At 72.0% G+C, this 54262-nt stretch carries 57 protein-coding genes (1 of these 57 running past the window's edge); 27 read left to right on the top strand and 30 right to left on the bottom strand.

Translation table 11 applies throughout. From position 1 onward, the window contains the following. Window positions 1-366, bottom strand: the beginning of a protein-coding gene (locus ACZ4E1_RS17020; RefSeq protein WP_467539980.1) for an LLM class flavin-dependent oxidoreductase. 726 nt of this gene lie to the left of the window's left edge; the window shows 366 of its 1092 coding nt (coding positions 1-366); it begins with the start codon at window positions 364-366; the stop codon falls past the left edge of the window. 124 nt (window positions 367-490) lie between these two features. Then, on the bottom strand, window positions 491-1093 hold the full coding sequence (locus ACZ4E1_RS17015; protein ID WP_467539885.1) for a TIGR03086 family metal-binding protein: 603 nt from the start codon (window positions 1091-1093) through the stop codon (window positions 491-493). A gap of 79 nt (window positions 1094-1172) precedes the next feature. Between ACZ4E1_RS17015 and ACZ4E1_RS17010 the strand changes: the two genes are divergently transcribed. Then, window positions 1173-2009 carry a DUF6597 domain-containing transcriptional factor gene (locus ACZ4E1_RS17010; protein ID WP_467539884.1) on the top strand — a complete coding sequence of 279 codons (837 nt, stop codon included), beginning with the start codon at window positions 1173-1175 and terminating at the stop codon, window positions 2007-2009. Between the two features lie 16 nt (window positions 2010-2025). Here the strand turns inward: ACZ4E1_RS17010 and ACZ4E1_RS17005 are convergent, their stop codons facing one another. From ACZ4E1_RS17005 to ACZ4E1_RS16995, 3 genes are read right to left on the bottom strand one after another with little or no spacing between them, the layout of a single operon-like run. Then, window positions 2026-2232 carry a hypothetical protein gene (locus tag ACZ4E1_RS17005; protein ID WP_467539883.1) on the bottom strand — a complete coding sequence of 69 codons (207 nt, stop codon included), beginning with the start codon at window positions 2230-2232 and terminating at the stop codon, window positions 2026-2028. A 2-nt stretch (window positions 2233-2234) separates the two neighbouring features. Beyond that, the gene (locus ACZ4E1_RS17000) at window positions 2235-3002 is read right to left on the bottom strand and encodes an SDR family NAD(P)-dependent oxidoreductase (protein WP_467539882.1); all 768 of its coding nucleotides are present in this window, start codon (window positions 3000-3002) and stop codon (window positions 2235-2237) included. 50 nt (window positions 3003-3052) lie between these two features. Continuing rightward, window positions 3053-3388, bottom strand: coding sequence for a YnfA family protein (locus ACZ4E1_RS16995; RefSeq protein ID WP_467539881.1), 336 nt, complete (start codon window positions 3386-3388; stop codon window positions 3053-3055). 77 nt (window positions 3389-3465) lie between these two features. Here ACZ4E1_RS16995 and ACZ4E1_RS16990 point away from each other — a divergent pair, with 77 nt between their 5' ends. The 3 genes from ACZ4E1_RS16990 (at window position 3466) to ACZ4E1_RS16980 (ending at window position 5421) form a co-directional block, all read left to right on the top strand. Further along, complete coding sequence (locus ACZ4E1_RS16990) at window positions 3466-3942, top strand: hypothetical protein (protein WP_467539880.1); 477 nt, start codon at window positions 3466-3468, stop codon at window positions 3940-3942. An 18-nt stretch (window positions 3943-3960) separates the two neighbouring features. Next, window positions 3961-4434 carry a MarR family winged helix-turn-helix transcriptional regulator gene (locus ACZ4E1_RS16985; protein ID WP_467539879.1) on the top strand — a complete coding sequence of 158 codons (474 nt, stop codon included), beginning with the start codon at window positions 3961-3963 and terminating at the stop codon, window positions 4432-4434. Window positions 4435-4566: 132 nt separating this feature from the next. After that, window positions 4567-5421 (top strand): hypothetical protein, encoded by an 855-nt coding sequence (locus ACZ4E1_RS16980; RefSeq protein WP_467539878.1) that lies wholly within the window; start codon window positions 4567-4569, stop codon window positions 5419-5421. Between the two features lie 50 nt (window positions 5422-5471). Here ACZ4E1_RS16980 and ACZ4E1_RS16975 read toward each other — a convergent pair whose 3' ends face one another. After that, window positions 5472-6665: an RtcB family protein gene (locus ACZ4E1_RS16975; protein WP_467539877.1), complete on the bottom strand. Its 1194-nt coding sequence runs from the start codon at window positions 6663-6665 to the stop codon at window positions 5472-5474. Window positions 6666-6850: 185 nt separating this feature from the next. Between ACZ4E1_RS16975 and ACZ4E1_RS16970 the strand changes: the two genes are divergently transcribed. The 3 genes from ACZ4E1_RS16970 to ACZ4E1_RS16960 all read left to right on the top strand — a co-directional run bounded on the left by ACZ4E1_RS16970 (window position 6851) and on the right by ACZ4E1_RS16960 (window position 10183). Next, a complete protein-coding gene (locus tag ACZ4E1_RS16970; RefSeq protein WP_467539876.1) occupies window positions 6851-7738 on the top strand; it encodes a DUF3558 domain-containing protein in 888 nt (295 codons plus the stop codon). A gap of 153 nt (window positions 7739-7891) precedes the next feature. Further along, on the top strand, window positions 7892-8731 hold the full coding sequence (locus ACZ4E1_RS16965) for a DUF3558 domain-containing protein (RefSeq protein WP_467539875.1): 840 nt from the start codon (window positions 7892-7894) through the stop codon (window positions 8729-8731). Window positions 8732-8863: 132 nt separating this feature from the next. Further along, the gene (locus ACZ4E1_RS16960; RefSeq protein ID WP_467539874.1) at window positions 8864-10183 is read left to right on the top strand and encodes a DUF2637 domain-containing protein; all 1320 of its coding nucleotides are present in this window, start codon (window positions 8864-8866) and stop codon (window positions 10181-10183) included. An 82-nt stretch (window positions 10184-10265) separates the two neighbouring features. Here ACZ4E1_RS16960 and lysS read toward each other — a convergent pair whose 3' ends face one another. Then, window positions 10266-12068, bottom strand: a complete 1803-nt coding sequence (gene lysS, locus ACZ4E1_RS16955) for a lysine--tRNA ligase (RefSeq protein WP_467539873.1) — start codon at window positions 12066-12068, stop codon at window positions 10266-10268. 140 nt (window positions 12069-12208) lie between these two features. Here lysS and argS point away from each other — a divergent pair, with 140 nt between their 5' ends. From argS to ACZ4E1_RS16935, 4 genes are all read left to right on the top strand, one after another. Next, window positions 12209-13975 carry an arginine--tRNA ligase gene (gene argS, locus ACZ4E1_RS16950; RefSeq protein ID WP_467539872.1) on the top strand — a complete coding sequence of 589 codons (1767 nt, stop codon included), beginning with the start codon at window positions 12209-12211 and terminating at the stop codon, window positions 13973-13975. An 87-nt stretch (window positions 13976-14062) separates the two neighbouring features. Further along, window positions 14063-14617: a hypothetical protein gene (locus ACZ4E1_RS16945; RefSeq protein WP_467539871.1), complete on the top strand. Its 555-nt coding sequence runs from the start codon at window positions 14063-14065 to the stop codon at window positions 14615-14617. 37 nt (window positions 14618-14654) lie between these two features. Then, the gene (locus ACZ4E1_RS16940; RefSeq protein WP_467539870.1) at window positions 14655-15020 is read left to right on the top strand and encodes a PH domain-containing protein; all 366 of its coding nucleotides are present in this window, start codon (window positions 14655-14657) and stop codon (window positions 15018-15020) included. Between the two features lie 4 nt (window positions 15021-15024). Further along, a complete protein-coding gene (locus ACZ4E1_RS16935; RefSeq protein ID WP_467539869.1) occupies window positions 15025-15681 on the top strand; it encodes a nucleoside/nucleotide kinase family protein in 657 nt (218 codons plus the stop codon). A 30-nt stretch (window positions 15682-15711) separates the two neighbouring features. Here the strand turns inward: ACZ4E1_RS16935 and ACZ4E1_RS16930 are convergent, their stop codons facing one another. Next, a complete protein-coding gene (locus tag ACZ4E1_RS16930) occupies window positions 15712-17301 on the bottom strand; it encodes a FadD3 family acyl-CoA ligase (protein ID WP_467539868.1) in 1590 nt (529 codons plus the stop codon). 128 nt (window positions 17302-17429) lie between these two features. Between ACZ4E1_RS16930 and ACZ4E1_RS16925 the strand changes: the two genes are divergently transcribed. Genes ACZ4E1_RS16925 through ACZ4E1_RS16915 form a run of 3 tightly spaced genes read left to right on the top strand, consistent with a single transcriptional unit; the run spans window position 17430 to window position 19867 of the window. Beyond that, window positions 17430-18581 (top strand): lipid-transfer protein, encoded by a 1152-nt coding sequence (locus ACZ4E1_RS16925; RefSeq protein WP_188337525.1) that lies wholly within the window; start codon window positions 17430-17432, stop codon window positions 18579-18581. A gap of 57 nt (window positions 18582-18638) precedes the next feature. Beyond that, window positions 18639-19082 (top strand): Zn-ribbon domain-containing OB-fold protein, encoded by a 444-nt coding sequence (locus ACZ4E1_RS16920; RefSeq protein ID WP_467539867.1) that lies wholly within the window; start codon window positions 18639-18641, stop codon window positions 19080-19082. Further along, a complete protein-coding gene (locus tag ACZ4E1_RS16915; RefSeq protein ID WP_467539866.1) occupies window positions 19079-19867 on the top strand; it encodes an enoyl-CoA hydratase/isomerase family protein in 789 nt (262 codons plus the stop codon). The genes ACZ4E1_RS16920 and ACZ4E1_RS16915 overlap by 4 nt, the downstream gene beginning before the upstream one ends. 33 nt (window positions 19868-19900) lie before the next feature. Here the strand turns inward: ACZ4E1_RS16915 and ACZ4E1_RS16910 are convergent, their stop codons facing one another. The 3 genes from ACZ4E1_RS16910 to ACZ4E1_RS16900 form a co-directional block, all read right to left on the bottom strand. Continuing rightward, window positions 19901-20470, bottom strand: coding sequence for a hypothetical protein (locus ACZ4E1_RS16910; RefSeq protein WP_467539979.1), 570 nt, complete (start codon window positions 20468-20470; stop codon window positions 19901-19903). Window positions 20471-20511: 41 nt separating this feature from the next. Next, window positions 20512-22890 carry a protein serine/threonine kinase AfsK gene (gene afsK, locus ACZ4E1_RS16905; RefSeq protein WP_467539865.1) on the bottom strand — a complete coding sequence of 793 codons (2379 nt, stop codon included), beginning with the start codon at window positions 22888-22890 and terminating at the stop codon, window positions 20512-20514. 162 nt (window positions 22891-23052) lie between these two features. Next, a complete protein-coding gene (locus ACZ4E1_RS16900; protein ID WP_467539864.1) occupies window positions 23053-23805 on the bottom strand; it encodes a VOC family protein in 753 nt (250 codons plus the stop codon). A gap of 162 nt (window positions 23806-23967) precedes the next feature. On the opposite strand from ACZ4E1_RS16900, the gene ACZ4E1_RS16895 reads away from it, so the two are divergent. After that, window positions 23968-24615 (top strand): TetR family transcriptional regulator, encoded by a 648-nt coding sequence (locus ACZ4E1_RS16895; RefSeq protein ID WP_188337529.1) that lies wholly within the window; start codon window positions 23968-23970, stop codon window positions 24613-24615. A gap of 88 nt (window positions 24616-24703) precedes the next feature. Here ACZ4E1_RS16895 and ACZ4E1_RS16890 read toward each other — a convergent pair whose 3' ends face one another. Together ACZ4E1_RS16890 and ACZ4E1_RS16885 are read right to left on the bottom strand one after the other, a co-directional pair. Next, window positions 24704-25186 carry a nitroreductase family deazaflavin-dependent oxidoreductase gene (locus ACZ4E1_RS16890; RefSeq protein WP_467539863.1) on the bottom strand — a complete coding sequence of 161 codons (483 nt, stop codon included), beginning with the start codon at window positions 25184-25186 and terminating at the stop codon, window positions 24704-24706. Beyond that, the gene (locus tag ACZ4E1_RS16885; RefSeq protein ID WP_467539862.1) at window positions 25186-26376 is read right to left on the bottom strand and encodes an acyl-CoA dehydrogenase family protein; all 1191 of its coding nucleotides are present in this window, start codon (window positions 26374-26376) and stop codon (window positions 25186-25188) included. The genes ACZ4E1_RS16890 and ACZ4E1_RS16885 overlap by 1 nt, the downstream gene beginning before the upstream one ends. 102 nt (window positions 26377-26478) lie before the next feature. Here ACZ4E1_RS16885 and ACZ4E1_RS16880 point away from each other — a divergent pair, with 102 nt between their 5' ends. The 3 genes from ACZ4E1_RS16880 to ACZ4E1_RS16870 all read left to right on the top strand — a co-directional run bounded on the left by ACZ4E1_RS16880 (window position 26479) and on the right by ACZ4E1_RS16870 (window position 28484). Next, window positions 26479-27681: a thiolase C-terminal domain-containing protein gene (locus ACZ4E1_RS16880; RefSeq protein WP_467539861.1), complete on the top strand. Its 1203-nt coding sequence runs from the start codon at window positions 26479-26481 to the stop codon at window positions 27679-27681. 90 nt (window positions 27682-27771) lie between these two features. After that, window positions 27772-28149, top strand: coding sequence for a type II toxin-antitoxin system RelE/ParE family toxin (locus ACZ4E1_RS16875; RefSeq protein WP_467539860.1), 378 nt, complete (start codon window positions 27772-27774; stop codon window positions 28147-28149). After that, the gene (locus tag ACZ4E1_RS16870; protein WP_467539859.1) at window positions 28146-28484 is read left to right on the top strand and encodes an XRE family transcriptional regulator; all 339 of its coding nucleotides are present in this window, start codon (window positions 28146-28148) and stop codon (window positions 28482-28484) included. The genes ACZ4E1_RS16875 and ACZ4E1_RS16870 overlap by 4 nt, the downstream gene beginning before the upstream one ends. 31 nt (window positions 28485-28515) lie before the next feature. Here ACZ4E1_RS16870 and ACZ4E1_RS16865 read toward each other — a convergent pair whose 3' ends face one another. Further along, a complete protein-coding gene (locus tag ACZ4E1_RS16865; protein WP_467539858.1) occupies window positions 28516-28980 on the bottom strand; it encodes a hypothetical protein in 465 nt (154 codons plus the stop codon). 28 nt (window positions 28981-29008) lie between these two features. Next, the gene (locus ACZ4E1_RS16860; protein ID WP_467539857.1) at window positions 29009-29362 is read right to left on the bottom strand and encodes a hypothetical protein; all 354 of its coding nucleotides are present in this window, start codon (window positions 29360-29362) and stop codon (window positions 29009-29011) included. 325 nt (window positions 29363-29687) lie between these two features. On the opposite strand from ACZ4E1_RS16860, the gene ACZ4E1_RS16855 reads away from it, so the two are divergent. Further along, entirely contained in the window at window positions 29688-30353 is a 666-nt protein-coding gene (locus ACZ4E1_RS16855) for a pyridoxine/pyridoxamine 5'-phosphate oxidase (protein WP_467539856.1), read from the top strand. On the opposite strand, the gene ACZ4E1_RS16850 is transcribed toward ACZ4E1_RS16855, so the two are convergent. The 3 genes from ACZ4E1_RS16850 to ACZ4E1_RS16840 all read right to left on the bottom strand — a co-directional run bounded on the left by ACZ4E1_RS16850 (window position 30331) and on the right by ACZ4E1_RS16840 (window position 32228). Next, on the bottom strand, window positions 30331-31263 hold the full coding sequence (locus tag ACZ4E1_RS16850) for a GNAT family N-acetyltransferase (RefSeq protein WP_467539855.1): 933 nt from the start codon (window positions 31261-31263) through the stop codon (window positions 30331-30333). The genes ACZ4E1_RS16855 and ACZ4E1_RS16850 overlap by 23 nt on opposite strands. A gap of 96 nt (window positions 31264-31359) precedes the next feature. Then, window positions 31360-31779, bottom strand: coding sequence for a Zn-ribbon domain-containing OB-fold protein (locus tag ACZ4E1_RS16845; protein ID WP_467539854.1), 420 nt, complete (start codon window positions 31777-31779; stop codon window positions 31360-31362). Then, window positions 31776-32228, bottom strand: coding sequence for a DoxX family protein (locus ACZ4E1_RS16840; protein WP_467539853.1), 453 nt, complete (start codon window positions 32226-32228; stop codon window positions 31776-31778). The genes ACZ4E1_RS16845 and ACZ4E1_RS16840 overlap by 4 nt, the downstream gene beginning before the upstream one ends. A gap of 258 nt (window positions 32229-32486) precedes the next feature. Between ACZ4E1_RS16840 and ACZ4E1_RS16835 the strand changes: the two genes are divergently transcribed. Continuing rightward, the gene (locus ACZ4E1_RS16835) at window positions 32487-33677 is read left to right on the top strand and encodes a flavin-containing monooxygenase (RefSeq protein ID WP_467539852.1); all 1191 of its coding nucleotides are present in this window, start codon (window positions 32487-32489) and stop codon (window positions 33675-33677) included. Between the two features lie 13 nt (window positions 33678-33690). On the opposite strand, the gene ACZ4E1_RS16830 is transcribed toward ACZ4E1_RS16835, so the two are convergent. Beyond that, on the bottom strand, window positions 33691-34809 hold the full coding sequence (locus tag ACZ4E1_RS16830) for an epoxide hydrolase family protein (protein ID WP_467539978.1): 1119 nt from the start codon (window positions 34807-34809) through the stop codon (window positions 33691-33693). A gap of 144 nt (window positions 34810-34953) precedes the next feature. On the opposite strand from ACZ4E1_RS16830, the gene ACZ4E1_RS16825 reads away from it, so the two are divergent. The 3 genes from ACZ4E1_RS16825 (at window position 34954) to ACZ4E1_RS16815 (ending at window position 38834) form a co-directional block, all read left to right on the top strand. After that, entirely contained in the window at window positions 34954-35412 is a 459-nt protein-coding gene (locus ACZ4E1_RS16825) for a MarR family winged helix-turn-helix transcriptional regulator (protein ID WP_467539851.1), read from the top strand. Between the two features lie 142 nt (window positions 35413-35554). Further along, the gene (locus tag ACZ4E1_RS16820; RefSeq protein ID WP_467539850.1) at window positions 35555-37777 is read left to right on the top strand and encodes an acetate--CoA ligase family protein; all 2223 of its coding nucleotides are present in this window, start codon (window positions 35555-35557) and stop codon (window positions 37775-37777) included. A gap of 253 nt (window positions 37778-38030) precedes the next feature. Continuing rightward, a complete protein-coding gene (locus ACZ4E1_RS16815; RefSeq protein ID WP_467539849.1) occupies window positions 38031-38834 on the top strand; it encodes an enoyl-CoA hydratase/isomerase family protein in 804 nt (267 codons plus the stop codon). 6 nt (window positions 38835-38840) lie between these two features. Here ACZ4E1_RS16815 and ACZ4E1_RS16810 read toward each other — a convergent pair whose 3' ends face one another. After that, window positions 38841-39743 (bottom strand): hypothetical protein, encoded by a 903-nt coding sequence (locus tag ACZ4E1_RS16810; RefSeq protein WP_467539848.1) that lies wholly within the window; start codon window positions 39741-39743, stop codon window positions 38841-38843. An 83-nt stretch (window positions 39744-39826) separates the two neighbouring features. Between ACZ4E1_RS16810 and ACZ4E1_RS16805 the strand changes: the two genes are divergently transcribed. Continuing rightward, window positions 39827-40429, top strand: coding sequence for a flavin reductase family protein (locus tag ACZ4E1_RS16805; RefSeq protein ID WP_467539977.1), 603 nt, complete (start codon window positions 39827-39829; stop codon window positions 40427-40429). Window positions 40430-40448: 19 nt separating this feature from the next. Here the strand turns inward: ACZ4E1_RS16805 and ACZ4E1_RS16800 are convergent, their stop codons facing one another. Further along, window positions 40449-41099 (bottom strand): NAD(P)-dependent oxidoreductase, encoded by a 651-nt coding sequence (locus tag ACZ4E1_RS16800; RefSeq protein WP_467539847.1) that lies wholly within the window; start codon window positions 41097-41099, stop codon window positions 40449-40451. A gap of 144 nt (window positions 41100-41243) precedes the next feature. On the opposite strand from ACZ4E1_RS16800, the gene ACZ4E1_RS16795 reads away from it, so the two are divergent. Further along, window positions 41244-42149 carry a helix-turn-helix transcriptional regulator gene (locus ACZ4E1_RS16795; protein WP_467539846.1) on the top strand — a complete coding sequence of 302 codons (906 nt, stop codon included), beginning with the start codon at window positions 41244-41246 and terminating at the stop codon, window positions 42147-42149. A 435-nt stretch (window positions 42150-42584) separates the two neighbouring features. Here the strand turns inward: ACZ4E1_RS16795 and ACZ4E1_RS16790 are convergent, their stop codons facing one another. Continuing rightward, window positions 42585-43889, bottom strand: a complete 1305-nt coding sequence (locus ACZ4E1_RS16790; protein WP_467539845.1) for an MFS transporter — start codon at window positions 43887-43889, stop codon at window positions 42585-42587. Between the two features lie 71 nt (window positions 43890-43960). Here ACZ4E1_RS16790 and ACZ4E1_RS16785 point away from each other — a divergent pair, with 71 nt between their 5' ends. Further along, window positions 43961-44977, top strand: a complete 1017-nt coding sequence (locus tag ACZ4E1_RS16785) for a GlxA family transcriptional regulator (protein WP_467539844.1) — start codon at window positions 43961-43963, stop codon at window positions 44975-44977. Here ACZ4E1_RS16785 and ACZ4E1_RS16780 read toward each other — a convergent pair. From ACZ4E1_RS16780 to ACZ4E1_RS16765, 4 genes are all read right to left on the bottom strand, one after another. Beyond that, window positions 44959-45174, bottom strand: a complete 216-nt coding sequence (locus ACZ4E1_RS16780; RefSeq protein WP_467539843.1) for a hypothetical protein — start codon at window positions 45172-45174, stop codon at window positions 44959-44961. The genes ACZ4E1_RS16785 and ACZ4E1_RS16780 overlap by 19 nt on opposite strands. A 107-nt stretch (window positions 45175-45281) precedes the next feature. Next, window positions 45282-46331: a Zn-dependent alcohol dehydrogenase gene (locus tag ACZ4E1_RS16775; RefSeq protein ID WP_467539842.1), complete on the bottom strand. Its 1050-nt coding sequence runs from the start codon at window positions 46329-46331 to the stop codon at window positions 45282-45284. Window positions 46332-46340: 9 nt separating this feature from the next. Next, complete coding sequence (locus ACZ4E1_RS16770) at window positions 46341-47537, bottom strand: acyl-CoA dehydrogenase family protein (protein WP_467539841.1); 1197 nt, start codon at window positions 47535-47537, stop codon at window positions 46341-46343. A 29-nt stretch (window positions 47538-47566) separates the two neighbouring features. Continuing rightward, a complete protein-coding gene (locus ACZ4E1_RS16765; protein ID WP_467539840.1) occupies window positions 47567-48478 on the bottom strand; it encodes an SDR family oxidoreductase in 912 nt (303 codons plus the stop codon). Window positions 48479-48577: 99 nt separating this feature from the next. Here ACZ4E1_RS16765 and ACZ4E1_RS16760 point away from each other — a divergent pair, with 99 nt between their 5' ends. Next, window positions 48578-49504, top strand: a complete 927-nt coding sequence (locus ACZ4E1_RS16760; protein WP_467539839.1) for a cyclase family protein — start codon at window positions 48578-48580, stop codon at window positions 49502-49504. Window positions 49505-49997: 493 nt separating this feature from the next. Here the strand turns inward: ACZ4E1_RS16760 and ACZ4E1_RS16755 are convergent, their stop codons facing one another. The 4 genes from ACZ4E1_RS16755 to ACZ4E1_RS16740 form a co-directional block, all read right to left on the bottom strand. Then, entirely contained in the window at window positions 49998-50438 is a 441-nt protein-coding gene (locus ACZ4E1_RS16755) for an ATP-binding protein (RefSeq protein WP_467539838.1), read from the bottom strand. A 476-nt stretch (window positions 50439-50914) separates the two neighbouring features. Then, the gene (locus ACZ4E1_RS16750) at window positions 50915-51775 is read right to left on the bottom strand and encodes an acyl-CoA dehydrogenase family protein (protein WP_467539837.1); all 861 of its coding nucleotides are present in this window, start codon (window positions 51773-51775) and stop codon (window positions 50915-50917) included. A 2-nt stretch (window positions 51776-51777) separates the two neighbouring features. Then, window positions 51778-52914: an acyl-CoA dehydrogenase family protein gene (locus tag ACZ4E1_RS16745; protein ID WP_467539836.1), complete on the bottom strand. Its 1137-nt coding sequence runs from the start codon at window positions 52912-52914 to the stop codon at window positions 51778-51780. 12 nt (window positions 52915-52926) lie between these two features. Continuing rightward, entirely contained in the window at window positions 52927-54120 is a 1194-nt protein-coding gene (locus ACZ4E1_RS16740) for an amidohydrolase family protein (RefSeq protein ID WP_467539835.1), read from the bottom strand. Between the last annotated feature and the right edge of the window lie 142 nt (window positions 54121-54262).

Genomic DNA, 54262 nt, shown 5'->3' with positions numbered 1-54262 from the left:
GAACCAGGGATAGACCGGCCCGGTGTTGCCGCGGCCCATCATCACGTCGACGCGACCGTCCGAGACGTGCTGGAGCATCGCGAAGTCCTCGGCGATCTTCACCGGGTCGTTCGTGGTGATCAGGGTCGTGGACGTGGACAGGATCAGGTTCTCGGTGCGGGCGGCGATGTAGCCGAGCATCGTCGTCGGGGACGACGGGACGAACGGCGGGTTGTGGTGCTCACCGGTCGCGAAGACGTCGAGTCCGACCTCCTCCGCCTTCTGCGCGATGGCGAGCATCGCCTTGATGCGCTCGTGCTCGGTCGGGGCACGGCCGGTCGTGGGGTCGACGGTGACGTCACCGACGGTGAAGATCCCGAACTGCATTTCGCTCACCCTCCGGGTTGTTGACGATTCAACTATACCCCTGAACGTGAGCCCCCGGCACGCTATTCCCGCACCCCTCCCGAGCACCCCGAGCGGGACGGCCGAGGAAAGGGACCGCAGCCCCTCAGACCCGCCGCCCCGTCGCCGCCAGCAGCCGCACGAACGGATCCGCCGAGGCCGCGACCTCCACCTCCGATCCGAAAACGCCCATCCTCCGAGCCGTCGGCCCCAGCTCCGACACCGCCGCGAGCAACGGCCCCACCACCTCCGCAGGAGCCTCGTAGGACTGATCCGTCGCCCGCGCCAGATCCCACGCGTGCACCGTCAGATCCAGCAACGCCATCGAGCCCACCAACCGGGCCGGCATGTCCATCGCCCCGGTCGTCCCCTCCTCCGCCCCCGGCCGCGACCACGCCGCGACCAGCGCCGCCGCCTCCCGCGCGAACCGGTCCCGCCAGCCCACCGCGTCCTCCCCCACGAAATCCGGCGCCCGCGAGAAGTCCGACTCCCCCTTCGCCGCCAACGCCTGGAACTGCACCAGCACCTGGATCAGATGGTTGACCAGGTCCTTCACCGCATACTGCGCACACGGCGTCGGCCGCCCCAGATCCCCGTCCGCGATCTTGGCCACCACGGGCACCGCCCGCCGCGCCGCCCGCTCCATCAGCTCACCGACACCGAACGCCGACTCCGCCGGCCCGACCGTCTCCCGCTCGTTGCTGTCCATGCCACGACCGTACGAACCCGACGGCACCCCACTCTTGAAGAAACGCGGCACTGTCAGTGGCCCCCCGTACGATCCGGGCATGGAACGCGACCGGAGCGGCCGAGCCGAGGACCAGGGCCAGGACACACGGGGCATCGTCGACCCCGCCGCCCTGCTCACCCGCGTCCGCTTCCGCCGGCTCCCGCCCGCCGAACCCCTGCGCCCCTACGTCGAGCACTACTGGCTCATCGACTGGGACCTCCCCGCCCCCTACGCGTCCCACATCGTCCCCCACCCCGCCGTCCACCTCACCTTCCAGTGGGACGAGGACGAAGGACCGCCCTACGGCGAACTCACCGGCGTCAGCGCACCCGGCCTCTACACCCGCAAGATCGGCGGCCGCGGCCGCGTCTGCGGCATCAAGTTCCACCCGGGCGCCTTCCGCCCCTTCACCCCGGACACACCCGTCTCCCACTGGACCGGCCGCGTCCTGCCCTACGACGACGTCTTCCCCACCACCGACATCCCCACCGTCGTCGGCCCCGCCGACGACGAAGCCCGCGTCGCCGCCCTCGACGCCTACCTGCTCCCCCTGACCCCGGCCACCCCCGACCCCCAGACCGAACTGGCCCGCCGCCTCGTCGCCCGCATCCGCACCGACCGCACCGTCCAGCGCGTCGCCGACCTCGCCCACGACGAAGCCATGTCCGTACGCGCCCTGCAACGCCTCTTCGCGAGCCACGTCGGCGTCAGCCCCAAATGGTGCATCCTGCGCTACCGCATCCACGACGCCCTCGAAGCCGCCGCCACCCGCACCACCGTCGACTGGGCCACCCTCGCCGCCGACCTCGGCTACGCGGACCAGGCCCACCTCGTCCGCGACTTCACCACCACCATCGGCGTCTCCCCCGCCGCCTACGCCGGCGAAACAGGCTGAGCACCCCGCACCCGGACTACTTCGCGTGCGTGACCGCGTAGATCATCACGAACGCGACGATGTGGATCCCGAAGAGGAAGTAACCCAGGTACCACCACATGTACCGCTCCCCCTTCTTCTCCTGCGCCGCCCGCCGCGCGTCGTACTCCCGCTGCAACGCCTCCAGCGGATCAGGGGCCTGCGGATCCGGAGAACCAGGAGAGGCCTGCGCACCGTCCGACATCGTCACAGCTCCCGGTGCAGTTTCGTGTTCGAAGCCTGCGCACGCGGACGCACCACCAGCAGATCGATGTTCACGTGCGACGGCCGCGTCACCGCCCACGTGATCGTGTCCGCGACATCGTCCGCCGTCAGCGGCTCCGCCACCCCCGCGTACACCTTCTCCGCCTTCTCCTTGTCCCCGCCGAACCGCGTCAGCGCGAACTCGTCCGTCTTCACCAGACCCGGAGCCACCTCGATCACCCGCACCGGCGTCCCCACGATCTCCAGCCGCAGCGTCTCCGCCAGCACGTGCTCCGCGTGCTTCGCGGCCACATAACCGCCGCCACCCTCGTACGTCCCGTGCCCCGCCGTCGACGACAGCACCACCACCGTGCCGTCACCCGACTCGGTCAGCGCCGGCAGCAACGCCTGCGTCACGTTCAACGTGCCCAGCACATTCGTCTCGTACATCCGGCGCCACTGCTCCGGATCACCCGTCGCCACCGGATCCGCACCCAGCGCCCCGCCCGCGTTGTTCACCAGCACCCCGACCGTCCGGAACGCCCGCGCGAACTCGTCCACCGCCGCCCGGTCCGTGATGTCCAGGCCGTACGCCACCGCGTCGTGCCCCGCCGCCGTGATCTCCTCCGCCAGCGCCTCGATCCGGTCCTTGCGGCGCGCCGTCAGCACCACCCGATAACCGGCCGCGGCCAGCTGCCGCGCCGTGGCGGCACCGATCCCACTGCTCGCACCGGTGACGACGGCGATACGGGACGCGGCTGCGGGGGCCATGGCTGCTCCATGCGGTACGGGCGAACAGGTCCCGTCCAGAGTACGCGCGCTCACTCACCCCGCGGCGCGTACATGATCACCGCCATCCCCACCAGACAGATCACCGCACCCACCACGTCCCACCGCGTCGGCCGATACCCGTCCGCGACCATCCCCCACGCGAGCGACCCCGCCACGAACACCCCGCCGTACGCCGCCAGGATCCGCCCGAACTCCGCATCCGGCTGCAACGTCGCCACGAACCCGTACACCCCGAGCGCCACCACCCCCGCCCCCACCCACACCCAGCCCCGCTGCTCCCGCACCCCCTGCCACACCAGCCACGCACCCCCGATCTCGAACAACGCGGCCAGCACGAACAGCACGACAGAACGGGCGACGACCATGCCCTCAGCGTCCCACGTGCGAGTCACACCCCCACGCCCCACGCATCACCCCACACCCCAGGTGGAACACCGCCCCCATGAAACCGAGACGCACCACCACCACAGCCCTCACGACTGCCGCCCTCCTCCTCACCGCCACCCCTCACACCGCCGTCGCCGACGGCAACGAACCCGAGGCCGACCTCGCCCACCACGGCACCGCCACCCTCACCCCCGGCCGCACCACCCTCCACCTCACCCCGCAGAACCACGGCCCCGCCGACATCCCCGACGCCACCGTCCGCCTCACCTGGAGCACCGCACTCGCCGACACCCAGACCCTCCCCACCGCCTGCCTGCGCACCGGCCCCCGCGCCATCGCCTGCCGCACCGGCGCCCTCCCCGCCGACACCACCGGCACCCCCCTCACCCTCGACCTCCGCCTCGCCGCCACCCCCAGCGAACTCACCCTCACCGTCGACACCGTCTTCACCGGCGGCCCCACCGACCACAACCCCGACAACGACCACCACCGCCTCCTCGTCCTGGACACCGGCGACACGTACACCTTCTGACGCCGCTAGGTTGAACCCGTGTCCAAGCCCACCCGCACCGCCCTGCTCGACGACCTCTTCGCCACGTCGCGCCGCTACATGGCCGCCTACGCCCTGTTCAACCAGGCCGTCGCCGACCACCTCGGCCTGCACCCCACCGACCTGCAGTGCCTCAACCTCCTCACCCTCGAAGAGGCCCCCGTCACCACCGGCCGCATCGCCGAACTCACCGGCCTGACCACCGGCTCCGCGACCCGCCTCGTCGACCGCCTCCAGAAGGCCGGCTACGTCACCCGCGAACGCGACACCACCGACCGCCGCCGCGTCCTCGTCACCCTCGTCCCCGAGAAAACAGCAGAGTTCGGCGCGGTCTGGGCCCGCCTCGCCACCGACTGGTCCGCCCTCTTCGAAGACCTGGAAAACTCCGAACTGGCTCTGATCACAGCCCACATGAAACGCACGGTCGCCTTCAGCACCACCCAGATCGAACGCCTCCGCCACCCACAAGAGTGAGCTTGATCGAGAATCCGCCCGACGGCGGAACACGCTGACTAGCGTCGCAGTCGTACAACCACATAGCGCGGCCCCCGGCCGGGATTGCCGTCCCAGCCGAGGGCCTCACCAAGAGGAAGGCAGTAACTTCCCATGGCTGCACGCGAGCCTAGCGCTCCGCACCAACTGACGTTCGAGTCCGCCACGGGCTTCATGGACCTCGAAGTACCCGAGTACGCGTACATGTTCGGGTTTCTGCAGGCCGACGGGCATCTGTCTCAGGGCCCAGGCCAAAAGGGGCGACTCACCGCCGAGCTCAACATCCGGGACATCGACGTCCTGCGCAAGTTCCAGGAGCTGACCCCGTACAACAGCAGCATCACCGAGCGCACCCGGTCGACGAACTTCGCGACGGAGAGCCACACCGCCGTCTGGACCATGTGCTCCATGGAAGCCCGCACCCGGATCAACGAACTCGGACTGCCCTACGGGCGCAAGTCAAAGCAGATCAAGCCGCCCCGCGTCCCGTTCTCCCGCCGCGACTACCTGCGCGGCGTGCTCGACGCCGACGGCTCCGTCGGATTCACCAGCAAGGACTTCCCGTTCATCTCACTCACCACCCAGAGCACCGCGATCGCGGCCTACTTCTGCTTCTACTCTCGAAAGATCACCGAGGTCGAGCGGCACCCCAAGCGCAACGAACGTGACGGCATCTACAACGTCATGTACGCCATGGAGGCAGCGCAGAAACTCGGCGCGCATCTCTACTACCCGGGATGCCTGGCCCTCCCCCGCAAGCAGACGGCTGCCGACTCGCTCTCGGGGTGGACCCGTCCGGCCGATATGCGGGCGGCCTACACAACACGTCGCTGGAAGGAATGGGAAGACCGGGTACTGCTGAAGCACGACAGTATCGGCGCAGCAGCCGAGGAGCTCGGCCGCACCTATCAGAGCTGCAACCTCCGCCGTTGGCGTCTGCTCAACGGCAAGGTGCCCATGCCGGAGTGACAAGCAACTGACGAGGGCCCGAGCCTGCAACGGCTCGGGCCCTCGTCAGTTCAGCCCTTCACGCAGACGACCTGCTTGAGCTTCGCCACGACCTCGACGAGGTCGCGCTGCTGCTCCATCACCTGGTCGATGTTCTTGTACGCACCGGGGATCTCGTCCAGGACTCCGGAGTCCTTACGGCACTCCACGCCCCGCGTCTGCTCCTCCAGGTCCTTCAGCGAGAAGTGGCGCTTCGCCGCGTTACGGCTCATGCGCCGACCCGCCCCGTGCGAGGCCGAGTTGAACGCCTTGGCGTTCCCCAGGCCCTTCACGATGTACGAGCTGGTGCCCATGGAGCCCGGGATGATCCCGAAGTCGCCCGAGCCCGCACGGATCGCTCCCTTGCGGGTGACGAGCAGATCCATGCCGTCGTAGCGCTCTTCGCTGACGTAATTGTGGTGCGCACTGATCTCCGGCTCGAACGTGACCTTGGCCTTCTTGAACTCCTTCCGGACCACGTCCTTGAAGAGGTTCATCATGATCGTGCGGTTGTACTTTGCGTACTGCTGAGCCCAGTACAGGTCGTTGCGGTACGCCGACATCTGAGGCGTCTCGGCGATGAAGACAGCCAGATCGCGGTCAACCAGGTTCTGGTTGTGAGGAAGACTCTGGGCCACCCCGATGTGATGGTCGGCCAACTCCTTGCCGATGTTGCGCGAACCCGAGTGAAGGAGAAGCCACACCGAATCGGACATATCGACGCAAACCTCCACATAGTGGTTGCCGCTGCCGAGTGTTCCCATCTGCAAACGCGCCCGCCCCTCCCGGAACTTCACCGCGTCCGCCACCCCCTCGAACCGCCCCCAGAAGTCCTCCCACGGGGCCGTCGAGAAGCCGTGCAGGCGGGTCGGGTCGACGGCTTCGTCGTGCATGCCGCGGCCCACCGGGATCGCCTGTTCGATCTTGGAGCGGAGGCGGGAGAGGTCGCCGGGGAGGTCGTTGGCGGTGAGGGAGGTCTTGACCGCGCTCATGCCGCAGCCGATGTCGACGCCGACCGCCGCCGGGCACACCGCGCCCTGCATCGCGATCACGGAGCCGACCGTCGCGCCCTTGCCGTAGTGGACGTCCGGCATGACGGCCAGGCCCTTGATCCAGGGCAGGGTCGCCACGTTGCGCAGCTGCTGCATCGCCGCGTCCTCGACCGACGTCGGGTCGGTCCACATCCGGATGGGGACCTTCGCCCCCGGTACCTCTACGTACGTCATGAAATCCCCCGATGTCGGGCCTGCGTCCGGCCTGACCGGACCTGAAGTCTGAAAACGCAAATACCGGAGCCAAGGTCGACGAATCGGTCGGCGGACCGGCGTCCACGGCAGTGCGTGCGATAGACATTGTGGTCATCGGCCGCACGAGCGCGGCAACCGAATTAGCCCAGCGAGGAGCCCCTACGGTGCAGCGGAAGTCCTACGCGTACGTGCCCGGTGTCGCCGTTCTCCTGACGGCGCTGCTCGCCGGGTGCACCGGGAGCCCGGACTCGGGTGACGGCGCGGACGACGCGAAGCCGGGTGAGGTCAGCGCGTCGGCGCCGGCCGCGAAGCCGGGCCGGTACCGGACGCTGCCGGAGCCGTGCACCCAGCCGGAGCGGGCGACGCTGGACGAGATGCTGCCGGGCATCGCGGAGGTTCCGGATGAGCGCCAGCGCGAGAAGGCGTACGAGGGGACGGCTTCGGCCACGTACGACACGGACCGGCGTGTGGGGTGCAGTTGGAAGGACGATTCGGCCGAGGGCGGGGTGCACCGGCTGACGCTGGACTTCGAGCGGGTGGTGTCCTACGACGCGCAGGTGAGTGACGATGCGCGGGCCGAGGGTGTGTATGTGGCGAAGGCGGGGCGGGCCGGTCTCGAGGTGACGCCGACGGAGTCCCCGGAGGGTTCGGCGAGCGCGGATTCGGCCTCGCCCGATGCGTCTCATGCGCCCGGTTCCTCGAAGGGGGCCTCTGCTTCCGCTTCGGGGTCCCCGTCCAAGAGCAAGAAGGAAAAGAAGGAGAAGAAGGGGGATGCTGACGCCTCGTCCGGGGCGCCGTCCGCCGACGAGGCCGAGCTGGGTCCGCGGGTGCTCGACGACCTCGGGGACGAGGCGTTCCTGAACGATGTCCTGGCGGGTCCGGAGGCGGCGCAGCGGCGGACGGTGACTGTGGTGTTCCGCACGTCGAACGCGTTGGTGACGGTGGAGTACGAGGCGCAGTCGGCGTTGTCCGGCGAGGTGCCGGACGGCAAGGAAATGCAGGACACAGCGCGTGAGCTGGCGCAGAAGCTGGTGGGGAAGTTCGGGGAGTAGCACGGGTGGGGGCGGGTGTCCGGCGTTCGGTGAGGCTCGGCGGGCGGGGCGGCTTCGGCGTACGGTGGCTGCTCGGGCCCGGGTTCGGGGTGGTGCGTGTGTGCCGTCGCGGAGTCGGGGCCGTGGCCCTGTCAGCGACCTGGTGAAGGAACCATGCACCGTCCGACCAAGCGACTCACCCGCATTCTCGTCTGCGCGGCTGCCGTGCCGGCGGTTCTCGTCGTAGCCGGCTGTTCGTCCGGCTCCGGCTCGGGCTCCGACGAGGGGGCGAAGAAGGGTTCGGGGGCGAAGGCGTCCGCCTCGGCCGCTCAGGGAGCGGCGAAGAAGAAGGTGGAGCCGGCGAAGTTCGCGACGCTGCCGCAGGCGTGTTCGGCGTTGTCGAAGAAGACGCTGGAGGATCTGGTCCCGAAGGGGGACAGCAAGGCGGGTTCGTCGGACGACGAGACGGCTCGGGCGAGCTGTTCGTGGTCGAGCCTGGACAACAACGGTGTGAAGGGTTCGCAGTACCGCTGGCTGAATGTCTCGTTGGTCCGGTTCGACTCGGATGTGAACCGGGGCAGTGGTGCGGAGCTGGCGGCGGACTATTTCGCGAAGCAGGTCAAGGACGCTCAGGCGACGGACGGCGCGAAGGGCGTGAAGACGTCCGAGGTGTCGGGTGCGGGCGACGAGGCGACGCTGGTGCGTTACGACCGGGCGTACAAGGACAAGAAGAAGGACGTCACGTCGAAGCAGCAGACGGTCGTGACGCGGGTGGCCAACGTCGTGGTGACGGTGGACTTCAACGGTTCGGGTCTGGCGGGCGACGCGACGCCGGACGCGGGTGAGCTGTCGAAGGACGCGGAGAAGGCGGCGAAGGAGGCCGTGGCCGCGGTCGAGAAGTCGGGTGGGGCGGGTTCCGGTGCGGGTGACGCGTCGGCGAGCGCTTCTCCGTCGAAGGGTGCGTCGAAGGGTGCTTCGAAGTCGCCCGACGACAAGGCGTCGAGCAAGAACTAGCTCTCGCTTCAACGGTTTTGAGGAGCCCGGCCCCTTTTGGGTGCCGGGCTCCCGGCGTACCGGCCCGCGGTGGCCGGACGGCATGTGCCAGTCTGTTGGCCGCAACATGCCCAAACTGGGAGGGGAGCTGGAGTGGCCGCGCCACTGAAGCTGACACGGACGCACCGGATACTCGTGGGGGTGGTGGTCGCCGGTGCGGTGGTCATCGCGGGGATCGGTTTCGCCGGTTCGTACGCGGCCGTGCGTGAGCTGGCCATCAAGAAGGGCTTCGGGAACTTCTCGTACGTCTTCCCGATCGGTATCGACGCGGGTATCTGTGTGCTGCTCGCGATGGATCTGCTGCTGACGTGGATCCGGATTCCGTTCCCGATGCTGCGGCAGACGGCGTGGCTGCTGACGGCGGCGACGATCGCGTTCAACGGTGCGGCGGCGTGGCCGGATCCGCTGGGTGTCGGGATGCACGCGGTGATTCCGGTGCTGTTCGTGGTGGCGGTCGAGGCGGCTCGGCATGCGATCGGGCGGATCGCGGACATCACGGCGGACAAGCACATGGAGGGTGTGCGGATCACGCGGTGGCTGTTGTCTCCGGTGCCGACGTTTTTGTTGTGGCGACGGATGAAGCTGTGGGAGCTGCGTTCGTACGAGCAGGTGATCAAGCTGGAGCAGGAGCGGCTGGTGTATCAGGCGCGGCTGCGGTCGCGGTTCGGGCGGGCGTGGCGGCGTAAGGCTCCGGTGGAGTCGTTGATGCCGCTGAGGCTGGCGCGGTACGGGTTGCCGTTGGCGGAGACGGCTCCGGCGGGTCTTGCGGCGGCGGGGATCGAGGAGCCGCAGATTCCGGTGCTGCCGGTGGCGGCGGGTCCGGAGCGGCAGCAGTTGCCGGCGGGGCCCGCTCAGCCCCAGGCCCAGGCCCGGGCTCAGGCCGCTGAGGCGGGCGTGGAGGCGGGTGACGTGCCGAGTCAGTGGTTCGCGCAGCAGCGTCAGGTGGAGTACCACGGCGGGTACGACCCGAGTTTCGAGCCGCCGACGTTCGTGCCGGAGGAGGAGCACCAGGACTGGTACGAGGAGCAGCCGCAGCAGATTCCGGTGCCGGTGCCGCGTCCGCGTGCGGCGGAGCCGCAGCCGCAGCCGCAGCCGGTGGTGCAGCAGGAGTTCCCGGTGCCGGACGGGGCGGGTGGTACGCGTCCGCTGGGTGACGGTGCGCCGCAGCCCCAGCCCCAGCCGCAGGAGGCGCTGGCCGCTCAGGCCGAGGGCGCCGCGGCCCCGTCGGACGAGGACCTGTACCAGGTGTTCCGGTACTCGATAGACGGTGAGGGCATGCCGACGCCGGCCGCGTTCCAGGCGAACGTGGAGGCGACCTACGGCGCGCAGCTGGAGCAGCGTGATCTGGCCCGCTATCACGAGCTGTTCAGCAAGCGGCTGAACGCGGAGCTGATGGACGACCACATCGCCTGACCCCGTACGCGCCCAGGACATGCGGGAAGGGGCGGCACCGGAGGTTTCCGGTGCCGCCCCTTCCCGTTGCGCGCGGGACGCGTTACGCGGCGAGCAGCTTGCGCACGCGGTCCGCGCCGACGGCGAGGAGGAGCGTGGGCAGGCGCGGGCCGGTGTCGCGGCCGACGAGCAGGTGGTAGAGCAGCGCGAAGAAGCTGCGCTGGGCGGTCTTGATCTCGGCCGGGAGTTCCTTGGCGGTGGCGTCGGCGGGGTAGCCGGCCTGGACCTTGGGGACGCCGTAGACGAGGTGGGTGAGTCCGTCGAGGGACCAGTGTTCGTCGAGGCCGTCGAGGAGCAGGGCGATCGAGGCGCGGGAGGCGTCGTCGAGGCCGGCGAGGGCCTCGGTGTCGGGCTCGGTGCGCACGATGGTGCGGGATTCGGCGGGGACGTACTTGCTGATCCAGGCCTCTGCCTTGTTCAGCCGAGGCCGGACGGGGGCGAGGTCGGTGACGGGGTTCTCCGGGTCGAGCTCGGAGAGGATGCGCAGGATCTGCTCCTCGTCGCCGGCGGTGACGTCGGCGGCGGCGGCCAGGGTGCGGTAGGCGAGGGGGCGCTCGGTGCGGGGCAGCTCGCCGGCGGCGGTGCCGATGGCGCGGCTGTGGGCGGCGGCGTCGGCGGGCAGGACGGTGCCGTCGGCGACCTTGGCGGTGAGCTTGTCCCACTCGTCGTAGAGCCGCTGGATCTCCTGGTCGAAGGCGATCTTGAACGACTGGTTGGGGCGGCGGCGGGCGTAGAGCCAGCGCAGGATCTGCGGCTCCATGATCTGGAGGGCGTCGCCGGGGGTGGGGACGCCGCCCTTCGAGGAGGACATCTTGGCCATGCCGCTGATGCCGACGAAGGCGTACATGGGGCCGATGGGCTGCTTGCCGCCGAAGATCCGGTCGACGATCTGGCCGCCGACCTGGAAGGAGGAGCCGGGCGAGGAGTGGTCGACGCCGGAGGGCTCGAAGATGACGCCCTCGTAGGCCCAGCGCATGGGCCAGTCGACCTTCCAGACCAGCTTGCCGCGGTTGAACTCGGACAGGCGGACGGTCTCGGTGAAGCCGTCGAGGGTGCAGGTGTAGGACAGCTCGGTGGTGTCGTCGTCGTAGGACGTGACGGTGGTGAGGTCCTTGCCGCACTGGCCGCAGAACGGCTTGTACGGGTAATAGCCGCCGGCGCCGCCGCTGCCGTCGTCCTCGGACGCGGCGCCGGAGCCTTCGGCGGCCTCCAGCTCGGCCTCGTCGACCGGCTTCTGGCCCTGCTGCTGCTTGGGGGCCTTCTTCGGGTCCTTCTTGGTCCGGTACTGGTCGAGGATGGCGTCGATGTCGCCGCGGTGCTTCATCGCGTGCAGGATCTGCTCGCGGTAGGCGCCGGACGTGTACTGCTCGGTCTGGCTGATGCCGTCGAACTCGACGCCGAGGTCGGCGAGGGCCTGGACCATGGCGGCCTTGAAGTGCTCCGCCCAGTTCGGATACTCCGAGCCGGCCGGGGCCGGGACCGCGGTGAGCGGCTTGCCGATGTGCTCGGCCCAGGACGCGTCGGTGCCGGGGACGCCGTTGGGAACCTTGCGGTAGCGGTCGTAGTCGTCCCAGGAGATCAGGTGCCGGACCGTGTACCCGCGGCGGCGGATCTCGTCGGCGACCAGGTGCGGGGTCATGACCTCGCGGAGGTTGCCGAGGTGGATCGGGCCGGACGGGGAGAGGCCGGAGGCCACGACGACCGGTTTGCCCGGGGCGCGGCGCTCGGACTCGGCGATGACATCGTCCGCGTAACGGGACACCCAGTCCTGGGTGTCCGCGCCTGTGCTCTGGGCCACGGTTCGGTCGTCCTTCTCTGCGATGCGGGTGGGCTCTGCTGGTGCCATTCTCCCAGTTACCCGGGGCTGGGGGGAAACCCGTTGTCTTCCGGCGCGGGGCGATCAGCGGAAAAACCCCGTTGCCGCCCCGTGGGATACTGAGCGGGACTAACGAAAACCAGCCCCGACCAGAACGGCAGCCCATACCCATGGCCCCGGTCACGTCCATCACCGCCAACGTCAACGCACGCCTCGCCGACGCCCTGACTTCCGCCCTGCCGGAGGCCGGCGGCGCGGACCCGCTGCTGCGACGTAGCGACCGGGCCGACTACCAGGCCAACGGGATCCTGGCGCTCGCCAAGAAGGCGAAGGCGAACCCGCGGGAGCTGGCGGCGCAGGTGGTGGAGCGGATCACGACCGGTGATCTGCTCGCCGACGTCGAGGTCTCGGGGCCGGGCTTCCTGAACGTGACGGTGTCCGACCGGGCGATCACGGAGACGCTGGCCGCGCGTGCCGCGGACGGCGACCGGCTGGGTGTCCCGCTGAAGGAGAACCCGGGCGTCACGGTCGTCGACTACGCGCAGCCGAACGTGGCGAAGGAGATGCACGTCGGTCACCTGCGGTCGGCGGTCATCGGTGACGCGCTGCGCGGCATGCTCGACTTCACGGGCGAGAAGACGATCGGCCGGCACCACATCGGTGACTGGGGCACCCAGTTCGGCATGCTGATCCAGTACCTGATCGAGAACCCGGACCAGCTGTCCGCGGAGACCGACACGGACGGCGAGCAGGCCATGTCGAACCTGAACCGGGTGTACAAGGCGTCGCGTGCCGTGTTCGACGCGGACGAGGACTTCAAGGAGCGGGCCCGTAAGCGGGTCGTCGCGCTCCAGTCCGGCGACCGGGAGACCCTCGATCTCTGGCAGCGTTTCGTCGACGAGTCGAAGGTCTACTTCTACTCGGTCTTCGAGAAGCTCGACATGGAGATCCGTGACGAGGAGATCGTCGGCGAGTCGGCGTACAACGAGGGCATGCCGGAGACGGCCCGCCTCCTGGAGGAGATGGGTGTCGCCGTCCGCTCCGAGGGTGCGCTCGTGGTGTTCTTCGACGACATCAAGGGCAAGGACGACAAGCCGGTTCCGCTGATCGTGCAGAAGGCGGACGGCGGCTTCGGCTACGCGGCGTCCGACCTGACGGCGATCCGGGACCGGGTCCAGAACCTGCACGCGACGTCGCTGATCTACGTGGTGGACGTGCGGCAGTCGCTGCACTTCAAGATGGTGTTCGAGACGGCGCGGCGCGCGGGCTGGCTGAGCGACGACGTGACGGCGCACAACATGGGCTACGGCACGGTGCTCGGTGCGGACGGCAAGCCGTTCAAGACGCGTGAGGGCGAGACGGTCAAGCTGGAGGACCTGCTCGACGAGGCGGCGGAGCGGGCCACGGCGGTCGTGCGCGAGAAGGCCGAGAAGGTGGGCCTGACCGAGCAGGAGATCGTGGAGAACGGCCGGTACGTGGGTATCGGCGCGGTGAAGTACGCCGACCTGTCGACGTCGGCGAACCGCGACTACAAGTTCGACCTGGACCAGATGGTGTCGCTGAACGGCGACACGTCGGTGTACCTGCAGTACGCGTACGCCCGGATCCGGTCGATCCTGCGGCGCGCGGGTGACTCGGCCGCCCCGGTCGCGCACCCGGAGCTGGCTCTCGCCCCGGCGGAGCGTGCGCTCGGCCTGCACCTGGACGCGTTCGGCGACACGGTCTTCGAGGCCGCCGCCGAGTACGCGCCGCACAAGCTGGCCGCGTACCTGTACCAGCTGGCGTCGCTGTACACGACGTTCTACGACCAGTGCCCGGTGCTGAAGGCGGACACTCCGGAGCAGGTGGAGAACCGGCTGTTCCTGTGCGAGCTGACGGCCCGGACGCTCCACCAGGGCATGGCCCTGCTGGGCATCCGGACGCCCGAGAAGCTCTGACGGACGCCTGGGCCCCGGATGCCTCGTGTGCTTCTGCCTCCGCCGCCCCCGCCCGTCCATCTGGCGGCCTGGCCCGACCGTGGCGCGTTGCTGCACGACCGTGTCGGTGCGCTGGATGCGCTGCAGCGGCACGGTCTCGGCCTCGGTCGGCTGGCGTTGCTGTGGCTGGCCGGGCTGCTCGCGCTGTGCGGGTGGGTGATGCTGTGCATGCCGCTGCTGATGGCCTCGGCGCGTGACGTGATGCTGTTCGTCGTGGGGCCGTTGTGCGTGGTGCTGGGTCTCGGCGCGCTCGTTCCCGCGGTGATCATCGTGGTGCGGTGGGTCAGGAAGGGGCGTCGCGTGCGCGAGCTGACCGACGCCTGGGTCGCGCTGGACCGGGAGCGTGCCTCTCTGCGGGCGCTGCGCGCACCCGGGCGGAGCCTCACGTGGCTGCTGGTGTCCTTCCTTCCGTGCGCCGGCGGGCTGTGGGCCGCGTTCGGCGGGGCGTATGCCGCGCACAACACGTACGAGGCCTGTCTCGCGCTCGGTTCCGGGACGCTGCTGTGGCTGACGGGGCTGCTCGGGGTCACCACCGCTGTCGGCCACTACCGGTGGGCTCTGAGGGTGTCGGGGAACTCGGCTGTGGGCTCGCCCGTTCACTGAGGGACCGCAGGGAACGGGACGACAGACGGGGGCTTCGATGGCGCTGTTCGGGAACGCTCACACCATCGATCCGGGGAAGGCCGCGCACGAGTACGCGCGGCTGCTCGGGCAGGGCGAGCAGGTCTATGGTGCGTATCAGTTGATACGGGACGCCATCCTGCTCACGGACAAGCGGATGATTCTGATCGACAAGCAGGGGATGACCGGGAAGAAGGTCGAGTACCACTCGCTGCCGTACCGGAGCATCACGCACTTCTCCGTGGAGACGGCGGGCCATTTCGATCTGGACGCGGAGCTGAAGATCTGGGTGTCGGGGACCGCCGCACCGATCGAGAAGACCTTCACCAAGGGGGTCGACATCTATGAGGTGCAGGCGATCCTGACGCAGTTCGTCACGCGCTGAGCCGATGGCGCACGCGTACGTGGAGGAACTGGCGGCCCGCGCCGAGGCGTTGATCGTGCCGGGTGCCCGGCGGGTCATCGGGATCGCCGGGCCGCCCGGTGCGGGCAAGTCGACGCTGGCCGGGGCTGTCGTGGGGGCGCTGGGCGGGGCGGCGGTGCTGGTGCCGATGGACGGGTTCCATCTGGCCGACGCCGAGTTGGCGCGGCTGGGGCGTACGGAGCGCAAGGGGGCGCCGGACACGTTCGACGCGTACGGGTACGCGGCGCTGCTGGCGCGGCTGCGTCGGCCGCGGGCGGGCGAGACGGTGTACGCCCCGTCGTTCGAGCGGGACCTGGAGCAGCCGGTCGCGGGCGCACTGCCGGTGCCGCCCGAGGTGCCGCTCGTCGTGACGGAGGGGAACTATCTGCTGCTCGACGAGCCGCCCTGGTCGCACGAGGTCCGGCCACTCCTCGACGAGGTGTGGTGGGTGTCGGTGGACGAGTCGACGCGGGTGAGCCGCCTGATCGCCCGCCACATCGAGTTCGGCAAGTCCCCCGAGGCGGCCCGCGCCTGGGTCCTGCGCTCGGACGAGGCGAATGCCCGGCGGGTGGCGGCCGGGCGTTCGCGGGCGGATGTGGTGGTGGATCTGGACAGCGGGGTGCTGCGTCAGGCCCGCTCGTAGGGTCAGAAGCGTCGGGGCGGACGTGCCGCGTCAGGGGCGTGGGGAACTGCGCAACGCCCCCTTCACCACCTTCCCGCTCGCGTTGCGCGGAAGCTCTGTCACGAAGGTGACCTCGCGCGGGACCTTGTAGTTGGCCATCTCGCGGCGGGACCAGGCGATGAGGTCGTCGGCGGTGGTCACGGCTCCGGGGCGGCGGACCACGTATGCCTTGCCCACCTCGCCGAGGCGGGCGTCGGGGATGCCGATGACGGCGATGTCGGCCACGTCGGGGTGGAGGCCGAGGAGTTGCTCGATCTCGGCGGGGTAGGCGTTGAAGCCGCCGACGATGAACATGTCCTTGATGCGGTCGGTGATGCGGAGGTAGCCGTCGGCGTCCATCACGCCGACGTCGCCGGTGCGCAGCCAGCCGTCCTCGGTGATGGCCTCGGCGGTGGCGTCCGGGTCCTCGAAGTAGCCGCGCATGACGTTGAAGCCGCGGACGAGGACCTCGCCGGGTTCGCCGGGTGCGGGCGCGTCGACGCGGACCTCGGTGCCGGGTATCGCGCGTCCCGAGGTGGCGGCGATGAGCTCGGCGGGGTCTCCGCGGCGGCACATGGAGACGATGCCGCTGGCCTCCGAGAGGCCGTACGCCGTGAGGACCGTGCCGACGCCGAGTTCGCCGCGCAGCCGTTCGACGAGCTGGAGCGGGACGACGGCGGCGCCGGTCACGACCAGGCGCAGGGCGGACAGGTCGTGGGTGTCGCGGGCCGGGTGGTCGAGGAGGGACTGGTGGAGGGTGGGGGGTCCGGGCAGGACGGAGATGCGTTCGGCGGCGATGTTGGCGAGGGCCGTGTCCACGTTGAAGACGGGCTGGGGGACCATCGTGGCGCCGCGCATGAGGCAGGCGATGACGCCGGCCTTGTAGCCGAAGGTGTGGAAGAACGGGTTGACGATGAGGTAGCGGTCGCCTTCGCGCAGGCCGGCGAGGTCGGACCAGATCGCGTAGCCGCGCAAGGTCTGGGCGTGGGTGATGACGGCGCCCTTGGGGCGGCCGGTGGTGCCCGAGGTGAAGATGATGTCGGAGGGGGCGGCGGCGGGGATCGCCGCGGCGCGTGCGCGGACCTGCTCCGCCGTGACGGTGTCTCCCCCGGCGAGGAACTCCTTCCAGGTGCCGAAGCCGGGCGCGTCCGGCGCGGTGTCGCCGAGGACGACGACCCGTTCCAGGTCGGGCAGCGCGGCCCCGTTCTCCTGGGCGCGGCGCAGCGAGGCGACGTAGGAGGTGCCGAGGAAGGTGCCGGTGACGAAGAGGAGGCGGGCGCGGCAGCGGGCCAGGACGTCGGCGGCCTCGGCGCCCTTGAAGCGGGTGTTGAGGGGGACGAGGACGGCGCCGGAGGTGACGGCGCCGAGCGCGGAGACGATCCAGTCGAGGGTGTTGGGCGCCCAGATCGCGACGCGGTCGCCGGGTTGCACGCCCGTGGCGAGGCAGGCGGCGGCGGCCCGTTCGACGCGTTCGCCGAGCTCGGCGAAAGTGATCCGGGTGCGGCCCTCGACGACGGCCTCGTGCGCGGCGTACCGTGCGGCCGCGTCCCACACGAGTTCGGGGATCGTGCCCCACTCGCCCTCCGTACGGTCCGTACGCATCGAACGACCTCCCATCACGCCATCCCGCCGTAGCTGACTATCCGTCAGATTAGCTGTAGCCTGACGCGCTGTCAGCAGACGGAGCCACCGGATCACGGTGGACCGGGCCGTTCCAGGTGGGGGTGCCCATGGCGGGACTGAAGGACGCGACAGCCATCGTCGGCATAGGCCAGACGGCCTTCGCGAAGCAACTCCCGGAGTCCGAGAGGACGTTGGCGTGCCGGGCGATCCTGGCCGCGCTCGACGACGCGGGCATCGCGCCGTCGGAGGTCGACGGGTTCGCCTCGTACACGATGGAGGAGACAGACGAGGTGGAGGTGGCCAAGGCCATCGGCGCCGGTGACGTCACCTTCTTCTCCAAGGTCGGCTACGGCGGCGGCGGTTCGTGCGCGACCGTCGCGCATCTGGCCGCCGCGGTCGCGACGGGACAGGCGAGCGTCGGTGTCGCCTGGCGCTCACGCAAACGCGGCTCGGGACCGCGCCCCTGGAAGAACACCACGGTGCAGCTGCCGACCCCGGCCCAGTGGACCCGCCCCTTCGGGCTGCTGCGCCCGGCCGACGAGATCGGCATGCTCGCGCGCCGCTACATGCACGAGTACGGGGCCACCCGCGACCACCTGTTCAACGTGGCCCTCGCCTGCCGCAACCGGGCCAACCAGAACCCGGACGCGATCATGTACGAGCGCCCGATGACCCGCGAGATGTACATGAACTCCCGCTGGATCAGCGAGCCGCTCTGTCTCTTCGACAACTGCCTGGAGACCGACGGCGCGCTCGCCTGCGTCATCGTCTCCGCCGAACGGGCCCGCGACTGCCGGCAGAAGCCCGTCTACGTCCACTCCGCCGCGCAGGGCCTGCCCGCCCAGCACCACGGCATGGTCAACTACTGGAACGACGACCCGCTCACCGGCCCCGCCTGGACCGCGGCCCGCCACCTCTGGAAGAACGCCGACCTCACCCCCGAGGACGTCGACGTCGCCCAGATCTACGACGCGTTCACCCCGCTCATCCCGCTCTCCCTGGAGGGGTACGGGTTCTGCGGGCGCGGCGAGGGCGCCGCGTTCACCGAGGGCGGCGCCCTGGAGATCGGCGGCAGGCTGCCCATCAACACGGGCGGCGGCGGCCTCTCGGAGGCCTACGTCCACGGCTTCAACCTCATCAACGAGGGCGTCAAACAGCTCCGCGGCACCAGCACCGCCCAGGTCCCGAACGCCGCCTCCTGCCTGGTCACCGCGGGCGAGGGCGTCCCGACCTCCGCCCTGCTGCTCCGCGCCCCGTAGCGGACAGCCGCGCGACCCGCCACGACGAAGCCGCTCCCGAACACAGAGGACCGACCCATGGCAGACGCTCTCCTCACCCCCGTCACCGACGACGACGGCGCACCCTTCTGGGAGTACGCCGCCCAGGGCGAACTCCGCATCCAGGCCTGCGCGAACCCGGACTGCGGCGAACTCCGCTTCCCGCCCCGCCCCTGCTGCCCCCACTGCCAGTCCTTCGACTCCGAGTGGCGGAGGATGAGCGGCCGGGGCCGCATCTGGTCGTACGTCGTCCCGCACCCCCCGCTGCTCCCCGCCTACGCCGCCCAGGCCCCCTACAACGCGATCGTCGTCGAGCTCGCCGACGCCCCCCGCATCCGCCTGGCCGGCAACCTGGTCACCCGCGCCGACGCCCCCCTCGACTCCGTCGACCCGGCGAAGATCCGCATCGGCGCCAAGGTGCAGGCCGTGTTCGCCGAGGTCGAAGGCGTGGTCGTGCCCCGCTGGACCCTGGAGCGCCCGTGACCGCGCCCGCCCCCCTGCGCGTCGAGACCGACAAGGAGACCGGCGTCGCGGTCGTCACCCTCGACCGCCCGCACCGCCACAACGCCATCGACACCGCGCTCGCCGACGCGCTCCGTGAGGCCTGGCGCGGCTTCCGCTTCGACGACGGCGTCCGGGCCGTCGTCCTGACCGGCGCGGGCGACAAGGCGTTCTGCACCGGCATCGACCGCGACGTCGACGTGCCGCAGCCCTCGTCCCCGTACGCGATGGACGACCCGCTGCTCACGATCGGGCCCAAGGCGAACGACCTGTGGAAGCCGGTGATCGCGGCGGTCGGCGGGATGGCCTGCGGCGGGGCGTTCTACCTGCTCGGCGAGGCGGACTTCGTGATCGCCGACGAGCACGCGACGTTCTTCGACCCGCACACCACGTACGGCATGGTCAGCGCCTACGAGGCGATGCACCTGGCGCAGCGGATGCCGCCCGGCGAGGCGGCCCGGCTCGCCCTGATGGGCCCGGCGGAGCGGCTCTCGGCGCGCAGGGCCTATGAGAACGGCCTGGTCAGCGAGGTGACCGAGGCGGGCGGCGCGGTGGCGGCGGCGACCCGCTGCGCGGAGGTGATCGCCGGGCAGCCGACGGAGGCGGTGCAGGGGACGGTGCGGGCGGTGTGGGCGGCGACCGAGGCGGCCCGCGCGCACGCCTTCGCGCAGGCCCCGCACCTGATCGCCCTCGGCAACCTGCCGCCCGGCCGGCAGGCCGAACTGTTCGCGTCCCGCCCGGCGGGCGGCGGGTTCCGGGTGCGCTGAGACGGGCGCTGAGGCGCGGCGCCCGGGCGGGTCCTAGCTCAGGACGTCGGCCTCGGGGTCGAGCTTGCAGTGGTCGACGTCGGCGGAGGACTCGCCCGGGCCCGCGTTCACGTCCACCTTCAGCCGCTTGCGTCCGTTGCCGGGCACGTCGACGTTCTCGTACTGCTCGCTGACGTCGATGCCGTACGCGTTGACGAAGTTGACGTGGACGGAGAACTCGGCGCTCCGGCCGTTCGGGTTGGTGACCTCGACGGTGGCGTACGGGGTCTTCCTGTCGGCGCAGGCGATCAGCCGCACCGTGCCGTCGCGGAGCTGCTTCGCGCGGCCGGTGGAGGTGGGCGTCGGCGTGGAGCCGTAGTCGGGGCGGCGCGTGTAGCCACCGGACGACGAGCCCGACGAGCCGCTGCCGTAGTAGTCGTCGTCGTCATCGTCGTCGTACCGGGACGACGACGAACTGTCGTGGCTCTGGCTGGAGCTGCTGCAGCCGCCCCCGCTCCCGCCACTGGACTTGTGGCTGCCGCCGCGCCCCCGGCCCGACGTGAACCCTGTCAGGACCATGACCACCAGGACCGCGAGCGCTGTGAGTTTGACTCCCCGTTTCATCACGCCGGGCACCCTACTACCGGGCCCGGCGGGTACAAGGGTCAGCGGCTGGTGCCCGTGCCCTTCTCCGCGTCCAGCGCGTACACGCAGCGGTCCTTGCTGCACGCGTACACGACGCCCTCCGTGACGACGGGCGTGCCGGTGATCTCGCCGCCGGTGGCGAGCTTCCAGCGCAGCCGGCCGTCGTCGGCCTTCAGCGTGTACAGCAGGTGGTCGGTGGAGCCGAAGTGGATGCGGCCGTCGGCGACGACCGGGGAGCCGACGATCTCGCCGCCCGCCTGGAAGCGCCACTTGGGGGTGCCGGTCACCGCGTCCAGCGTGTAGAGGCCCTGGCCGGAGCCGACGTGGACGTGGCCGTGCGAGACGAGCACCGGGTCGACGGAGCCGGGGCGCGGCTCGGTGGCGATGCGCCAGCGGTCGCGGCCGTCGGTCGCGTCGAGGGCGTAGACGGTGCCGAGGTGGTCGACGAGGTAGACGCCGCCGCCCGTGACGGCGGGTCCGGACACGTAGGCGGGCGGGCACAGGAAGACGGCGGGCGCCTCGAAGTGCCAGCGGACGTGGCCGGAGCCGACCTCGACGGCGATGACGCGGGTGCCGGCCGACACGTAGACGTAGCCGTCGTCGGCGGGGGTGACGCGGACGGGGACGCCGCCGCAGGAGGCCGCGTCGCCGATCGGGTACGACCAGCGCTCCTCGCCGGTGCGGGCCTCCAGGGCGCGCAGCCGGGCGTCCTTCCACACGTAGACGGTGCCGTCGTGGATGACGGGCCCGGCCTCGGGGGCCTCGAAGTCGGTCTGGCAGCCGGAGATCTCCCACAGCAGGTCGCCGTTGGCGGCCTCGCGGGCCTGGACGCCGCCGCCGCGGGTGGCGGTGACGACGGTGCCGCGGTCGGCGGCGAGGGCGTACACCCAGGCGTCGGTCTGGCGGCGCCACAGTTCGGCGCCCTCGCGGGCGTCGAGGGCCCACAGGGTGGGGCCGTCGGAGGCGTGGATGCGGCCGTCGGCGACGGCCATGGCCCAGGCGACGTCGCGGGTCTTGAAGCGGCGCCGGCCGGTGGCCACGTCCAGGGCGTGGACCTCGAAGGAGGTGACGTAGACGAGGTCGCCGGCGACCTTGGGGGTGCCCCACACGTCGTTCGACATGCGAAAGCGCCAGGGGCGCCAGCCGGCCGGGGCCTCGGGGGCCACCGGGGCGGGCACGCCGGAGTCGGCCGTCCCGTTCACGGCCATGCCCGTGGGGCGGGAGCCGCGTGACCAGGACGCGGCGAGGCCGTGCTCGGCGGGCGGCGCCTTCACGGCGGCGGCGCGGGCGTCCGCGACCCGGGGGCCGGGCCCGATCGGCACCTGGGCGCCGGCCAGGTGCACGGGCCCGTCGGCGCGGCCGGCGGATCCGGCGGCGACCGGCGCGGCCGACGGGTTCGGCCGCCAGCCGTCGGTGGACGGCGGGGCGGGCGGCTGCGGCGGCATCGCGGGCACGGGCGAGCCGTGGCCGGGGGTGCGGCCGGAGGGGCGCTTGATGACGGGGCGGCCGCCGCGGCGGGTCTCGATGAGCGCGACGGAGCGTTCCGGCAGCCAGGCGGAGGCGGTGCCGGAGTCGTCGCTGCCGGAGCCGAAGAGGTGCGGGGCGAGCTGGGCCTGGAGGTCGGCGGGCGAGGGACGCAGCGTCGCGTCCATCTGCATACAGGACTCGATGAGCGGGCGGAGCTCGTCGGGCAGCCCCTCCAGGTCGGGGCCCTCGCGCAGCAGCATGAACACGGTCTCGACCGGGTTGGCGCCGTGGAAGGGGGCGTGGCCGGTCGCCGCGAAGACGAGGGTGGAGCCGAGGGAGAAGACGTCGGAGGCGCCGGTGACGCTGCGCGAGTCCTTCGCCTGCTCGGGCGACATGTAGGCGGGGGTGCCGACGGCCACGTTGGTCATCGTGAGCCGGGTGTTGGAGACGCCGGAGGCGATGCCGAAGTCGATCACGCGCGGGCCGTCCTCGACGACCAGCACGTTCGACGGCTTCAGGTCGCGGTGGACGAGGCCCGCGCCGTGGATGGACTGCAGCGCCTCCGCGACTCCGGCGGCGAGCCAGCGCACCGCCTGGGCCGGGAGGGGCCCGCACTCGTTCACTATTTCCTCGAGGGAGGGCGCCGGTACGTAGGCGGTGGCGAGCCACGGGACGGCCGCGCGGGGGTCGGCGTCGACGACGGCGGCCGTGTAGAAACCGGACACCGCCCGGGCCGCCTCGACCTCGCGCGTGAAGCGCACCCGGAACAGCTGGTCCTCGGCGAGCTCCGTGCGCACTGTCTTGATCGCCACGCGCCGGCCCGAGGCCGAGCGGGCCAGATAGACCAGGCCCATGCCGCCCGCGCCGAGCCGTCCCAGGACCTCGAACGGACCGATCCGCCTCGGATCGTGCTGCGTCAGCTGATCCACCACTTGCCTGCCCACCTCCCCGTACGGGGCCTGCGCACTCACCGGCCCCCGCCAGCGTCTCACCACCGAAGCGCTACGGCGGCACGCACCCCGATTCTTCCTGTCCGGGGCGCCGGTTGCGAACCCGGGGGCACATCGGGGTGTCACGGGAGGATGCGGGACGTTTCAGGCGCGTTCCGGGTCCTGCTGTGGCGACTCCCACACCGGCGCGGCACCGGGCGCGTCACCGGCTGCGGGCGCGGGTTCACAGAGGGCGAAGACGGCGCCCTGGTCGTCGTGGAGCACGGCGAGCGGCCCGTACGGGGAGTCGTGCGGGCCGGTACGGACACGGCCGCCGAGCCGGACCGCCTCGGCGCAGGCGGCGGCGGTGTCGGCGCAGGCGAAGTGGGGCAGCAGCCGGGCCGGGGCCGCCCGCGGCACGGGTGCGGGGCTGAGTGCGCGGCCGAAGACCCGCTCGTGGAAGAGGGCGCTGCGGGCGGGGTCGGGGGTGTGCAGTGCGGCGTGGTGGAAGGTGCCGGGGTCGCCGGTGCGCTCGAAGCCGCGATGGGTGCCGGCCTGCCAGAGTCCGAAGGCGGCGCCCTCGGGGCCGGCGGCGAGGGCGACGGTGGCCTGGGTGCCGCCGGGCAGGGGGCCCGCGGCGATGCGTCCGCCGGCCGCTGTCACCCGGTCGGCCGCGGCGTAGGCGTCCCGTACGGCGAGGTGCACCCGCCAGCCGGTCGGGGTGCCGGGGCCGGCGGGGCGCAGGGCGGCGGCGGCGCGGTCCTGGCTGTAGGCGGCGGTGTAGTAGTCGTGGTCGGCGCCCGCGCCCTCGTCGAAGGTCCACCCGAAGAGATCGCCGTAGAAGCGCTTGCCCGCCTCGATGTCGGGCAGGGCCACGTCGGCCCAGCAGGGGGTGCCTTCGGGGAAGTCGGGGTGCATGGCGTCACGCTAACCACGGGGGTTCCCGCCCCGGTCCCCATATTCGAACGTATGGCCAATTCCGCTCGCTTCCGGCGCGTCATTTGACCGGGGGCGATGCTCCCCAACCCCATTTGCAGTCGGCCAGATCGCGCTCCGATCACCCCTCGGTAAGCTGACGGCATGACAGGACAAGTACGGACCGTCGACGGCCGTGTGGCCGGACGGCGTGGTCAGGCGACACGTCAGAAGCTCCTCGAGTGCCTCGGCGAGATGCTCAGCTCCTCGCCCTACCGGGACGTCAAAGTCATTGATGTCGCGCGCAAGGCGGGCACCTCGCCCGCGACCTTCTACCAGTACTTCCCGGACGTCGAGGGCGCCGTCCTGGAGATCGCCGAGCAAATGGCCACCGAGGGAGCGGGGTTGACCGAGCTGGTCGCCGACCGCTCCTGGGTCGGCAAGGCCGGCTGGGCGACCGCGCAGGAACTCGTGGACGGTTTCCTGGAGTTCTGGCGCAGGAACGACGCGATCCTGCGCGTCGTCGACCTCGGCGCGGCCGAGGGCGACAAGCGCTTCTACAAGATCCGCATGAAGATCCTGAACTCGGTGAACAACTCCCTCGCGGACGCGGTCAAGGAGCTCCAGGACAAGGGCAAGGTCGACAAGGACGTCAGCCCGGCCGCGGTGGCCGGTTCGCTGGTCGCGATGCTCGCGGCGGTCGCCTCGCACCAGAAGGGCTTCCAGACCTGGGGCGTCAAGCAGGCCGAACTGAAGCCGAACCTCGCCCTGTTGGTCTATCTCGGCGTGACCGGCAAGAAGCCGACGAGGTAACCTTCCGCGCCTTTTCCTGTCGTACGGCGGCGGTTCACGTGCTCGGCGCGTGGACCGCCGCCGTTGCCTTGGCGCAGGGATGACCGGTTCATCTGCGTTCGAGGCGGAAGAGCCTGATCTCGCGGTCGATCCGGGCCTGGTAGGCGGCGTACGGCGGCCAGAAGCGCAGGGCGGCCGTCCAGGCCTCGGCGCGCTCCTCCCCCGCGAGCAGCCGTGCGGTGACGGGGACGTCCTTGCCGCGCCAGTTGATCTCGACGTCCGGGTGGGCGAGCAGGTTCGCGGTCCAGTTGGGGTGGCCGGGGCGCCCGAAGTTCGATCCGATGAGCAGCCAGCCGTCCCGTTCCTCCTCCGGCATGCAGGCGAGCGGGGTGCGCCGGGGCAGCCCGCTCTTCGCGCCGCGCGCGGTGAGGATGACGCCGGGCAGCATCCGCGCGCTGAGCAGCACCTTGCCGCGGGTGAGGCGGTGCACGGCGCGGTCCATGACGGGGATGACGTGCGGGGCGATCCGGGCGAAGGTCCGGGTCGAGGACACCTTCTGGACGATCCGGGTCGCGGTGGCGGAGGGGGCCATCAGACGGCCACCTCCGCGCCCGCCTCGAACAGGGCGGCGGACTGCGCGGCGCGGGCCCGCAGCAGGTGCACGGGCCCGAAGAGCAGCTCGTCGCCGGTGGCGCGCTTCACGTAGAGGTGGGCCTCGTGCTCCCAGGTGAAGCCGATGCCGCCGTGCAGCTGGACGGCCTCGGCGGCGGAGGTGCGCAGGGCTTCGAGGGCCTGCGCGAGGGCGAGCCCGCCGGCCCGTTCGGTGCCGGTGCCGGCCGCCCAGGCGGCGTAGTAGGCGGCCGAGCGGGCCGCCTGGACCTGTACGTAGACGTCGGCGAGGCGGTGTTTGACGGCCTGGAAGGAGCCGACGGGGCGGCCGAACTGCTCGCGCTCCTTGACGTAGGCGACCGTCCGCTCCAGGGCGCGGTCGGCGGCGCCGACGGCCTCGGCGGCGACGAGGGTGGCGACCGTGTCGCCGGTGGCGGTGAGCGCGGCGGTCACGTCGGCGTCCTGCTCGCCCAGCAACTCGGCTTCCACGTCGCGCAGTTCGACGCGGGCCTGGGGGCGGGACTCGTCGAGGGCGGTCTGCCGGGTGCGGACGAGGCCTTCGGCGCCCGCGCGGACCAGGAAGAGCAGGGTGCGGGAGCGGGCGAAGCCGCCGGTGTGCGCGGCGACGAGCAGCAGGTCGGCGCTGTGTCCGTCGAGGACCTGGTCGGCCTGCCCGTACAGGCGCCAGCCGGCCTCGGAGCGGGTGGCCTGGACCCCGCCGGCCCGGCCGCCGCCGGACCAGTCGCCCGCGTTGTCGGCGACGAGGCCGAGGGCGGTGGCGAGGCCGGTGCCGGGGACGGCGAGCGCGGCGGTGAGGGCGCCGTCGGCGATGCGCGGCAGGACGGCGGCGCGCTGGTCCTCGGTGCCGAGCGCGGTGACGAGCGGGGCGACGACGCCGCTGGTCGCGAGGAGCGGGGTCGGCGCGAGGGCGCGGCCCAGCTCCTCCTCCGCGAGGGCGAGTTCGGTGACGCTCGCGCCCACCCCGCGGTGCGCCTCGGGCAGCGCGAGCCCGGGCAGGCCCAGTTCCTTGCCGAGCGCGCTCCACAGGGCGAGGTCGTGGCCGGACGGCGTGCGGGTGGCGGTCTTGACGTCGTCCGGGGTGCAGCGTTCGGTGATGAGTTCGCGCAGCGTGCGGCGGATCTGCTGCTGTTCCTCGGTGAACCTGGCGTCCATGCGGGCTCCCTTTCTGACGGGCCGTCATATTAGGACCGCGGGGCGCGCATGCCCAGACCCCGGGAGGGGGCGGATCACGGAATCTGATGTACCGTCAGATTCATGCTGACTGGGACGATCGACAGGAACGGTGGCAGCGGCACGGCCGGGCGCAGGGTGGCCGTCGCCGGAGTCGCCCTGTCCGACTGCGGACGCGTGGACGACGCCACCCCGTACGCCCTGCACGCGCAGGCGGCCCGCCGGGCACTGGCCGACGCGGGGCTCACCCCCGACGTCGTCGACGGCTTCGCGAGCGCCGGCCTCGGCACGCTCGCGCCCATCGAGGTCGCCGAGTACCTCGGCCTCAAACCCCGCTGGGTGGACTCCACCTCCGTGGGCGGCTCGACCTGGGAGGTCATGGCCGCGCACGCCGCGGACGCGATAGCCGCCGGGCACGCCCGCGCGGTCCTCCTCGTCTACGGCTCCACCGCCCGGGCCGACATCAAGGCGAAGCGCCGCACCTCGAACCTCTCCTTCGGCGCCCGCGGCCCCCTCCAGTTCGAGGTCCCGTACGGGCACTCGCTCATCGCCAAGTACGCGATGGCAGCCCGCCGCCACATGCACGAATACGGCACGACGCTCGACCAGCTCGCCCAGGTCGCCGTCCAGGCCCGGCAGAACGCGTCCCGCAACCCCGACGCCATGTTCCGCGACCCGATCACGGTCGACGACGTCCTCTCCGGCCCGATGATCGCCGACCCCTTCACCAAGCTCCACTGCTGCATCCGCTCCGACGGCGGCGCGGCGATCCTGCTCGTGGCCGAGGACCTCCTCCCCGACTGCGCGAAGCGGCCCGCCTGGGTCCTCGGCACCGGCGAGCACGTCTCGCACACCACGATGTCCGAGTGGGACGACTTCGCGGTCTCCCCCGCCGCCGTCAGCGGCCGCCTGGCCTTCGCACGCGCCGGCGTCACCCCCGACGACATCGACATCGCCGAGATCTACGACGCCTTCACCTACATGACCCTGGTGACCCTGGAGGACCTCGGCTTCTGCGCCAAGGGCGAGGGCGGCGCCTTCGTCGAGAAGGGCCGCCTCCGCCACGACGGCGAACTCCCCACGAACACCGACGGCGGCGGCCTCTCCGCCCAGCACCCCGGCATGCGCGGCCTGTTCCTCATGGTCGAGGCGGTCCGGCAACTGCGCGGCGAGGCGGGGGACCACCAGGTCCACCGCCCGGACGGCAGCCCGCCGGCACTGGCGGTGGCGTCCGGCACGGGGGGCTGGTTCTGCTCTTCGGGGACGGTGATTCTGGGGCGGGACTGAGCGCGCGGAGGCGCGGCGTCCCGCACCCCATCGAGTGATCACGAGCCGATCTGCACCGACGGGGTTAACACTTGCATTAACTTCCGCGCCATGGCTCAATGGGAAGTGATCCTCGTCGCCGAGGTGGCGGCCTGGTTCGAAGAACTGATCAAGACCGACCTCGCCACCGCGGACCAGGTGGAAGACGCCATCGACACCCTGGCCGCGTACGGCCCGACGCTCGGTCGCCCCCTGGTCGACCGGATCCAGGGATCGGACCTGCACCATCTGAAGGAGCTGCGGCCCGGCTCCTGCGGAGGGAGCGAGATCCGGATCCTCTTCGGCTTCGACCCGATCCGCAGGGCCGTCCTCCTGGTCGCGGGCGACAAGGCCGGAAACTGGCGGAGCTGGTACAACACCAACATCCCCGTCGCCGTCCAGCGATACCACGACCACGTCGCCGAGCTGAGTTCGAGGGAGTACGAATGAGCACCGTCAGCTGGGAAGAGGTCAAGCGGCGCGCCGAGGAGCAGCGCCGCGCCGCCGGTCTGCCCGTACGGTCCGCCGAGGAGAAGCAGGTGGCCATGGACCACCTCATCGCCGAGGTCAGGGCCTACCGGCTCGCGGAGATCCGTCGCGACCAGGAGCTCACCCAGCGCGACATCGCCGACTCCATGGGAGTCTCCACACCCAGGATCTCCGCCATCGAACACGGGGAGATCGACCGCACCGAGGTCGCCACGCTCCGGTCCTACGTGCGGGCACTCGGCGGCGAGCTCCGCGTCGTCGCCGATTTCGGGGACACGGAGTACACCGTGGCGTGACGGCGTGGGAGCGGGGCGATCTCCACCCGCGCTACGGCGCCGGCACCAAGACCTTGATGGAGTCGGCGTGCAGGTCGGGGGCCGTCGTCTCGCCGCCTGCCTGGGTGTCGTAGGTCAGGGAACCGGTGACCTCCACCTTCGCCATGAACGTGTCGCCCTCCACGACCTTCGCGAAGTCGGACGCGCGGCCGTCGAGCACGGTGTTGGTCGGGTACTCGTAGGTCTCGGCGTGCCGCACGCCGTCGACGTCGGCGAGGATCATCTCCGCGCCGGTGGCGGCGTCGGACTGGGTCACGACCCCGTAGACGATGTAATGCTCCCAAGTGTGCGCCTCGGGGTCCTTGGCGATCAGCGCCCACTCGCGAGCGGTGAGGTGTTTGTACTTGACCTTGACGGTGGGAGCCGCCGGCGCGGGCTGGGCCAGGACCACACCCGGCTCCACCGCCGGCCAGGCGGCCGCCGCGAGGACCCCCGCGGCCACGATCTGTTTCCTCATCTGCGCTCCCGATGCCGTGCGTTCGTCGTCAGGGGCGGCGGGCGAGCCGGATCACCAGGTAGGTGATGCCGAGGATGAAGTCGGTGGCGGCCCAGAGCACGATCACGAGCCATACCGCGATGGCCGTTCCGGTGTTCTGGGCGTCGTTGCAGGTCTCCGTGTCCAGAGTGCCGCAGTCCGAGGGGGTGCCGGCGCCCGAACGCGCACCGAAGATCACCCAGAGCAGGAAGACCACCTGCACCGCCAGGAAGAACCACATGAACCAGCGGTGCTTGCGGCGGGCCGGGGCGGCCTGTTGCGGCGGTGCGACCGGGGCCGGCGGCCGGGGCTGCTCAGCGGCCGGCTGCGGCCCCGCGACAGGGGGCTGCGCTGGAAGCTGCACAGTGGCGGGCTGCGACGGCTGCCAAGGCGGAGGTGGGGGGCCGAACTCCGGTGCCGTAGGCCGGGAAGCGGCGGTGGGATCAGTCGCGCTTCGCCATTGCGGGGCGGTCCATTGCTTGCGGGTCTTGTCGTGCGGACTCATGATGCGAGCCTTTGTGGCGTTTCGTTCAGTACCCCCGGGCCGCGCGCGTGCGTGCGTCAGCGGCCGTGCTCCGGCGTTCGCGCGGCGCCACCATTCCTGCGGCGCGACCGCGCCCAGAGCCGAGCTTATGCCCGGTTTATTCACATTTCCAGCCCCTGACGTACACGGGCGCCACAATTGCCCCATGGACAACGAAGCCCCCTCCATCGACACCCTCCTGCGCTCCCTCCGGGTCTGGGACACCGAGTTGCCCGTGTTCGACACCGCGTCCGCGCCCGATGAACCCGTCGCGCTCTTCGCCGAGTGGTTCGGTGCGGCGGTCGCGGCCGGGCAGGTCGAGCCGCACACGCCCTCGCTGGCCACCACCGACGCCGACGGGCACGCCGACGTGCGGGTCGTCATGCTGCACGGGGTCGATGAGGGTGCGTGGCGCTTCGCCTCGCACGCGGGGAGTGCGAAGGGGCGGCAGTTGGCCGGGACGCCGTATGCCGCGCTGGGGTTCTACTGGCCCGTGCAGGGGCGGCAGGTGCGGGTCCGCGGGGGCGTGCGAACCGGGACGGAGGGCGAGGCGCAGGCCGATCTGCACGCCCGGTCCACCGGCGCCCTCGCCTCCGCCCTCGTGGGGCATCAGAGTGAAGTGCTGGACAGTTACGAGGAGTTGGAGGTTGCTTCCGACGCCGCCTGGGAGCGGGCCCGGCGGGAGCCCGGTGCCGTCGCCGCGTCGTGGACCGTCTATGAACTCCTGCCGGACGAGGTGGAGTTCTTTCAGGGCGACGCCCGGCGACGGCACGTGCGACTGCGGTACCGGCGGGAAGGCGACCGCTGGGTCAAGGAGCTGCTGTGGCCCTGACGTCCCCCGCCGTGAACTCCCAGACCGCGAAGTCCCGTACGGGGCGGTAGCCGAGGCGTTGGTAGAGCGCGTTGCTGGTGGGGTTGGCCAGGTCCGTGAAGAGGAGGACCTCGGGGGTGCCCGCGTCCCGCGCCGCCCGGCTGATCTCCGCCGTCACCGCCCCCGCGTACCCGCGTCCGCGCAACTCGCGCGGCGTGTAGACCGGGGCCACGCGCACGCTTCCGGCGGCGGGGCGGGTGACGCCGGCCATCGACAGGGGCGTGCCGTCCTCGGCCTCCCACAGCAGCACGCCCTGGTAGGAGAGCCGGTTGTCGACCCACTCCTCTGCCTGCTCCCGGCTCGTCTGACCGCCGATGTGCGCGTCGTCGGCGAACTCCAGGAACCAGCGGACCACCAGTTCGCGGTCCGCCTTCCCGGCCGGCCGGGCCCGCCCCGGCGGCAGCGGGTCGGGCGGGGTCAGGTCCGCGAGCCGGAACAGCCGCTGCGCCATGATGCGTTCGGCCCGCCCCTCGGGGTGCCGCGCGCGCCACGCCTCGGCGACGACCGCGGCCGTCTCCTCCGTCCCGTTCACCCCCGTCATCGGCTGGTCCGGCAGCGCGTCCCCGAGCAGGGTGACGAGGGCGTGCGCGGCCTCGGGGCCGGGCAGCACGGCGTACGGCAGTTGCGGCGGCGTCCAGAAGAAGTACCCGGCGCAGCTCCCGTCGGCGCCCGGCCACACGCCGAAGGACGCGCCGGGGCTCGGCCGGTCCTGCGCCAGTTGTGCCGCGATCACGCTGAGGGCGACGGTGTGCAGGGCGGGGTCGGCGCGCAGGAAGTCCCCCGCGCGCTCCGCGAACTCCGCCGGGTCCCGGGTCAGCCACCAGCCGGACCACGGGTGAGGAAACGACGACTCTGTCGATGCTGAGGCCATGCGGCATCATGGCGGACCACCGCGAACCCGGCCACGGGGTTTACGCTCCGGCGCCGGTCCCGCACCCCCTCACGCCCGCCCCAGCCTCGATCCGCGTCACACCCCGGGCCGGAACACCGGCACCGAGAACCCCGCCCCCGTGTCCCGGAACGCGGCCTCCAGCTCCATCCCCACCCGCAGATCCGCCTCCGCGCACTCCACGACCTCGGTCATCATCCGGGGCCCCTCCGCGAGGTCGACGACGGCGGCGACGTACGGCGTGCGCGTACCGAAGGGCGGCAGGTCGTTGCGGTGCACGACGGACCATGTGTAGAGCGTGGCCCGGCCGCTCGCCTCCCGCCAGCTCCCGTCCTCGCTCCAGCAGTACGGGCAGAACTCGCGCGGGTAGTGGTGGGACCGGTCGCAGGCGGCGCAGTGCCGCACCAAGAGGCGGCCATCCGCCGCCGCGTCCCAGAAGGGGCGCGTGAAGGCGTCGGGTTCGGGCAGGTCGAAGCGGGGTGCGGCGGGGGCCGTCATGAGAAGAGTCCGATCGCGTGGTCGAGGGACCAGGTCTGCCAGGACACGGCGAACAGCGCGACGAGCGAGATCAGGCCCATCATCGCGTTCTGCCCCTGCTCGGCCCAGTCGTGGATCATGAGGACGAGGTACAGGAGGTTGAGCAGCAGGCCGCCCACCAGCGCGATCGGCGCCAGGAATCCGACGACCAGACCGAGCCCGAGGGCGAGTTCGGCGTACACGACGACGTACGCCATCGTCTTGGGTCGGGGCTTGACGACCACGTCGAAGCCGCTGCGCACCGCGTTCCACTTGTGCTTGCCGGCGACGTCGGCGGCCCAGGCGATCCCGGTCCCCCGCTCGAACCAGCCCTTCTTGTCCTTGTGCCGCCAGCTCTCCAGCCACCACAGGCCGAGGCCGATGCGCAGCACCGCGAGCCATTCGGCCCCGCTGAGCCCTATCGCGTCCATGTCGCTCCCCGCGTCGCCCGCTCCGCCACTCCACATTTCCTGACGGACCGTCAGTTCAGCGCATGGCGCGGCCCGCCCGCAAGAGTCCGTACGCGCCGAAGCCCGCGCACCACCCCCTTCCCCGCACCTTCACCGCCTCTTCCCGCACCCCCTCCCCCACTCCTCCACCGCCTTCACCCACGGACCGTGATCGATTCGCAACCGATTCCCCTCTTGACCGAGACCCATCAAGTGAAGGCGCGATTACGCTCCGATCACATGACCGCCCCCACTCCCCCTCCGGCCCGCAGCCACGAACGGCCACCCGTGTACGTCATCGGCGGCGGCCCCGGCGGACTCGCCGCGGCCGCGAGCCTGAAGGCGCACGGCGTCCGGGCCGTGGTGCTGGAGAAGTCGGACCGGGTCGGCGCCTCCTGGCGCACCCACTACGACCGCCTCCACCTGCACACCACGCGCCGCCTGTCCGGCCTGCCCGGACTGCCGATCCCGCGCCGCTTCGGCCGCTGGGTCGCCCGCGACGACGTGCTGCGCTACCTGGAGAAGTACGCCGAGCACCACGACCTGGAGGTCGTCACCGGCGTCGAGGTCACCCGGCTCGACCGCGCCGAGGACGGCTCCGGCTGGGTGCTGCGCGCGACCGGCGGGCGCGAACTGCGCGCCGCCACCGTGATCGTGGCGACCGGGCACAACCACACCCCGCGCCTGCCCGAGTGGCCCGGCACCGCCACGTACGGCGGCACGATCCTGCACGCCGCCGAGTACCGCGCCCCGGGCCCGTACGCCGGTCAGGACGTGCTCGTCGTCGGCGTCGGGAACACCGGCGCCGAGATCGCCGTCGACCTCGCGGAGGGCGGCGCCGCCCGCGTCCGGCTCGCCGTGCGCACCGCCCCGCACCTCGTGCGCCGCTCCACGCTCGGCTGGCCCGCCCAGCGCACCGGCATCCTGTGCCGCCGCCTCCCGGTCGGCCTGGTCGACCGGCTCGCCGCCCCCCTGGCGAAGCTCAGCGTCCCGGACCTGAGCGAGAAGGGGCTGCCGCGCCCGGACACCGGCCTGTACACGCGGGTGCGCGAGGGCGCGATCCCGGTGCAGGACGTGGGCCTGATCGACGCCGTGCGCGCCGGCACGGTCGAACCGGTCGCGGCGGTCGAGTCCTTCGACGGCGACGCGGTGGTCCTCGCGGACGGCACCCGCGTCACCCCGGACGCGGTGATCGCGGCGACGGGCTACCGGCAGGGGCTCGAACCACTGCTCGGCCACCTCGGCGTCCTCGACCCGGCGACGGGCCGCCCCCGCACACAGGGCGCCCGCACCCTCCCGGACGCCCCGGGCCTGTACTTCCAGGGCTACACGAACCCCATCAGCGGGATGCTGCGCGAGATCGCCCGGGACGCGGAGCGCATCGCCCGACGGGTGGGCGCCGATCCAGCGTACGGCGGGCGCGGGCGCTGACCCGGCGGGGTCGTCACGCGCGGGCGAACTCGTCGGCGGACTCCCGGGCGAGCGCCCGCGCGAGGAAGAACTCCCGGACGTCCCGCGCGAACGGCTCCGGCACCTCCATCGCCGCGAAGTGCCCGCCGTGCTCGAACTCCGACCAGTGCACGACGTCGTACAGCCGCTCGGCCAGCGGCCGCACCGACTGTGTGATGTCGTGCGCGAACACGGCGACACCGACCGGCACGGGGCACGGCAGCTTCGCGCCGCGCCCCGCGTCGTGGTGCAGCCGCGCCGAGGAGGCGGCCGTGGCGGTGAGCCAGTACAGCGACACGTCGGTGAGGATCCGCTCGTCGTCGACCGGTGTCGCGGGATCGGTCCAGGCGGCGAACCGCTCGGCGATCCAGACGAGTTGGCCGACGGGCGAGTCGGTCAGCGCGTAGCCGATCGTCTGCGGGGTGAGGGCCTGGAGCGCCTGATAGGGCGGCCGGTTCGCCATCAGCTGCCGGACCTTGTCGAGGCGGGCCTCGTCGCGCGCGGACAGGGTGAGGCCGGCCTCCGGGTCGGGCCGGGTCGGCAGGTAGTTGACGTGCACGCCGACGACCCGGTCGGGGGCGACCCCGCCGAGGGCGAGGGATATCCCGGCGCCGAAGTCCCCGCCCTGGGCGCCGTAGCGGTCGTACCCGAGCCGGTCCATCAGCTCGGCCCAGGCCCGCGCGATCCGCTCGGCGCCCCAGCCGCGCTCGTGGGTCGGCCCGGAGAAGCCATAGCCCGGGATCGACGGGACGACGAGGTGGAAGTCCCGGGACAGCGGCTCGATGACGTCGAGGAACTCCAGGAACGAGCCGGGCCAGCCGTGCGTGAGGACCAGCGGGAGCGCGTCCGGGTTCGCGGACCGTACGTGGACGAAGTGGATGTCCTGGCCGTCGATCTCGGTGACGAAGTGCGGCAGTTCGTTGAGCCGCGCCTCGTGCGCGCACCAGTCGTAGCGGGTGCGCCAGTGCTCGGCGAGCTCCTTCAGCCGGGCGAGCGGGAAGCCGTAGTCCCATCCGGCGTCCGCGAGCTCGTCGGGCCAGCGGGTGCGGGCCAGGCGGTCGGCCAGGTCGTCGAGGGCGGCCTGCGGGACGTCGATACGGAACGGCTTGATCACGGTCTTCACTCGCCATCACTCCCGGAAGCTTCATTAGTGGCTCTAACGTTCGTGCCACTAATGAAGCTAGACTGTTAGTGTCACTAACGCAAGAGTCGGGGGGCGAGAGCCGAGACCCGAGAGAGCGGCGGAAGCGGAGGCCCCATGAGCCCGACCCCCGAGCACACCCCCGGCCGGCTGCGCGCCATCCCCAGCCGCCTCCTCGCCGGAGCCTCGGCCGTGGCGGACCGGCTGGTCGGCGAGCGCCTGGCCGCCGAGGGCGCGCACAAGTGGCACTTCGCCGTGCTCGTCGCACTTTCCGAGGGCGGCCCCGCGAGCCAGGCCGAGCTCAGCCGCCGCACCGGCATCTACCGCAGCGACATGGTCGCCGTCCTGAACGAGCTGTCGGACACCGACTGCGTGAGCCGCGAGCCCGACCCCGCCGACCGCCGGCGCAACGTCATCACGCTCACCGAGGCGGGGCGGCGCCGCCTGGAGCGGCTCGACGCGCTCATCACCGACGCCCAGAGCGAGCTGCTCGCACCGCTCGGCACGGACCAGCGGGACGACCTCGTCCGCCTGCTCACGGCCGTCCTGGAGCACCACCGCCCGGCGCATCCCTGAGCAGGCGCCACACATCCGCCCCAGCCTTTGCCTGCAGCCCTGTTCCTGACACAGTGTCAGTTGAGTAATCTGACTAAGCGTCAGCTATTGGTTTTTGCAGCGGCCATGCGCCACCGGCCAACCTCACAGGAGCGGGCGGACGATGCTTGGATCGACATACGGCACCCTGACCACCGACTCCCGCCGGGCCCGCGTGATCGCCTGCGGGGAACAGCCCGGCCCCGCCGTCCACGGCAGGGCGGGAGCCGACGACGCCGACGTCAGCGGGCGCCCGCTGAGCGCCGACGTGCCGGACCTGGACCGGTTCTTCCGGCCCGAGTCCGTCGCGGTCGTCGGTGCCTCGGACGCCGAAGGGCGGCCCAACACCGGGATCACCCGGCAGCTCATGGCCTGGGCGGAGCGGGTCGGCGCCCGGCTCCACCCGGTGCATCCGACCCGCGAGAGCGTGTTCGGCCTCGACTGCGTGCCGACCGTCGCCGAGCTGCCCGAGCAGGTCGACCTCGCGGTTCTCCTCGTCGGGGACCCGCTCCCCGTCATCGAGCAACTCGCCGACACGAAGGTGAAGTTCGCCGTGGCCTTCGCCTCCGGGTTCGCGGAGACGGGCGAGGAGGGCGCCGCCGCGCAGGAGCGGCTCGCCGAGGCCGTGGCCCGCTCCGGGCTCCGGCTGCTCGGCCCGAACACCAACCTCAACGCCTTCGAGAAGTTCCGCGAGGACCTCGACGGGCCGGCCATCGCGCTGATCACCCAGTCGGGACACCAGGGCCGCCCCGTCTTCACCCTCCAGGAGCTCGGCATCCGGCTCTCGCACTGGGCGCCGACGGGCAACGAGGCGGATCTGGAGACCTCCGACTTCATCTCGTACTTCTCCCAGCGGCCCGAGGTCGGCGCCATCGCCTGCTACGTGGAGGGCCTCAAGGACGGGCGGTCCTTTCTGCTCGCCGCCGACCGGGCCGCCCGCGCCAAGGTGCCGGTCGTCGCCGTGAAGGTGGGGCGCACCGAGACCGGCGCCCGTACCGCCGCCTCCCACACCGGCAAGCTGACCGGCGCCGACACCGTCGTGGACGCGGCGATGCGGCAGTTCGGCGTGATCCGCGTGGACGGGCTCGACGAACTCCAGGACACCGCCGCGCTGTTGGCGCGGGCCAGGCCGCCGAAGGCCGACGGGGTCGTCGTGTACTCGATCTCCGGCGGCACCGGCGCCCACTTCTCCGACCTCGCGACGGCGGGCGGGCTGAACCTGCCCGTGCTGTCCGAGGCCAAGCAGGCCGAACTGCACCAGTGGATACCGGAGTACCTGAACGTCTCGAACCCCGTCGACAACGGCGGGCACCCGGTGGGCGACTGGCGCGGCCGGAAGATCATCGACGCGATCCTCGCCGATCCGTCCGTCGGCGTGCTGATCTGCCCGATCACCGGCCCGTTCCCGCCGATGAGCGACAAGCTGGCGCAGGACCTCGTGGACGCGGCCGAGCAGACCGACAAGCTGGTGTGCGTCATCTGGGGATCGCCGGTCGGCACCGAGGACGCGTACCGCGAGACGCTGCTCGGCTCGTCGCGGGTCGCGACCTTCCGTACGTTCGCCAACTGCGTCACCGCCGTCCGCGCCCACCTGGAGCACCACCGCTTCACCGCCTCCTACCGCTCGCCGTTCGAGGACGCGCCGCGCACCCCGTCCCCGTCCTTCCGCAAGGCGCAGGCCCTGATGCGGCCCGGCAAGCAGCTCAGTGAGCACGCGGCCAAGCAACTGCTGCGCGCCTACGGGATCCGGGTGCCGCGCGAGCAGCTCGTGACCAGCGCGGCGGCGGCGGTGCGCGCGGCCTCGCTCGTCGGCTATCCGGTCGTCATGAAGGCGTCGGCGCCGCAGCTCGCCCACAAGTCCGAACTGGGCCTGGTGAAGGTCGGGTTGACGTCCGCGAGTCAGGTGCGGGACGCGTACCGCGAGCTGACCGACATCGCCCGCTACGAGGGCATCGACCTCGACGGGGTCCTGGTGTGCCAGATGGTGGAGCGCGGCGTCGAGATGGTCGTCGGCGTCACGCACGACGAGCTGTTCGGGCCGACCGTGACGGTGGGGCTCGGCGGGGTCCTCGTGGAGGTGCTCCAGGACACGGCGGTACGGGTGCCGCCGTTCGGCGAGGACCAGGCGCGGGCGCTGCTCGGGGAGCTGCGCGGGCGGGCGCTGCTCGACGGGGTGCGGGGGGCTCCGCCGGCCGATGTCGACGCGCTGGTGGAGGTGATCCTGCGGGTCCAGCGGATGGCGTTGGAGCTGCACGACGACCTGGCCGAGCTGGACATCAACCCGCTGATGGTGCTGCCGCGCGGGCAGGGGGCGGTGGCGTTGGACGCGCTTGCCGTGTGCCGGTGAGGGGTGGGCCGGCCCGGGGACGCGTCCCGTGGGGTGCGTCCCCGGGGGGTGCGTCCCGTGGGGTGCGTCCCGCGGGACACGCCCCGTGAGGCACGTCCCGTGAGACACGTCCCGTGAGGTGAATCGCCCCCGCCGCCCCTTCCCGTCCCGTCCCTGGGGGCTGCGCCCCCAGACCCCCCTTGTCGGCCTTCGGCCTCGTCCTCAAGCGCCGGACGGGCTGTAGGGGCCGAACCCACGAACGGAGAGTCGCACCATGACCGAGACCGTCGCCGAGACCGTTCTGCACCGCTTCGAGGACGGGGTCTGCTGGATCACGCTCAACCGGCCCGAGGCGATGAACGCCGTCACCTGGGACCAGCGCGAGCGCGTCATCGCGCTGCTCGCGGACGCCTCCGCCGACCCGGACGTGCGCGCCGTCGTCCTCACCGCCACCGGCAAGGGCTTCTGCGCGGGCGCCGATCTGCGCGGCGGCCCGGCCGAGACGCGGGAGCGGGTCACCGGGGACATCGCGCGGACCATCCAGCGGGGTGCGCAGCGGCTGATCGCGGCGGTCCTGGACTGTGAGAAGCCGGTGATCGCTGCGGTGAACGGCACGGCGGCCGGGATCGGCGCCCATCTCGCGTTCGCCTGCGACCTCGTGCTCGCCGCCGAGTCGGCGCGGTTCATCGAGGTGTTCGTGCGGCGCGGTCTGGTGCCGGACGGGGGCGGCGCCTATCTGCTGCCCCGGCTGATCGGCCCGCAGCGCGCCAAGGAGCTGATGTTCTTCGGCGACGCGCTGCCGGCCGCGGAGGCGGAGCGGCTCGGGCTGGTCAACCGGATCGTGCCCGACGAGGAGCTGGCGAAGACGGCCCGCGCCTGGGCGGAGCGGCTCGCGACGGGCCCGACCCGGGCGCTGGCCCTGACCAAGCAGTTGGTGAACGCGTCCCTGGACAGCGACCGGGCGGCGGCTTTCGCGGCGGAGGCGGTCGCGCAGGAGCTCAACATGGGGACGCGGGACGCGCAGGAGGGCGTCGCCAGTTTCGTGGAGCGCCGCTCGGCGACGTACGAGGGACGGTGAACCGGCCTACCTCGCGCGACGCGTGAGGATGTGGAGGTCGCCCGCGTCCGGGTCGCCGAACAGGACGTAGAGCTCGGGGTCCTCGCGGGTGCCGCCGATGGTCCAGCGCAGGGTGATGTTGGTGCAGGCGGGCACCTCGATCTCGACACCGGCGCCCCCGGACGCGTCCCCGGCCCGCCGGGACCAGGTGCCGGTGCCGGTGCAGCGGGAGAACTCGGGGTCGCCCGGCTCGGCCGACGCGAACAGGTCCTCGGCCGGGAGCCGGGTCAGCCGGGCCCGGCCGTCGGCGTCCAGGCGCAGCGCGGCGCCGTCGTCCGCGTCGCGCCACTCGGCGACCAGCTCGCCGCGCGTGAGCACGGGCGGCTCGTACACCGGCAGGAGCCCGACGCCCTGGGCGACGGCTCCGGCGAGGAGGGTGAGCACGGCGAGCAGTCCGCCGCCGAACAGGCCGGTGGCCCACATCCGCAGCCGGCGCCGCACCCACCGCCACGGGCGGGTGGCGACGTACACGGGGAAGGCGCAGAAGGCGGCGCAGGCCAGGAGGTTCGTCGCGTACGAGGAAAGGCCGAGGGCGGTGGGCAGTACGGCCCAGGCGGCGGCGACCAGGAGTACGGCGAGGGTGCGGGCGCGCCGACGGGGGCCGGGGACGCGGGCGGCCAGGACGTCGCCGAGCGCCAGCGCGGGGAGTGCCTGCACGGCGCACTGCAACCAGCCGAGGAACGGCAGCACGATCGGCGCGAAGATCATCACGCAGGCCAGGCCGATGCTGTTGAAGCCCTGGCCGTAGGTGTTGTCGTCGAAGGCCGCGACCATCGCCAGAGCGCCCGCGACCGGCAGCTGAAGCGTGCACGCGGCGGCCATCAGCTCGGCGTCGCCGGCCGCGCCCGGCTCCTTCTTCTCCCACCCCATGTCCGGGAACCTACGCGAGCCGTCCTCCGGGCCCGTCGCACCCCTTCCCATCTGACGCACCGTCAGCTTCAATGAAAAACATGATGGGACACGCAGGGATGGCGGCCACCGTCGTCCGGTACCTCAGGTCGGTCGGCGCCCCCACCGCGGCCCCGGTCGAGCCGCTGCCCCGCCCCGACCTGCGGGCGGTCCGCGACGACGAGCGGGCGCCCGTGGATCCCGCGGAGTTCCGGCGCGTGCTCGGATCCTTCGCGTCCGGGGTCACGATCGTCACCGCGCCCGGCGAGCAGCCCGCCGGGTTCGCCTGCCAGTCCTTCGCCTCACTGTCCCTGGACCCGCCGCTCGTGGCGTTCATGGTCGCCCGTACGTCGACGACCTGGCCGCGGATCGCCCGCGCGGGCGTCTTCTGCGTCAACGTGCTGGCGGCCGACCAGGGCGAGCTGTGCCGCGGGTTCGCGGTCAGCGGGGCCGACAAGTTCGCCGGGGTCGCGTACGACGCGGCGCCCGTCTCCGGTTCCCCGCGCCTGGACGGCGCCGCCGCCTGGATCGACTGCGTGATCCACGCGGTGCACACCGGGGGCGACCACCTGATCGTCGTCGGCCGCGTCACATCCCTGGGCACGGGCGCCGAGGGCGCCGCCCCGCTCCTGTTCCACCAGGGCCGCTTCGCGACCCTCGCCGACTGAGGGCGCGGCCCGGGGCCGGTCAGTAGCCGACGGTGAAGCGCTGCCCGCGGTGGCGGGGCGTCTCGATCTCGTCGAGAACGGCGACGGCGTAGTCCTCGACCGACACGGCGCTCTCGCCGGCCGCGTCCGTGACGAGGTCCTCCAGGGCCGTGCGGTAGCCGCCGGTGCGCTCGCCGGGGGCGATGTGGGCGGCGGGGCTGATGTTGGTCCAGTCGACGTCGGTGACGGTCCGGTAGTGGTCCAGGGCGTCACCGTGGGCGTGCATGATCTCCAGCAGGAAGCCGGGGAGACCCGGGGCGTCCCAGACCTGCTTGCCGTCGGGGGTGCGCAGCGAGCCGGCGCCGCCGACCGCGACCAGCCGCGGGGCATGCTCGCCGAGGGCGCGCAGACCCTCGGTGAGAGCGACGGCGGAGGGCTTGATCGTGGCGATGTGGCCGGGGCCGTCACCGCCGCCCACCGCGCTGACGACGACGTCCTGACCCTTCGCGACGGCGGTCACCGAGCGGGCGTCGAGGGCGTCGCCGGTGACGACGGTCAGGTCGGCGTGGCGCTCGGTCACCTTGGCGGGGTCACGGACGACCGCGGTGACGGTGTGGCCGCGCTCCAGCGCCTCGCGGACGATGGCGGAACCGATGGTGCCGTTGGCGCCGAGGACAGCGATGTTCGTCATGGCAATACTCCGAAGCTGCGTGGTAGAAGTCAGTCATCGATCTCGGGAGAGACGCTGGACGGCCTGCCGACCGTCCCCTCGCCTTCTCCCACATCAAACATAGGGACCCCGAGGGTTTCCGCCCAGGTACGGCAAGGTCAGGCCATGGTGAAAAACGGACATGCCGCGATCCAGGAGATCGCCTACGCCCCGCCGCCGGCCGCCGCGGCCGGGATCGAGGTGCTGACGATCGCCGAACTGCGCGAGCGCATGCTGCGCGGCGGCCCGGAAGCCGTCCGGGACGCCGAGGGGGCCGGGCACCCGCAGCGCCCCGAGTTCCACCTGCTGCTCGCCGTGCGCCGGGGGCGGCTGTCGCACATGGTCGACTTCGCGGACCACGACCTGACCGACGGCGGCTGGCTGTGGGTGCGGCCCGGGCAGGTACAGCGGTTCGGCGACCTCAGCACGGCGTCCGGCACGCTCGTCCTGTTCCGGCCCGACGTCCTCGACCCCGCCACCGCGGCGGACGTCCATCTCGACGACCCGTTCGGCCGCGCCCTGTGGCAGACCGCCGGCGAGGACGCCGCCCCCCTCGACCAGGCCCTCGGCCATCTCGCGGACGAGTACCGCGCCACCGGCCTGCCCGAGCACACCCGCGCGGCGATCCTCCAGCGCCTGCTCGCCGTGCTCCTGCTGCGCCTGACCCATCTGGCCGCGCCGTCAGCCACCACGAGCCCCGAGCACGCGGACACCTTCCAGCGGTTCCGGGCCGCCGTCGAGCGGGACTACACCCGGGCCCGGGACGTCGGGCACTACGCCCGCACCCTCGGCTACGCGCCCCGCACCCTGACCCGGGCCGCGCTCGACGCCTCCGGCGTCGGGGCCAAGGAGTTCATCGACCGCCGCGTCGTCCTGGAGGCCAAACGCCTCCTCGCCCACAGCGACGACCCCGTCTCCCAGATCGCCACCCGCCTCGGCTTCCTCGACACCAGCAACTTCGTCAAGTACTTCACCCAACGCACCACCACGACCCCAGCGACCTTCCGCTCCGCTTTCCGCCCGGCCCCCTAGCCCCGCGCCCCTTGGGTGACTGCCACGCCCGGCCGTCGCCCGACTGCTGCGCCGTCGTGGCTGATCGCGCAGTTCCCCGCGCCCCTGAAGGCACACTCCGTGCGCCCCAGGGGCTTGCCGGTCGCGCCCCGCGACGGAGTCGCTGATCGGACACAGCCCCGCGCCCCTGGAGATACGCACTTCGTGCGCGATCTCCATAGGGGCGCCGCCCCATCGGGGAAATGCGGCGCGAAGCGCCATGCATTTCAGGGGCGCGGGGAACTGCGCGACCAGCCCCCACCGGGCCCGCGGCCGCCGACGATTCAGGTGCGACCAACTGCCCCTGGGGGGGCGCACGGAGTGTGCCCTTCAGGGGCGCGGGGAACTGCGCGAGACGGAGCCACCGGGCGGCACCCGGCGGCGATCGTCAGCCCCTACGGCGGCACCGCCCCGAACTCACACAGCCCGCACAGGCTCCCCCGCCCCCCGACGAATCACCAGCGCCATCAGCGCCGCGACCGCGCACAGGCCCCCCGACGCGTACCAGACCACGTCGTACGAGCCGAAGACGTCCCGGGCCACGCCGCCCAGGAACGCCACGACCGCCGCTCCCACCTGGTGGGACGCGAGGACCCAGCCGAAGACGATCGCCGAGTCCTCGCCGTAGTGCTCACGGCACAGCGCGATGGTCGGCGGCACGGTGGCGACCCAGTCGAGCCCGTAGAAGACGATGAAGAACAGCATCGGCGGGTGGACGGACGGGGCGAGCAGCATCGGGAGGAAGAGCAGGGAGACGCCGCGCAGCGCGTAGTACACGGCCAGCAGCCGCCGCGCCGAGAACCGGTCCGTGAACCAGCCGGAGGCGATCGTGCCGACGACGTCGAAGACCCCGATGACGGCGAGCAGCGAGGCCGCGGCGGTGACCGGCATGTGGTGGTCGTGCGCGGCGGGCACGAAGTGCGTCTTGACGAGCCCGTTCGTCGAGGCGCCGCAGATCGCGAAGGTCCCGGCGAGGAGCCAGAAGGGCCCGGTGCGCGCGGCCCGGGCGAGCACCCCGACGGCCCGCCGAGCGGCCCCCCGCACCGGCTCCGGCTTCGGCACGAACGCCTCGGCCCCGTACGGCTTCACGCCCACGTCGGCCGGGTGGTCCCGCAGGAGCAGCCACACGAAGGGGACGACGGCGAGCGCGGCGAGCGCGACGGTGACGGCGGCCGGACGCCAGTCGTGCCGGGTGACGATCCAGGAGAGGAGAGGCAGGAAGACGAGCTGGCCGGAGGCGCCGGCCGCGGTGAGGATGCCGGTGACGAGCCCGCGCCGGGCCACGAACCAGCGGTTGGTGACGGTCGCCGCGAAGGCGAGCGCCATCGAGCCGCTGCCGAGGCCCACCAACACCCCCCAGCACAGGACGAGTTGCCAGGCGGCGGTCATCCACACGGTGAGCAGGGATCCGGCCGCGATGACGGTGAGCGCCACCGCGACGACCCTGCGGATGCCGAAGCGGTCCATGAGCGCGGCGGCGAACGGCGCCGTGACCCCGTAGAGGGCGAGGTTCACGGACACGGCGAAGCCGATCGTGCCGCGGGACCAGCCGAACTCCGCGTGGAGCGGCTCGATGAGCAGTCCGGGCAGCGAGGCGAAGGCGGCGGCGCCGATGATCGTCACGAAGGTGACCGCGGCCACGGCCCAGGCCCAGAAGGGTGCGCTGCCGCCACCGGAGGCGGCCCTGCCGGGGGCCGCGGAGTTCTGCGTAGTCGTCGTCACGGGGTAGAGCCTGCGGCAGCGCGCCCCGCCGATCGAGTGGCCCGAATGCCATCCTTCGCTAGGATCGGGCCATGACCGCTGACCGGCACCGTGTCGTCGTCCTGGCCCTCGACGGGGTCATCCCGTTCGAGCTGGGCATCCCGCAGCGCATCTTCGGCCGCGCCCGCACCGCCGCGGGCGAGCCCTTGTACGAGGTCCTGACCTGCGGCGTCCGCGGTCCGGGCGCGGTGATGACGGACGCCGACTTCGCGATCCTCGTGGAGCACGGGCCGCAGGCGCTGGCCTCGGCGGACACGGTGATCGTCCCGGCCTCGTACGAGCTGGGGCCGGTCTACGAGGAGGGGCGGCTCACGCCCGAGCTGGCCGCGGCCCTCGCCCACGTACGGCCCGGTACGCGCATGGTGTCGATCTGCACCGGCAGTTGGGTGCTCGCGGCGGCCGGCCTGCTCGACGGGCGGCCCGCGACGACGCACTGGGCGGACGCGGAGGCGTTCCAGCGGATGTTCCCGGCGGTGCGGGTGGACGCCGACGTGCTGTTCGTCGACGACGGGGACGTGCTGACCTCGGCCGGGGTCGCCGCCGGCATCGACCTGTGTCTGCACCTGGTGCGCCGCGACCACGGCGCGGCCGTCGCCAACGACGTGGCCCGGCGCACCGTCGTGCCGCCGCACCGCGACGGCGGCCAGGCCCAGTACGTGCACCGGCCGGTGCCCGAGCCGGGCCTCGCCTCCACAACCGCCGCGCGCGCCTGGGCGCTGGCCCGGCTGCACGAGCCGATCCAGCTGCGGGACATGGCGGAGCAGGAGTCCATGTCGGTGCGCACGTTCACCCGGCGCTTCCGCGAGGAGGTCGGGGTGAGCCCCGGCCAGTGGCTGACCGGGCAGCGCGTCGAGCGCGCCCGGCACCTGCTGGAGACCTCCGACCTGGGCATCGACCAGGTCGCGCGGGAGTCGGGCTTCGGCACGGCCCAGTCGATGCGCCAGCACCTTCAGGCCGCGCTCGGCGTGACCCCGACCGCGTACCGCCGCACCTTCCACCGCGCGACGGGCGCCGCCGGCGGAGGCCGGGATCACCTCCTGGGGCGGTAGTCCCCGATGTTCGGCATCGTGTTGTGCTGCGCGAACGCGTTGTACTGATACTTGTTGCCGACCGCCTGAACGCGGCTGTCCTGCTCGATGCGCAGGCCCTCCGCGGTCTCCGTCATGCTGCGGCGCCGCACGATCTTCCACATCAGCAGGCCCGCCACGAGGCCGAGCACTCCGAACAGGACCAGGACCGTCGCCATCGCGTACCCCCGTCTCCAGGGACGGGCCCCCGGCCCGCCCACCGTCCTTTCACGATAGGCGAGCAGCCCCGGGCACGGAAGAAGGTCCAGGCCACCCGGGGGCACTGTCAGAAGGTCAGCACGCCGCGTGCGACACGGCCCGCCTCGGCGTCCTCGACCGCCTTGGCGAAGTCCTCGACCGGGTAGGTGCGGGTCACCAACTCGTCCAGCAGCAGCCGCCCTTCGGCGTACAGGTCCGCGTACAGCCGGATGTCGCGCTGGGGGCGCGAGGAGCCGTAGCGGCAGCCGAGGACCGACTTGTCGAGGAAGAGCTGGGCGGGCACGAAGGTGGCCTCGGCGTCGGCGGCCGGCATGCCGAGGAGGACGGCTTGCCCGTGCCGGTCGAGGAGGTCGATCGCGGCCCGGATCAGCCCGACGTGACCCACGCACTCGAAGACGTGGTCGGCGCCGTCGGGCAGCACGTCGCGCACCTGCGCCAGGTCGGTGAGGAACTCGGTCGCCCCGAACTGCCGGGCGACCTCCTCCTTCGCCGGGTTGGTGTCCACGGCGACGATCTTCAACGCGCCCGCGATCCGGGCCCCTTGGAGGACGTTGAGACCGACGCCGCCCGTGCCGATGACGACGACGGAGTCGCCGCGGTCGACCCGGGCCCGGTTGAGGACCGCGCCGACGCCGGTGAGGACGCCGCAGCCGATGAGCGCGGCCGAGGTCAGCGGTATCTCCTTCGGGATCTTCACCGCCTGGACGGCCTTGACGACGGTCCGCTCGGCGAACGCCGAGTTCGACGCGAACTGGAACAGCTTCTTGTCCCCGCGCGAGAACGGCCGGCCCGGCATCCCGATCGCCTTGCGGCACATCGTGGGCCGGCCCCGGTCGCACTCGGCGCAGGCCCCGCAGTTGGCGAGCGTGGACAGCGACACGTGGTCGCCGGGCTCCACGTGCGTCACCCCGGCCCCGATCGCCTCCACGACCCCGGCGCCCTCGTGCCCGAGCACGACCGGCCTCGGGAACGGGATCGTCCCGTCGATCACCGACAGGTCGCTGTGGCACAGCCCCGCCGCCGCGACCTTGACGAGCACCTCCCCCGGCCCCGGGTCGCGTACCTCCAAGTCGTCGACCACCACGGCCTGTTCGCCGTCGAACACCACACCCCGCATGACGCCTCCCTAGGGCCTTTCCTTCGGTAGCCCGAGCACGCGCTCGGCGATGATGTTGCGCTGGATCTCGTCGGAGCCGCCGTAGATGGTGTCGGCCCGCGTGAACAGGAACAGGCGCTGCTGCGCGTCGAGTTCGTAGGGCCGCTCCGGCGACCAGTCGGCGGGCCCGACGGCCGCCGCGGGCCCGCGCACGGACAGCGCGAGCTCGCCGAGCCGCTGGTGCCAGCCGCCCCACAGCAGCTTGGCGACACTGGGCGCACCCGCGGCCCCGGCGTCGTCGGCGCCGCCGAGGGTGCGCAGCGCGTGCCAGCGCATGGTGCGCAGTTCGGCCCACAGCCGTACGAGCCGGTCCGCGATCACCGGGTCGTCGACCGCGCCGGACTTCACGGCGGTGCGGGTCACCTCGCGCAGTTCCTCGGCGAAGCCGATCTGCTGGGCGAGCGTCGACACCCCGCGCTCGAAGCCGAGCAGCCCCATCGCGACCCGCCAGCCGCCGCCCTCCTCGCCGACGAGGTCCTCGGCGAGCGCCCCTTCGAAGAACACCTCGTTGAACTCGCTGGTGCCGGTCAGCTGCCGGATCGGCCGTACGTCGATCAGGCCCGGCTGGTCCATCGGGACGAGCAGGAACGACAGGCCGTGGTGGCGGCGCGAGCCCGGCTCGGTGCGGGCGAGCACGAAGCACCGGTCGGCCTCGTGCGCGAGCGAGGTCCACACCTTCTGCCCGGTGACCCGCCAGCGTCCGTCGGCGTCGCGCACCGCGGTGGTGCGCAGCGAGGCGAGGTCGGAGCCGGCGCCCGGCTCGCTGTAGCCCTGGCACCACAGTTCCTCGCCGCGCGCGATCGGCGGGAGGTACCGGCGCCGCTGCTCCTCGGTTCCGTACGCGAGGAGGGTGGGGGCCAGGAGGTTCTCGCCGATGTGGCCGTAGCGGCCCGGCGCCCGGACCCGCGCGTACTCCTCCGCCCACACGACCTGCTCGGTCAGCGAGGCGACTCGGTTGCCGTACCCGGACGCGCTCCAGCCGAGGCCGATCCAGCCACCTTCGCCCAACTCGCGTTCCCAGGCGCGCCGTTCGGCGCCGCCCTCGTGCTCACTGCCCGGTCCTCCGCGCCCCACGGCGGCCGCGAACCGGCCGACGAGATGCTCCTCCAGCCAGCTCCGCGCCTCCTGCCGGAAGGCCTCGTCCCCGTCCCCGAACCCGAACTCCACGCCGTCACCGCCTCCTCACGAGGGTGGGTCTACTGGTTGGGCCGTTCCTTGGCCGCCGCGGCCCGCGCCATCTCCTCGAGCTTGGCGAGCATCGGCATCGGGTCGGTGCCGACGGTCCCGGGCAGGAAGTCGGCGATCTTCTCGGGCGTCCACGGCCCGTCGGCGTACCCGGCGCGCAGCTCGCGCGGCTGGGCCCACACGGCGATCTTCGGTCCGGCGACGGTGTAGACCTGCCCGGTGATCTTCTCCTCGCGGGCCCGCTCGCTGAGCAGGTAGACGACGAGCGCGGCCACGTCCTCGGGCTCGCCGATCTCCTTGAGCTCCATCGGCACGTTGGCCGACATGCGGGTACGGGCGACGGGGGCGACGGCGTTCGCGGTGACCCCGTACTTGTTGAGGCCGAGGGCGGCGCTGCGCACGAGCGAGATGATGCCGCCCTTGGCCGCGCTGTAGTTGGCCTGCGCGACGGAACCCTGGTGGTTGCCGCTGGTGAACCCGATGAGGGTGCCGGTCCCCTGCTTGCGCATGACCGCGGACGCGGCGCGGAAGACGGTGAAGGTGCCCTTCAGGTGGGTGGCGACGACCGGGTCCCACTCCTGCTCGGACATGTTGAACAGCATCCGCTCGCGCAGGATCCCGGCCACGCACACGACGCCGTCGAGCCGCCCGTACTCCTCGATCGCCACGTCGACGATCCGCTGGCCGCCCGCCATCGTGGACACGTCGTCGGCGACGGCGACGGCGGTGCCGCCGGCCGCCTCGATCTCCTTGACCACCCCGAGCGCCACCTCGGAGGTGGGTTCACCGCCCTCGATGGACACCCCGTAGTCGTTGACGATCACCTTCGCGCCCTGCTCGGCGCAGGCGAGCGCAACGGCCCGCCCGATGCCCCGGCCCGCTCCGGTGACGGCCACGACCTTGCCAGCCAAGAAGTTCCCCACGCCCGGCCCCTTCCCGCAGTTTCTGACGACCCGTTAGATTTCCTTCGTTCGGATTCTACGACCCGTCAGATACCGGAACACAAGACCCGGGAGGCCCCGATGCCGCTGCCCGCCGAGTTCCACGACATCGCCAAACGCGTGAACAACTGGGGGCGTTGGGGGGAGGCCGACGAGATCGGCACCCTGAATCTCGTCACGGACGAGGTGGTCCGGGAGGCCGCCGCCGAGGTCCGCACGGGGCGCCGGGTGCCGCTCGCGCTGCCCCTCAAGGAGGACGGCGTGCAGTCGGGGCTCATCCCCGGGCGCATCAACCCGTTCCACACGATGGTGCAGATCAACCAGCAGATCTTCGGCCCCGAGACCGTCGCCACCAGCGACGACGCGGTGACCATGGGCCTCCAGGCGGCCACCCACTGGGACGCGCTCACCCATGTCTCGCACTCGGGCCGCATCTACAACGGCCGCTCCGCCGACACGATCACGGCGCACCGGGGCTCCGAGTTCAGCGGCATCGACAAGATCCCGCACATCGTCTCGCGCGGGGTGCTGCTCGACGTGGCCGCGGCGAAGGGGCTCGACCGGCTGCCCGGTGACCACGCGGTCACTCCTCAGGACCTCGACGAGGCGGCGGAGTTCGGGCGGGTCACGGTGCGCTCCGGTGACATCGTCCTGGTCCGCACCGGGCAGATCCAGGTCTACCTGGCCGGCGACAAGCACGGGTACGGGTATCCGTCGCCGGGGCTGTCCGTCCGCACGCCCGAGTGGTTCCACGCCCGTGACGTGGCCGCCGTCGCCAACGACACCCTGACCTTCGAGATCTTCCCCCCGGAGATCGAGAACCTCTGGCTGCCCGTCCACGCCCTCGACCTCGTCGAGATGGGCATGCTCCAGGGTCAGAACTGGAATCTGGAATCCCTGTCCACAGCCTGTGGAGAAGCGGGACGCTACGCGTTCCTCCTGACCGCCATGCCGGAACCCTTCCAGGGAGCAACGGGCACTCCAGTGGCCCCGGTGGCCGTCTTCTAGGACACCGGCACCCACTCCCCCCAGGGGCTCCGCCCCGGCCCCCGCTCCTCAATCGCCGGAGGGGCTAGCTCTTCGACTCTCCCGCCGCGGGGGCTGATCGCGCAGTTCCCCGCGCCCCTCGGGTGGGTGCCACGCCCGGCCGTCGCTCGACTGCTGCGCCGTCGTGGCTGGTCGCGCAGTTCCCCGCGCCCCTGGAGATGCGCACTTCGTGCGCCATCTCCATCCGGCGGCCATCTGTCGGGGAAATGCGACCCGAAGGGTCTGCATTTCAGGGGCGCGGGGCTGTGTCCGATCAGCGACTCCGTCGCGGGGCGCGACCCGCAAGCCCCTGGGGCGCACGGAGTGTGCCTTCAGGGGCGCGGGGAACTGCGCGACCAGCCCCCACCGGCCCGCACCCGCAATACGACCGCCCCGCCCACGGCGAACCGCACCCGACAACCAACCGCACCCGGCGACGAAACCGCACCCGCCAGACACACACCCGCCCCCACCCTCAGGCGGACGCCCCCACCACGGTCCCGCCGCCCAAAGACGCCCCGAGCTCCAACCGATCCAGCTCCACCCAGATCGCCTTGCCGACGCCCTCGGGCCGCCATCCCCAGCGATCCGCCAGCACATCCACCAGCTCCAGGCCCCGCCCATTCGTCTCGGAGCCCTCCGCGTGCCGCGGCGCCGGCGGCCGCGAACTCACGTCGGCCACCTCCACCCGCACCACGCCCGAGCCCGCCGGAAGGGCGAGCCGGAGCACCGCGGGGCGCCCCGTGTGCACCACCGCGTTCGTCACGAGCTCGGACACGAGCAGGATCAGCGTCTCGGCCACCGGCTCATCGGCCTCTATCCCCGACCCGGCGAGCCGTGAACGCGCCCACCTGCGGGCCCGACCCACTTCCGCGGGGTCGGCCCCGACCTCCAGCTGAACCTGAAGCACCTGCACCGCTCACACCATCCGAATCCGGCGGGACCGTTGGAGTTCTGCCTCGCGCCACTGACCACACTGGCCACGGAGCGGGATCACGGACCGTGATCCCCGTACGACACAGCATGGTTGACGTACAGTCACCCCAACAAGCGCTTCGGGCATATTCCAGCGCGAAGGAGTACGTGTGCGGCATACTGTGCGACGCGTCTCGCGGGGGGTCGAACAGGCGGGCACGCGGCTCCGCCCTGCACTGCGAACGGCGGGCAACCCGGGGTCCGGAGCCACCTCACCGGCGACACCGGCACAGACGCCCGGGTTCAGCACCACTCGCATCTGCCACAAGGTACCGGAGCCGGGGGCCGACTCCATGCCGTGACGAGCCCCGCGAAGGACACAACCCGATATCGGACGCACCGTCACTCTCCGTACGGCACAGGCCCTGACGCCAGAGCCTGACACACCGCCCCGCACCGCGGCCCCGGCCACCCTCGTCACAGCGCCGCCGCCAGCACCTCCTCCGCGTCCCGCGCGCTCCCGGCGAGCCCGGCCCGCGCCCACGCCCGCTTCAGATGCAGATGCACGTCGGCCTCCCAGGTGAAGCCCATGCCGCCGTGCACCTGGAGGCAGTCCCGCGCCCCCCGCACCGCGGCCTCGTCGGCGAGCAGCCGGGCCGCCGCGACCTCGACGGGATCCCGGGTGACGGCCGCGGCGTACACGGCGGCCCGCGCCACCTCCACCCGCACGAGCAGGTCCGCGCACAGGTGCTTGACGGCCTGGAACGCGCCGATCGGCTGCCCGAACTGCTCGCGCTGCCGGGCGTGCCCGACCGCCATCTCCAGGGTGCGCCCCGCCGAGCCGAGCTGCTCGGCCGCGTACAGGAGCGTCGCCTCCTGCGGTACGGGCGCCTCGTCGGGGAGGCGGTGCAGGGGGGTGAGCGGGTCCACGGAGTCCGTCGCCAGGGCCCCGGCCACGTCCCCGCGTACGACGTCCGCCGCGTCGGCCCAGGGCAGCAGTGCCCCGTACGGGCAGGTCACGACGGTCTCGCCGGTCGCGGCGCCCGGCACCTCGCCGGCCGCGAGGAACGTGGCGACGAGGGGGCCCGGCACGAGCGCCCGGCCCAGTTCCTCGAACACCACGACGGCCTCGGGCAGTCCGAGCCCGACGCCGCCCGCGTCCTCGGGCAGGCACAGGCCGAAGAGTCCGGCCCCCGCGAGCTCCGTCCACAGGTCCCGGTCGAGCTCGCCCGGCCGGTCCACGGCGGCGCGCAGCGCGTCCCGCCCGAACCGCCCGTCGAGCAGCTCGCGGATGCCCGTACGCAACGCCCGTTGTTCTTCGGTCAGTTGGAAGTGCACGCCTACCGGCCCCCCTTGGGCAGTCCGAGGATGCGCTCGGCCACGATGTTGCGCTGGATCTGCGAGGTGCCGGCGGCGATCGTGTACGACAGCGAGGACAGCCGGTCGAAGGTCCACTCCTGACCGGCGTCGAGAGCGGCGGGCCCGAGCACGTCGGCGGCGACGTCGAAGAGCTTCTGGCGCGCGTGCGAGTACCGCAGCTTGAAGACGGAGCCGCCGACCCCGGGCACCCCGCCGGTGGCCTGCGCCTCGCTCACGTTCCACTGGGTGAGCCGCCACAGGGCGCTGAACTCGGCGTTCAGCAGGGCCAGTTCGCGGCGCAGGACGGCGTCGTCCCAGCGCCCCGACTTACGGGCGTGCGCGGCCAGCTCACCGAGGACGCGACGGCAGGCGACGACCTCGCCGACGAACGCGGTGCCGCGCTCGAAGGACAGGGTCACCATGGTGACGCGCCAGCCGTCGTTCTCCTCGCCGACCCGGTTGCCGACCGGGATCCGTACGTCGTCGAGGAACATCTCGGCGAACTCGGTGGACCCGGCGAGCGTGCGCAGCGGCCGCACCGTGATGCCCGGGGCGTCCATCGGCATCGCGAGCCAGGTGATGCCGCGGTGCTTGGGGGCGTCGGGGTCGGTGCGCACGAGCAGCTCGCACCAGTCGGCGACCTCGGCGTGCGAGGTCCATATCTTGGAGCCGCTGACGACGTAGTGGTCGCCCTCGCGGCGGGCGCGGGTGCGCAGGGCGGCCAGGTCGGAGCCGGCGTCGGGCTCGCTGAAGCCCTGGCACCAGACCTCGTCGCCGCGCAGCACGGGCTGCAGCCAGCGCTCCTTCTGCGCGGCGGTGCCCTCGGCGGCGATGGTCGGCCCGGCGTGCAGCAGGCCGACGAAGTTGGCGCCGACGTACGGGGCGCCCGCCTTCTCGGTCTCCTCCAGGAAGATCAGCCGGGTGGTCGGGGAGGCGCCCCAGTGCACGTCCCCGTACCCGGCGTCGTGCAGGCGCCGCTGCCAGCCGGTGTCATAGACGCGCCGGCCCGGCCAGTCGGTGGCCGCCGGCTTGGGCGGCAGGGCGGGCAGCGCCGCGCTCAGCCATTCCCGCAGCCGGGCCCGGAAGTCCTCTTCCTCTTCGGTGTAGGTGAGATCCACGGACCGCCCCCGTCACTTGTCGAGGTCGAGGTCGAGCATGCGGATGGCGTTGCCGCGCATCAGCTTGTAGATCGTCTCGTCGTCGAGGCCCTTCACGTGGTCGAGGGCGACCTCCTTGGTGTTCGGGAAGGTCGAGTCGACGTGCGGGTAGTCGGTCTCAAAGGTCGCGTTGTCCCGGCCGACGACGTCGAGCGAGGCGACGCCGTGCTTGTCGCGGAAGAAGCAGCAGAACATCTGCCGGTAGTAGTACGTGGACGGCGGCTCGGGGATCAGGTCGCGCACTCCGCCCCAGGCGCGGTGCTCCTCCCACACGTCGTCGGCGCGCTCCAGGGCGTACGGGATCCAGCCCATCTGGCCCTCGCTGTAGGCGAGCTTGAGCCGCGGGTACTTCACGAGCACCCCGCTGAACAGGAAGTCCATCATCGAGGCCATCGCGTTGTTGAAGCTGAGGCTGGCCTGGACGGCGGGCGGGGCGTCGGGGGACGCGGCGGGCATCTGGGACGAGGACCCGATGTGCATGTTCACGACGGTGCCGGTCTCCTGGCACACGGCGAAGAACGGGTCCCAGTACCCGGAGTGGATGGACGGCAGGCCGAGGTAGGTCGGGATCTCGGAGAAGGTGACGGCGCGCACGCCGCGGGCCGCGTTGCGGCGGATCTCGGCGACGGCGAGGTCGATGTCCCACAGCGGGATGATGCACAGCGGGATGAGCCGGCCGCCGCTGTCGCCGCACCACTCCTCGACCATCCAGTCGTTGTAGGCGCGCACGCAGGCGAGCGCGACCTCCTTGTCCTTGGCCTCGGCGAAGGTCTGCCCGCAGAAGCGCGGGAAGGTCGGGAAGCAGAGGCTGGCCTCGACGTGGTTGAGGTCCATGTCGGCGAGCCGCGCCTTCGGATCCCAGCAGCCGCGCCGCATCTCGGCCCGGGTGATGCCCTCCAGGGTCATGTCGTCGCGGTCGAAGCCGACGGCGGCGATGTTGCGCTTGTACGGGAACTTCAGGTCCTCGTAGATCCACCAGTCGGTGGGCGGGCCGTCGGGGTCCATCGTGATCTGGTACTTGCCGGCGACGTACGCGAGCTCACCGATGCCCGCGGTGAGCGCCTTCGGTCCGCGGTCCCGGTACTTCGCCGGCAGCCAGGTCTCGAAGAGGTGGGCCGGTTCGATCACATGGTCGTCGACACTGACGATGCGCGGCAGTTCCGTCATGGAAAACCCCTCAGCTCCGGTGGCCCGCTGGCCCGATATCTGATGACCCGTCAGATGGAAGGCTAGCCCCGCACCCCTGGACCGACAAGAAGCGCGGGCTTACGCTCTGCCCCGTATCTGACTCCCCGTCAGCTTGAGTCCG

It is taken from the genome of Streptomyces sp. NPDC025806 (assembly GCF_055558275.1).
This window is presented reverse-complemented; position numbering and strand designations above follow the sequence as displayed.

Bases quoted from the DNA above. Each gene is read 5' to 3' on its own strand.
- ACZ4E1_RS16920 (WP_467539867.1), top strand. From the start codon at position 18,639: ATGGCAGACGCTCTCCTCACCCCCGTCACCGACGACGACGGCGCACCC.
- ACZ4E1_RS16990 (WP_467539880.1), top strand. From the start codon at position 3,466: ATGAAACCGAGACGCACCACCACCACAGCCCTCACGACTGCCGCCCTC.
- ACZ4E1_RS16930 (WP_467539868.1), bottom strand. From the start codon at position 17,301: ATGCGTACGGACCGTACGGAGGGCGAGTGGGGCACGATCCCCGAACTC.
- ACZ4E1_RS16820 (WP_467539850.1), top strand. From the start codon at position 35,555: ATGCTTGGATCGACATACGGCACCCTGACCACCGACTCCCGCCGGGCC.
- ACZ4E1_RS16740 (WP_467539835.1), bottom strand. From the start codon at position 54,120: ATGACGGAACTGCCGCGCATCGTCAGTGTCGACGACCATGTGATCGAA.
- ACZ4E1_RS16805 (WP_467539977.1), top strand. From the start codon at position 39,827: ATGGGACACGCAGGGATGGCGGCCACCGTCGTCCGGTACCTCAGGTCG.
- ACZ4E1_RS16760 (WP_467539839.1), top strand. From the start codon at position 48,578: ATGCCGCTGCCCGCCGAGTTCCACGACATCGCCAAACGCGTGAACAAC.
- ACZ4E1_RS16890 (WP_467539863.1), bottom strand. From the start codon at position 25,186: ATGGCCCCCTCCGCCACCGCGACCCGGATCGTCCAGAAGGTGTCCTCG.
- ACZ4E1_RS16795 (WP_467539846.1), top strand. From the start codon at position 41,244: ATGGTGAAAAACGGACATGCCGCGATCCAGGAGATCGCCTACGCCCCG.
- ACZ4E1_RS16810 (WP_467539848.1), bottom strand. From the start codon at position 39,743: ATGGGGTGGGAGAAGAAGGAGCCGGGCGCGGCCGGCGACGCCGAGCTG.
- ACZ4E1_RS16880 (WP_467539861.1), top strand. From the start codon at position 26,479: ATGCTGACTGGGACGATCGACAGGAACGGTGGCAGCGGCACGGCCGGG.
- ACZ4E1_RS16875 (WP_467539860.1), top strand. From the start codon at position 27,772: ATGGCTCAATGGGAAGTGATCCTCGTCGCCGAGGTGGCGGCCTGGTTC.
- ACZ4E1_RS17000 (WP_467539882.1), bottom strand. From the start codon at position 3,002: ATGGCCCCCGCAGCCGCGTCCCGTATCGCCGTCGTCACCGGTGCGAGC.
- argS (WP_467539872.1), top strand. From the start codon at position 12,209: ATGGCCCCGGTCACGTCCATCACCGCCAACGTCAACGCACGCCTCGCC.
- ACZ4E1_RS16785 (WP_467539844.1), top strand. From the start codon at position 43,961: ATGACCGCTGACCGGCACCGTGTCGTCGTCCTGGCCCTCGACGGGGTC.
- ACZ4E1_RS16780 (WP_467539843.1), bottom strand. From the start codon at position 45,174: ATGGCGACGGTCCTGGTCCTGTTCGGAGTGCTCGGCCTCGTGGCGGGC.
- ACZ4E1_RS16855 (WP_467539856.1), top strand. From the start codon at position 29,688: ATGGACAACGAAGCCCCCTCCATCGACACCCTCCTGCGCTCCCTCCGG.
- ACZ4E1_RS16925 (WP_188337525.1), top strand. From the start codon at position 17,430: ATGGCGGGACTGAAGGACGCGACAGCCATCGTCGGCATAGGCCAGACG.
- ACZ4E1_RS16845 (WP_467539854.1), bottom strand. From the start codon at position 31,779: ATGACGGCCCCCGCCGCACCCCGCTTCGACCTGCCCGAACCCGACGCC.
- ACZ4E1_RS16995 (WP_467539881.1), bottom strand. From the start codon at position 3,388: ATGGTCGTCGCCCGTTCTGTCGTGCTGTTCGTGCTGGCCGCGTTGTTC.
- ACZ4E1_RS16965 (WP_467539875.1), top strand. From the start codon at position 7,892: ATGCACCGTCCGACCAAGCGACTCACCCGCATTCTCGTCTGCGCGGCT.
- ACZ4E1_RS16935 (WP_467539869.1), top strand. From the start codon at position 15,025: ATGGCGCACGCGTACGTGGAGGAACTGGCGGCCCGCGCCGAGGCGTTG.
- lysS (WP_467539873.1), bottom strand. From the start codon at position 12,068: ATGGCACCAGCAGAGCCCACCCGCATCGCAGAGAAGGACGACCGAACC.
- ACZ4E1_RS16825 (WP_467539851.1), top strand. From the start codon at position 34,954: ATGAGCCCGACCCCCGAGCACACCCCCGGCCGGCTGCGCGCCATCCCC.
- ACZ4E1_RS16775 (WP_467539842.1), bottom strand. From the start codon at position 46,331: ATGCGGGGTGTGGTGTTCGACGGCGAACAGGCCGTGGTGGTCGACGAC.
- ACZ4E1_RS16980 (WP_467539878.1), top strand. From the start codon at position 4,567: ATGGCTGCACGCGAGCCTAGCGCTCCGCACCAACTGACGTTCGAGTCC.
- ACZ4E1_RS16815 (WP_467539849.1), top strand. From the start codon at position 38,031: ATGACCGAGACCGTCGCCGAGACCGTTCTGCACCGCTTCGAGGACGGG.
- ACZ4E1_RS16895 (WP_188337529.1), top strand. From the start codon at position 23,968: ATGACAGGACAAGTACGGACCGTCGACGGCCGTGTGGCCGGACGGCGT.
- ACZ4E1_RS16835 (WP_467539852.1), top strand. From the start codon at position 32,487: ATGACCGCCCCCACTCCCCCTCCGGCCCGCAGCCACGAACGGCCACCC.
- ACZ4E1_RS16900 (WP_467539864.1), bottom strand. From the start codon at position 23,805: ATGCACCCCGACTTCCCCGAAGGCACCCCCTGCTGGGCCGACGTGGCC.
- ACZ4E1_RS17010 (WP_467539884.1), top strand. From the start codon at position 1,173: ATGGAACGCGACCGGAGCGGCCGAGCCGAGGACCAGGGCCAGGACACA.
- ACZ4E1_RS17005 (WP_467539883.1), bottom strand. From the start codon at position 2,232: ATGTCGGACGGTGCGCAGGCCTCTCCTGGTTCTCCGGATCCGCAGGCC.
- ACZ4E1_RS16885 (WP_467539862.1), bottom strand. From the start codon at position 26,376: ATGGACGCCAGGTTCACCGAGGAACAGCAGCAGATCCGCCGCACGCTG.
- ACZ4E1_RS16910 (WP_467539979.1), bottom strand. From the start codon at position 20,470: ATGAAACGGGGAGTCAAACTCACAGCGCTCGCGGTCCTGGTGGTCATG.
- ACZ4E1_RS16975 (WP_467539877.1), bottom strand. From the start codon at position 6,665: ATGACGTACGTAGAGGTACCGGGGGCGAAGGTCCCCATCCGGATGTGG.
- ACZ4E1_RS16800 (WP_467539847.1), bottom strand. From the start codon at position 41,099: ATGACGAACATCGCTGTCCTCGGCGCCAACGGCACCATCGGTTCCGCC.
- ACZ4E1_RS16865 (WP_467539858.1), bottom strand. From the start codon at position 28,980: ATGAGGAAACAGATCGTGGCCGCGGGGGTCCTCGCGGCGGCCGCCTGG.
- ACZ4E1_RS16850 (WP_467539855.1), bottom strand. From the start codon at position 31,263: ATGGCCTCAGCATCGACAGAGTCGTCGTTTCCTCACCCGTGGTCCGGC.
- ACZ4E1_RS16840 (WP_467539853.1), bottom strand. From the start codon at position 32,228: ATGGACGCGATAGGGCTCAGCGGGGCCGAATGGCTCGCGGTGCTGCGC.
- ACZ4E1_RS16940 (WP_467539870.1), top strand. From the start codon at position 14,655: ATGGCGCTGTTCGGGAACGCTCACACCATCGATCCGGGGAAGGCCGCG.
- ACZ4E1_RS16870 (WP_467539859.1), top strand. From the start codon at position 28,146: ATGAGCACCGTCAGCTGGGAAGAGGTCAAGCGGCGCGCCGAGGAGCAG.
- ACZ4E1_RS17015 (WP_467539885.1), bottom strand. From the start codon at position 1,093: ATGGACAGCAACGAGCGGGAGACGGTCGGGCCGGCGGAGTCGGCGTTC.